The sequence below is a fragment of the Rhizobium zaerense genome, from assembly GCF_051810725.1.
GTDB classification, from domain to species: domain Bacteria; phylum Pseudomonadota; class Alphaproteobacteria; order Rhizobiales; family Rhizobiaceae; genus Rhizobium; species Rhizobium leguminosarum_I.
Genome location: NZ_JBPWQY020000005.1, coordinates 57,672 through 111,897, shown reverse-complemented (window position 1 = coordinate 111,897; position 54,226 = coordinate 57,672). Strand labels below are relative to the sequence as shown.

59 protein-coding genes and 2 pseudogenes (2 of these 61 only partly in view) are annotated in these 54,226 nt (G+C 60.6%); 25 read left to right on the top strand and 36 right to left on the bottom strand.

Annotated features, from left to right (window positions below; translation table 11 throughout):
* The 4 genes from hutG to ACS4RR_RS31400 all read left to right on the top strand — a co-directional run.
* Positions 1–226: the 3' portion of an N-formylglutamate deformylase gene (gene hutG, locus ACS4RR_RS31415; RefSeq protein ID WP_456190685.1), read on the top strand. It extends 578 nt beyond the left edge of the window; 226 of the gene's 804 nt are visible here — the last part of the coding sequence; its start codon lies beyond the left edge, outside the window; the stop codon is at positions 224–226.
* Positions 227–256: 30 nt separating this feature from the next.
* Positions 257–1,930, top strand: coding sequence for a urocanate hydratase (gene hutU / locus ACS4RR_RS31410; protein WP_260111952.1), 1,674 nt, complete (start codon positions 257–259; stop codon positions 1,928–1,930).
* 5 nt (positions 1,931–1,935) lie between these two features.
* A complete protein-coding gene (locus tag ACS4RR_RS31405) occupies positions 1,936–2,511 on the top strand; it encodes a HutD/Ves family protein (protein WP_222386885.1) in 576 nt (191 codons plus the stop codon).
* A gap of 175 nt (positions 2,512–2,686) precedes the next feature.
* Complete coding sequence (locus ACS4RR_RS31400; protein ID WP_456190684.1) at positions 2,687–3,316, top strand: J domain-containing protein; 630 nt, start codon at positions 2,687–2,689, stop codon at positions 3,314–3,316.
* Positions 3,317–3,337: 21 nt separating this feature from the next.
* On the opposite strand, the gene ACS4RR_RS31395 is transcribed toward ACS4RR_RS31400, so the two are convergent.
* Positions 3,338–4,039, bottom strand: a complete 702-nt coding sequence (locus ACS4RR_RS31395) for a DUF899 family protein (protein WP_260111951.1) — start codon at positions 4,037–4,039, stop codon at positions 3,338–3,340.
* Positions 4,040–4,332: 293 nt separating this feature from the next.
* Positions 4,333–4,593: a DUF982 domain-containing protein gene (locus ACS4RR_RS31390; protein ID WP_017968256.1), complete on the bottom strand. Its 261-nt coding sequence runs from the start codon at positions 4,591–4,593 to the stop codon at positions 4,333–4,335.
* 254 nt (positions 4,594–4,847) lie between these two features.
* Here ACS4RR_RS31390 and ACS4RR_RS31385 point away from each other — a divergent pair, with 254 nt between their 5' ends.
* Genes ACS4RR_RS31385 through ACS4RR_RS31375 form a run of 3 tightly spaced genes read left to right on the top strand, consistent with a single transcriptional unit; the run spans position 4,848 to position 6,271 of the window.
* Positions 4,848–5,192 carry an ArsR/SmtB family transcription factor gene (locus tag ACS4RR_RS31385; RefSeq protein ID WP_260111950.1) on the top strand — a complete coding sequence of 115 codons (345 nt, stop codon included), beginning with the start codon at positions 4,848–4,850 and terminating at the stop codon, positions 5,190–5,192.
* On the top strand, positions 5,173–5,658 hold the full coding sequence (locus ACS4RR_RS31380; protein WP_017968254.1) for an SRPBCC family protein: 486 nt from the start codon (positions 5,173–5,175) through the stop codon (positions 5,656–5,658). The genes ACS4RR_RS31385 and ACS4RR_RS31380 overlap by 20 nt, the downstream gene beginning before the upstream one ends.
* Complete coding sequence (locus tag ACS4RR_RS31375; protein ID WP_260111949.1) at positions 5,651–6,271, top strand: glutathione S-transferase family protein; 621 nt, start codon at positions 5,651–5,653, stop codon at positions 6,269–6,271. Before ACS4RR_RS31380 ends, ACS4RR_RS31375 begins: the two co-directional genes overlap by 8 nt.
* 327 nt (positions 6,272–6,598) lie before the next feature.
* On the opposite strand, the gene ACS4RR_RS31370 is transcribed toward ACS4RR_RS31375, so the two are convergent.
* On the bottom strand, positions 6,599–6,781 hold the full coding sequence (locus ACS4RR_RS31370; RefSeq protein WP_222386882.1) for a hypothetical protein: 183 nt from the start codon (positions 6,779–6,781) through the stop codon (positions 6,599–6,601).
* Between the two features lie 71 nt (positions 6,782–6,852).
* Here ACS4RR_RS31370 and ACS4RR_RS31365 point away from each other — a divergent pair, with 71 nt between their 5' ends.
* Entirely contained in the window at positions 6,853–7,494 is a 642-nt protein-coding gene (locus ACS4RR_RS31365) for an alpha/beta hydrolase family protein (protein ID WP_170260548.1), read from the top strand.
* 40 nt (positions 7,495–7,534) lie between these two features.
* On the opposite strand, the gene ACS4RR_RS31360 is transcribed toward ACS4RR_RS31365, so the two are convergent.
* The 4 genes from ACS4RR_RS31360 to pcaQ form a co-directional block, all read right to left on the bottom strand.
* A complete protein-coding gene (locus ACS4RR_RS31360; protein ID WP_017968250.1) occupies positions 7,535–8,206 on the bottom strand; it encodes an RES family NAD+ phosphorylase in 672 nt (223 codons plus the stop codon).
* A complete protein-coding gene (locus ACS4RR_RS31355) occupies positions 8,203–8,724 on the bottom strand; it encodes an MbcA/ParS/Xre antitoxin family protein (RefSeq protein WP_222386881.1) in 522 nt (173 codons plus the stop codon). Before ACS4RR_RS31355 ends, ACS4RR_RS31360 begins: the two co-directional genes overlap by 4 nt.
* A gap of 92 nt (positions 8,725–8,816) precedes the next feature.
* Positions 8,817–9,506, bottom strand: a complete 690-nt coding sequence (locus tag ACS4RR_RS31350) for a methyltransferase family protein (RefSeq protein WP_456190683.1) — start codon at positions 9,504–9,506, stop codon at positions 8,817–8,819.
* Between the two features lie 19 nt (positions 9,507–9,525).
* Positions 9,526–10,443 carry a pca operon transcription factor PcaQ gene (gene pcaQ / locus ACS4RR_RS31345; RefSeq protein ID WP_456190682.1) on the bottom strand — a complete coding sequence of 306 codons (918 nt, stop codon included), beginning with the start codon at positions 10,441–10,443 and terminating at the stop codon, positions 9,526–9,528.
* Between the two features lie 433 nt (positions 10,444–10,876).
* Here pcaQ and pcaD point away from each other — a divergent pair, with 433 nt between their 5' ends.
* The 6 genes from pcaD (at position 10,877) to ACS4RR_RS31315 (ending at position 15,483) form a co-directional block, all read left to right on the top strand.
* Positions 10,877–11,686: a 3-oxoadipate enol-lactonase gene (gene pcaD / locus ACS4RR_RS31340; protein ID WP_222313927.1), complete on the top strand. Its 810-nt coding sequence runs from the start codon at positions 10,877–10,879 to the stop codon at positions 11,684–11,686.
* Entirely contained in the window at positions 11,683–12,087 is a 405-nt protein-coding gene (gene pcaC / locus ACS4RR_RS31335; RefSeq protein WP_017968245.1) for a 4-carboxymuconolactone decarboxylase, read from the top strand. Before pcaD ends, pcaC begins: the two co-directional genes overlap by 4 nt.
* A gap of 9 nt (positions 12,088–12,096) precedes the next feature.
* Positions 12,097–12,846, top strand: a complete 750-nt coding sequence (gene pcaH / locus ACS4RR_RS31330) for a protocatechuate 3,4-dioxygenase subunit beta (protein WP_018071487.1) — start codon at positions 12,097–12,099, stop codon at positions 12,844–12,846.
* A gap of 2 nt (positions 12,847–12,848) precedes the next feature.
* Positions 12,849–13,460, top strand: coding sequence for a protocatechuate 3,4-dioxygenase subunit alpha (pcaG, locus tag ACS4RR_RS31325; protein ID WP_222280207.1), 612 nt, complete (start codon positions 12,849–12,851; stop codon positions 13,458–13,460).
* 141 nt (positions 13,461–13,601) lie between these two features.
* Positions 13,602–14,648: a 3-carboxy-cis,cis-muconate cycloisomerase gene (locus ACS4RR_RS31320; RefSeq protein WP_222386877.1), complete on the top strand. Its 1,047-nt coding sequence runs from the start codon at positions 13,602–13,604 to the stop codon at positions 14,646–14,648.
* Between the two features lie 67 nt (positions 14,649–14,715).
* Positions 14,716–15,483, top strand: coding sequence for an SDR family oxidoreductase (locus tag ACS4RR_RS31315; RefSeq protein WP_222386876.1), 768 nt, complete (start codon positions 14,716–14,718; stop codon positions 15,481–15,483).
* 79 nt (positions 15,484–15,562) lie between these two features.
* On the opposite strand, the gene ACS4RR_RS31310 is transcribed toward ACS4RR_RS31315, so the two are convergent.
* From ACS4RR_RS31310 to ACS4RR_RS31295, 4 genes are all read right to left on the bottom strand, one after another.
* A complete protein-coding gene (locus ACS4RR_RS31310) occupies positions 15,563–16,459 on the bottom strand; it encodes an alpha/beta hydrolase family protein (RefSeq protein ID WP_222386874.1) in 897 nt (298 codons plus the stop codon).
* 111 nt (positions 16,460–16,570) lie between these two features.
* Positions 16,571–16,963, bottom strand: a complete 393-nt coding sequence (locus ACS4RR_RS31305) for a tautomerase family protein (RefSeq protein ID WP_456190681.1) — start codon at positions 16,961–16,963, stop codon at positions 16,571–16,573.
* A gap of 59 nt (positions 16,964–17,022) precedes the next feature.
* Positions 17,023–18,378 carry an MFS transporter gene (locus ACS4RR_RS31300; protein WP_456190680.1) on the bottom strand — a complete coding sequence of 452 codons (1,356 nt, stop codon included), beginning with the start codon at positions 18,376–18,378 and terminating at the stop codon, positions 17,023–17,025.
* Between the two features lie 55 nt (positions 18,379–18,433).
* Complete coding sequence (locus tag ACS4RR_RS31295; RefSeq protein WP_222386871.1) at positions 18,434–19,420, bottom strand: NAD(P)H-dependent flavin oxidoreductase; 987 nt, start codon at positions 19,418–19,420, stop codon at positions 18,434–18,436.
* 116 nt (positions 19,421–19,536) lie between these two features.
* Here ACS4RR_RS31295 and ACS4RR_RS31290 point away from each other — a divergent pair, with 116 nt between their 5' ends.
* Positions 19,537–20,463, top strand: a complete 927-nt coding sequence (locus ACS4RR_RS31290) for a LysR family transcriptional regulator (RefSeq protein WP_456190679.1) — start codon at positions 19,537–19,539, stop codon at positions 20,461–20,463.
* 202 nt (positions 20,464–20,665) lie between these two features.
* Here ACS4RR_RS31290 and ACS4RR_RS31285 read toward each other — a convergent pair whose 3' ends face one another.
* The 7 genes from ACS4RR_RS31285 to ACS4RR_RS31255 form a co-directional block, all read right to left on the bottom strand.
* Positions 20,666–21,496: a shikimate dehydrogenase family protein gene (locus ACS4RR_RS31285; protein ID WP_222386869.1), complete on the bottom strand. Its 831-nt coding sequence runs from the start codon at positions 21,494–21,496 to the stop codon at positions 20,666–20,668.
* A gap of 4 nt (positions 21,497–21,500) precedes the next feature.
* The gene (locus tag ACS4RR_RS31280) at positions 21,501–22,568 is read right to left on the bottom strand and encodes a Gfo/Idh/MocA family protein (RefSeq protein ID WP_456190678.1); all 1,068 of its coding nucleotides are present in this window, start codon (positions 22,566–22,568) and stop codon (positions 21,501–21,503) included.
* A 44-nt stretch (positions 22,569–22,612) separates the two neighbouring features.
* Positions 22,613–23,377: an amino acid ABC transporter ATP-binding protein gene (locus ACS4RR_RS31275; RefSeq protein ID WP_130671043.1), complete on the bottom strand. Its 765-nt coding sequence runs from the start codon at positions 23,375–23,377 to the stop codon at positions 22,613–22,615.
* Positions 23,378–23,430: 53 nt separating this feature from the next.
* A complete protein-coding gene (locus ACS4RR_RS31270) occupies positions 23,431–24,072 on the bottom strand; it encodes an amino acid ABC transporter permease (RefSeq protein WP_017968238.1) in 642 nt (213 codons plus the stop codon).
* A gap of 10 nt (positions 24,073–24,082) precedes the next feature.
* Entirely contained in the window at positions 24,083–24,751 is a 669-nt protein-coding gene (locus ACS4RR_RS31265; protein ID WP_017968237.1) for an amino acid ABC transporter permease, read from the bottom strand.
* A gap of 31 nt (positions 24,752–24,782) precedes the next feature.
* The gene (locus tag ACS4RR_RS31260) at positions 24,783–25,226 is read right to left on the bottom strand and encodes a type II 3-dehydroquinate dehydratase (RefSeq protein ID WP_456190677.1); all 444 of its coding nucleotides are present in this window, start codon (positions 25,224–25,226) and stop codon (positions 24,783–24,785) included.
* A gap of 303 nt (positions 25,227–25,529) precedes the next feature.
* Positions 25,530–26,360: a transporter substrate-binding domain-containing protein gene (locus tag ACS4RR_RS31255; protein WP_017968235.1), complete on the bottom strand. Its 831-nt coding sequence runs from the start codon at positions 26,358–26,360 to the stop codon at positions 25,530–25,532.
* 248 nt (positions 26,361–26,608) lie between these two features.
* Here ACS4RR_RS31255 and ACS4RR_RS31250 point away from each other — a divergent pair, with 248 nt between their 5' ends.
* Positions 26,609–28,504, top strand: a complete 1,896-nt coding sequence (locus ACS4RR_RS31250) for a bifunctional sugar phosphate isomerase/epimerase/4-hydroxyphenylpyruvate dioxygenase family protein (protein ID WP_456190676.1) — start codon at positions 26,609–26,611, stop codon at positions 28,502–28,504.
* Between the two features lie 94 nt (positions 28,505–28,598).
* Here ACS4RR_RS31250 and ACS4RR_RS31245 read toward each other — a convergent pair whose 3' ends face one another.
* The gene (locus tag ACS4RR_RS31245; RefSeq protein ID WP_170256480.1) at positions 28,599–29,273 is read right to left on the bottom strand and encodes a GntR family transcriptional regulator; all 675 of its coding nucleotides are present in this window, start codon (positions 29,271–29,273) and stop codon (positions 28,599–28,601) included.
* A gap of 75 nt (positions 29,274–29,348) precedes the next feature.
* Entirely contained in the window at positions 29,349–30,017 is a 669-nt protein-coding gene (locus ACS4RR_RS31240) for a GntR family transcriptional regulator (protein WP_017968232.1), read from the bottom strand.
* Positions 30,018–30,514: 497 nt separating this feature from the next.
* Here ACS4RR_RS31240 and ACS4RR_RS31235 point away from each other — a divergent pair, with 497 nt between their 5' ends.
* The 3 genes from ACS4RR_RS31235 to ACS4RR_RS31225 all read left to right on the top strand — a co-directional run bounded on the left by ACS4RR_RS31235 (position 30,515) and on the right by ACS4RR_RS31225 (position 32,734).
* Positions 30,515–31,345, top strand: a complete 831-nt coding sequence (locus tag ACS4RR_RS31235; RefSeq protein ID WP_017968230.1) for an MBL fold metallo-hydrolase — start codon at positions 30,515–30,517, stop codon at positions 31,343–31,345.
* 127 nt (positions 31,346–31,472) lie between these two features.
* Entirely contained in the window at positions 31,473–31,847 is a 375-nt protein-coding gene (locus ACS4RR_RS31230) for a GFA family protein (protein ID WP_456190675.1), read from the top strand.
* Between the two features lie 2 nt (positions 31,848–31,849).
* Positions 31,850–32,734, top strand: a complete 885-nt coding sequence (locus ACS4RR_RS31225) for an alpha/beta fold hydrolase (protein WP_222386925.1) — start codon at positions 31,850–31,852, stop codon at positions 32,732–32,734.
* Here the strand turns inward: ACS4RR_RS31225 and ACS4RR_RS31220 are convergent.
* Both ACS4RR_RS31220 and ACS4RR_RS31215 read right to left on the bottom strand, forming a co-directional pair.
* A complete protein-coding gene (locus ACS4RR_RS31220; RefSeq protein ID WP_222386865.1) occupies positions 32,731–33,471 on the bottom strand; it encodes a polysaccharide deacetylase family protein in 741 nt (246 codons plus the stop codon). The two genes, ACS4RR_RS31225 and ACS4RR_RS31220, sit on opposite strands and share 4 nt — an antisense overlap.
* Complete coding sequence (locus tag ACS4RR_RS31215; protein ID WP_162115203.1) at positions 33,471–34,559, bottom strand: glycosyltransferase family 4 protein; 1,089 nt, start codon at positions 34,557–34,559, stop codon at positions 33,471–33,473. The genes ACS4RR_RS31220 and ACS4RR_RS31215 overlap by 1 nt, the downstream gene beginning before the upstream one ends.
* A 179-nt stretch (positions 34,560–34,738) precedes the next feature.
* Between ACS4RR_RS31215 and ACS4RR_RS31210 the strand changes: the two genes are divergently transcribed.
* Together ACS4RR_RS31210 and ACS4RR_RS31205 are read left to right on the top strand one after the other, a co-directional pair.
* Positions 34,739–36,457: an adenylate/guanylate cyclase domain-containing protein gene (locus ACS4RR_RS31210; protein WP_222386864.1), complete on the top strand. Its 1,719-nt coding sequence runs from the start codon at positions 34,739–34,741 to the stop codon at positions 36,455–36,457.
* Positions 36,457–37,335, top strand: coding sequence for an FkbM family methyltransferase (locus ACS4RR_RS31205; RefSeq protein WP_170256474.1), 879 nt, complete (start codon positions 36,457–36,459; stop codon positions 37,333–37,335). The genes ACS4RR_RS31210 and ACS4RR_RS31205 overlap by 1 nt, the downstream gene beginning before the upstream one ends.
* Before the next feature lie 148 nt (positions 37,336–37,483).
* On the opposite strand, the gene ACS4RR_RS31200 is transcribed toward ACS4RR_RS31205, so the two are convergent.
* From ACS4RR_RS31200 to ACS4RR_RS31160, 9 genes are all read right to left on the bottom strand, one after another.
* A complete protein-coding gene (locus tag ACS4RR_RS31200) occupies positions 37,484–37,816 on the bottom strand; it encodes a hypothetical protein (RefSeq protein WP_222295325.1) in 333 nt (110 codons plus the stop codon).
* A 239-nt stretch (positions 37,817–38,055) separates the two neighbouring features.
* Positions 38,056–38,955: an RDD family protein gene (locus ACS4RR_RS31195; RefSeq protein ID WP_260111944.1), complete on the bottom strand. Its 900-nt coding sequence runs from the start codon at positions 38,953–38,955 to the stop codon at positions 38,056–38,058.
* Positions 38,952–40,028: a stage II sporulation protein M gene (locus tag ACS4RR_RS31190; protein ID WP_222386862.1), complete on the bottom strand. Its 1,077-nt coding sequence runs from the start codon at positions 40,026–40,028 to the stop codon at positions 38,952–38,954. Before ACS4RR_RS31190 ends, ACS4RR_RS31195 begins: the two co-directional genes overlap by 4 nt.
* Positions 40,028–41,347, bottom strand: a complete 1,320-nt coding sequence (locus ACS4RR_RS31185; protein WP_456190674.1) for a DUF58 domain-containing protein — start codon at positions 41,345–41,347, stop codon at positions 40,028–40,030. Before ACS4RR_RS31185 ends, ACS4RR_RS31190 begins: the two co-directional genes overlap by 1 nt.
* Positions 41,348–42,304 carry an AAA family ATPase gene (locus ACS4RR_RS31180; RefSeq protein ID WP_222280194.1) on the bottom strand — a complete coding sequence of 319 codons (957 nt, stop codon included), beginning with the start codon at positions 42,302–42,304 and terminating at the stop codon, positions 41,348–41,350.
* Between the two features lie 87 nt (positions 42,305–42,391).
* Positions 42,392–43,678: a hypothetical protein gene (locus ACS4RR_RS31175; protein ID WP_260111942.1), complete on the bottom strand. Its 1,287-nt coding sequence runs from the start codon at positions 43,676–43,678 to the stop codon at positions 42,392–42,394.
* Complete coding sequence (locus ACS4RR_RS31170; protein WP_222386859.1) at positions 43,671–44,426, bottom strand: hypothetical protein; 756 nt, start codon at positions 44,424–44,426, stop codon at positions 43,671–43,673. Before ACS4RR_RS31170 ends, ACS4RR_RS31175 begins: the two co-directional genes overlap by 8 nt.
* Before the next feature lie 4 nt (positions 44,427–44,430).
* Entirely contained in the window at positions 44,431–44,877 is a 447-nt protein-coding gene (locus ACS4RR_RS31165) for a DUF805 domain-containing protein (RefSeq protein WP_017968216.1), read from the bottom strand.
* A gap of 251 nt (positions 44,878–45,128) precedes the next feature.
* Complete coding sequence (locus ACS4RR_RS31160; RefSeq protein WP_456190673.1) at positions 45,129–46,034, bottom strand: NAD(P)/FAD-dependent oxidoreductase; 906 nt, start codon at positions 46,032–46,034, stop codon at positions 45,129–45,131.
* Between the two features lie 131 nt (positions 46,035–46,165).
* Between ACS4RR_RS31160 and ACS4RR_RS31155 the strand changes: the two genes are divergently transcribed.
* Positions 46,166–46,621 carry an Rrf2 family transcriptional regulator gene (locus ACS4RR_RS31155; RefSeq protein ID WP_456190672.1) on the top strand — a complete coding sequence of 152 codons (456 nt, stop codon included), beginning with the start codon at positions 46,166–46,168 and terminating at the stop codon, positions 46,619–46,621.
* A gap of 10 nt (positions 46,622–46,631) precedes the next feature.
* Here ACS4RR_RS31155 and ACS4RR_RS31150 read toward each other — a convergent pair.
* A pseudogene (locus tag ACS4RR_RS31150) lies at positions 46,632–46,748 on the bottom strand (class I SAM-dependent methyltransferase); the annotation flags it as partial.
* Positions 46,749–47,097: 349 nt separating this feature from the next.
* Between ACS4RR_RS31150 and ACS4RR_RS31145 the strand changes: the two are divergent.
* On the top strand, positions 47,098–48,888 hold the full coding sequence (locus ACS4RR_RS31145) for an ABC transporter ATP-binding protein (RefSeq protein WP_222386856.1): 1,791 nt from the start codon (positions 47,098–47,100) through the stop codon (positions 48,886–48,888).
* 124 nt (positions 48,889–49,012) lie between these two features.
* Here the strand turns inward: ACS4RR_RS31145 and ACS4RR_RS31140 are convergent.
* Positions 49,013–49,491 (bottom strand): annotated as a pseudogene (locus ACS4RR_RS31140) (class I SAM-dependent methyltransferase).
* Between the two features lie 173 nt (positions 49,492–49,664).
* Between ACS4RR_RS31140 and ACS4RR_RS31135 the strand changes: the two are divergent.
* Entirely contained in the window at positions 49,665–50,891 is a 1,227-nt protein-coding gene (locus ACS4RR_RS31135) for a DUF3095 domain-containing protein (RefSeq protein WP_456190671.1), read from the top strand.
* Between the two features lie 54 nt (positions 50,892–50,945).
* On the opposite strand, the gene ACS4RR_RS31130 is transcribed toward ACS4RR_RS31135, so the two are convergent.
* The 3 genes from ACS4RR_RS31130 to ACS4RR_RS31120 all read right to left on the bottom strand — a co-directional run bounded on the left by ACS4RR_RS31130 (position 50,946) and on the right by ACS4RR_RS31120 (position 52,942).
* Positions 50,946–51,218, bottom strand: coding sequence for a Txe/YoeB family addiction module toxin (locus ACS4RR_RS31130; RefSeq protein WP_017968210.1), 273 nt, complete (start codon positions 51,216–51,218; stop codon positions 50,946–50,948).
* 1 nt (position 51,219) lies between these two features.
* Positions 51,220–51,471, bottom strand: coding sequence for a type II toxin-antitoxin system Phd/YefM family antitoxin (locus tag ACS4RR_RS31125; RefSeq protein ID WP_260111936.1), 252 nt, complete (start codon positions 51,469–51,471; stop codon positions 51,220–51,222).
* A 133-nt stretch (positions 51,472–51,604) separates the two neighbouring features.
* Positions 51,605–52,942 (bottom strand): nucleotide sugar dehydrogenase, encoded by a 1,338-nt coding sequence (locus tag ACS4RR_RS31120; RefSeq protein ID WP_260111935.1) that lies wholly within the window; start codon positions 52,940–52,942, stop codon positions 51,605–51,607.
* 509 nt (positions 52,943–53,451) lie between these two features.
* On the opposite strand from ACS4RR_RS31120, the gene ACS4RR_RS31115 reads away from it, so the two are divergent.
* Positions 53,452–54,226, top strand: partial view of an adenylate/guanylate cyclase domain-containing protein gene (locus ACS4RR_RS31115; protein WP_260111934.1) — the 5' portion only. 569 nt of this gene lie beyond the right edge of the window; 775 of the gene's 1,344 nt are visible here — the first part of the coding sequence; the start codon lies at positions 53,452–53,454; its stop codon lies beyond the right edge, outside the window.

Below are 54,226 nucleotides of genomic sequence, written 5' to 3'. Positions count from 1 at the left end.
CGACAGTGTGCTCAACGGTCGTTTCAAGGGCGGCTGGACGACACGCCACTATGGTCAGCCCGATACCGGTGTGCACGCGATCCAGATGGAGCTTGCGCAATCGACCCATCTCCAGACCGAGGCGGCGCCCTTCGCCTACAATGCCGCCAAAGCAGACAGACTCCGCGTCCATCTCAAAAACATTCTGGTGCGCATCGAACAGATCGCGCCCGACCTGAAACGCTGACGCCCGAAACCTGAGAACAGGGGAACCGCCATGAACAATCCACGCCACAATATCCGCGAAATCCGCGCGCCCCGCGGCAACGATCTCAATGCCAAGAGCTGGATGACCGAAGCGCCGCTGCGCATGCTGATGAACAATCTCGACCCTGACGTTGCCGAAAATCCGAACGAACTCGTCGTTTATGGCGGCATCGGCCGCGCCGCCCGCACCTGGGAGGATTTCGACCGCATTGTCGCGACGCTGAAGACGCTGACGGAAGAAGAAACGCTACTCGTGCAGTCCGGCAAGCCGGTCGGCGTCTTCCGCACCCACAAGGATGCGCCGCGGGTGCTGATCGCCAACTCCAACCTCGTGCCGCACTGGGCGACCTGGGATCATTTCAACGAACTGGATAAGAAGGGCCTTGCCATGTACGGCCAGATGACGGCCGGCTCGTGGATCTATATCGGCACGCAGGGCATCGTGCAGGGCACCTACGAGACCTTCGTCGAGGCCGGCCGCCAGCATTACGGCGGCAATCTCAAGGGCAAATGGATCCTGACCGGCGGCCTCGGCGGCATGGGCGGCGCCCAGCCGCTCGCCGCCGTCATGGCCGGCGCCTGCTGCCTGGCCGTTGAATGCAATCCCGATTCGATCGATTTCCGCCTGCGCACCCGCTATGTCGACGCCAAGGCAGAGACGCTGGATGAAGCGCTTGAGATGATCGACCGCTGGACCAAGGCCGGCGAGGCAAAGTCCGTCGGCCTCCTCGGCAATGCTGCCGAAATCCTGCCGGAGATGGTCCGTCGCGGCATCCGCCCCGATATCGTCACCGACCAGACCTCGGCCCACGACCCGATCAACGGCTACCTGCCGAAAGGCTGGACGATGGGTGAGTGGAAGGCAAAGCGCGAAAGTGATCCGAAGGCGGTGGAAAAAGCGGCGCGCGCCTCGATGCGCGAGCATGTCGAAGCGATGATCGCCTTCTGGAACGCCGGCGTGCCGACACTCGACTACGGCAACAACATCCGCCAGGTCGCCAAGGACGAAGGCCTCGAAAACGCCTTTGCCTTCCCGGGCTTCGTGCCGGCCTATATCCGCCCGCTGTTTTGCCGCGGCATCGGCCCCTTCCGTTGGGCGGCTCTTTCCGGCGATCCGGAGGATATCTACAAGACGGATGCCAAGGTGAAGGAGCTGCTGCCTGACAACAAGCACCTGCACAACTGGCTCGACATGGCCAGGGAGCGCATCGCCTTCCAAGGCCTGCCGGCACGCATCTGCTGGGTAGGTCTTGGCGACCGCCACAAACTCGGCCTCGCCTTCAACGAGATGGTGAGAACAGGCGAACTCTCCGCCCCGATCGTCATCGGCCGCGACCATCTGGACTCCGGCTCCGTCGCCTCGCCGAACCGCGAGACCGAAGCTATGAAGGACGGTTCTGACGCCGTTTCCGACTGGCCGCTGCTCAATGCCCTGCTCAACACGGCATCGGGCGCCACCTGGGTGTCGCTGCATCACGGCGGCGGCGTCGGCATGGGCTTCTCGCAGCATTCCGGCATGGTCATCTGCGCCGATGGCACGGACGATGCCGCAAGACGCCTCGAGCGCGTGCTGTGGAACGATCCGGCGACCGGCGTCATGCGCCACGCCGATGCCGGCTACGAGATCGCCATCGACTGCGCCAAGGAAAAGGGCCTGCGCTTGCCCGGCATTCTCGGGAACTGAGCCCGGTGAAGATCCTGCGCGCCGGCGATCACAAACGCATGCCCTGGAAAAACGGCAAGGGAGAGACGGTGGAGATCGCCGTCTTTCCACCTGACGCCTCGATCGACGACTTCGACTGGCGCATCAGCATGGCGACGGTCGCAGAAGACGGCCCGTTTTCGATCTTTCCCGGCATCGACCGGACGCTGGCGATCCTTAATGGCAACGGCATGGTGCTCGATGTGGAAGGCAGATCTTCGGTGCTGCTGACAACGGCAAGCGATCCGCTGGCCTTCCCGGCGGATATCCCGGTCGCCGCCAGGCTCGAGGACGGAACAATCACCGATCTCAACGTGATGACGCGCCGTGACGGGTTTAGCCATACGCTGATCCGCATCGACGTCGATGGCAGCAAAACCGTGCCGCTGCCGCCCTCGACATGCCTGTTGCTTTGCCATCGCGGCGCATTGTCATTCCGCCGCGACGGCGAGACCGGCGCGCTTGCGGCCGGCGATGCGCTGCTGATCGACGACGCGGCTGCAACCGTGCTGGAAATCGATGGCGAAGCCAGATGTTATCTCGCTTTGATCACCACAGGCTGATCTTCGAACAACATACTGAAAACATTAAGCAATCGAGGATTTGGCGAAGCGTGTGCATAAACCATCGCCATCTCGGGCCATGGACGTCATTCGTCGTTTCGGTCTAAACTTCGCCCTTCTGATGCAGAAGAAGACCTAGACTGCCCGCAACGTGCCGGGGAGCAAGGGAGCAGGCGTGACGGATCCATACGATATTCTCGGCGTTGAACGCGATGCGGACGAGGCGCAGCTGAAGGCCGCCTATCGGCGCCTGGCGAAGGTCGCCCACCCCGATTCGGGTGGCGATTCGGAAGCCTTTGCCCATCTGCAGAAAGCCTATGGGCTGCTTCTCGATCCGGTCCGGCGCAAGGTCTACGACGATACCGGCTACGACGTCGAATTCGCCGATGCGGCCGAATTGCAGGCGCTCATGATGATCGAGAAGCTCGTCACCGATGCAGTGCTCGACGAGCGCGCACCCGGAAGTTTCGATCCCGTGGCCGTCATGCAGGACAGTCTTTCCGAAGAACTGCGAAAGGCGCGTTTCAGCAAGAGCGAACTGGAGCGCCACGCCTCGCGCATCGGACTGCATCTGGAACGGCTGGAAAAGCAGTCCGGCCGCGATGTGCTCGCCCACATGTTCCGCGCCCGCATCGAAGCGATCTCCAAGGCGGTCGCGGAAACCGAGGCGAAGATCAAGGCGGCGGAACGCGCCGCCGACATGCTCTCCGGCTATGTCTACGACATCGATCCGCCGCCGCTGTCTGATGACGCGGTTACCAGCATCGAATGGGTCGAAGCCTCAAGAAACCGCTCCACCGGCTGACGGCGTACGACGCGGCTGATCTTAATAAGCCAGCTTCGGATACCAGTCCGGTGCCCGACCTTCGGGCGTCGCATCGAGCACGGTCCAGAGCGGCATCAGGTCGGGCGCGCCGCGCGGATCCTCACCGGGATCGGCCGTCACACCGCCCATCTCCTGGCTCCAGAAATGGCGGATGGTGCCGTCGCGCCGCGTGAATACGTTGAAGGCGGCGTCATCGCTGCCATCCCTGCCGATTGCGTGATAGTCGCGGCTGTAGTCGTCCGTCATGTCGGAATAAAGCGGCAGATGATGCCAGCCGCGCTCCTTCTTGAAGGCGAGCAGCCTTTCGATCGGCGAGCGGGCGACGACGGCAAGGGCGGCGCGCTGCTGGATGTCAGGCACTTCGCCGTCCCAGGCCGACAGCAGCGAGGTGCACATCGGGCACGGGCGCTCGCGTTGCGGGCCGAACATGTAGCTGTAGACGATCAGCGTATCCTTGTCGGCGAAGAACTCGGCAAAGGAGATCGGCCCATCGCTGCCTTGGAAGCGGTAGTCTTTCGTCACCTCGCCGCCCGGCGGCAGCGCTCGGCGTTGTCTTGCCACGCGCTCGATGTGCCGGCGCAATTCGATCTCTTCGGCCAGCAGCGCGTCGCGGGCGCTGCGATACACCTCGCTCTCATTGGGAAACCGGACGCCGTTCTTGGCCGCAAGCACGGCGGCGGGCACCAGATGTTGATTATCCATGATGATATCCTCCTTCTATTGCCGCGCGTCTCAGACGCGCCAAGGACGTGCTGAAGCCACGACCGCGGTCGCAGCACATCATTACAAGGACGATCGGCCGATGCGAAAATCGACAGAGCCGACGGAAAATATTTGCCCCGCGCTTTGGCCGGCTCAGCGCCCGGATCGCCAAAGTCCAGCCGATCAAGATCGCGCGTTCCGAAATGCGGACCATCGAACCAGCTCATGATCCGCATTGCGCCCTTCCGAGAGGACGCCGCCCCGTGAACTCATTTCACCGTCGGCTGCGAAACTCAGTGAACGGTGATCACCGGAATGCCAGCTTCGTCGGCGGCACGGATAAGCGCTGCTCGCGCGTCCTGAGCCGGAATTTCCCCATGAATTGCATTTCGGCACGCTCTAATCGCTATAAGATATTCTTCTCCGTCGTCGATCGGCCAGCCAACGGTCAGCATCTCGGCAGCCTGGAAAAGGGTTGCGACAAGCTTGTATTTTTCCGACCCACTCACAACGAGCATCAGAGGGGCAAACTCTTCGGATGTGCGCCACTTCATGACATTAGGTCTCCCCACAGTAAACATATTAGTAACCGTGCAAGAACCGTTCCGTGATCTTCGCTGGCATGCCGAAGCTCGTTTCTGAGGCCGCATAATGGAAAGGAGAACGTTTCTTAATGGCCGCTCTAGCCGCCCCAGCATCGCCAGCGTTAGCATGGGCACCTGTTTGCAGGGAAACGGTCGCGCAAGATTGCCTTGACACGTCGCGATAAGCAATATATCTATCCGGTTATATAGCTACATGGTGATATATGGATAGCAGCCTCGATGCGATTTTCTCCGCACTCTCAGACCCAACAAGGAGAGCAATCCTTGAGCGGCTTGCTCACGGCAAGGCGACCGTGGCCGAACTCGCAGATCCCTTCGAGTTGTCTCAGCCTGCCATCTCAAAGCATCTCAAGGTCCTGGAACAGGCCGGATTGATCCGCTCCGGCCGTGAAGCGACTTCGCGTCCCCGCGAACTTCAGCCGGACGCGTTGAAGAAAATTTCTGATTGGATTGGCGATTACAGACGCTTCTGGGATCAGAGCTTCGATCGTCTCGATGGCTATTTGTCCAAGGTACAAGGATACGAAGATGACAAATCCGAAGACTGATACTGACAATGCTCGCGATCTGGTTTTTGTACGAAGGTTCAATGCCCCATGCGATCTCGTTTTCAGGGCATGGACCGACCCGAAAGCGCTAGCGCAATGGAGCGGTCCTCACGGTTTCAAGGCGGTGGGCGACCAGCTTGAAGTTTGGCCCGGTGGTAGACACCGCGCCTGTCTGATAGCGCCAGATGGAGAGGAGCACTGGGTTAGCGGAAAATACCTTGAGGTCGAGCCTCCGCACAGGCTTGTCTTCACACATGCCTGGGAAATCGGAACCGGCGAAACGAGCCCGGAAACGGTGGTCACGATTGCGCTAAAGGAAAGCGACGGAGGCACGGAAATGACGTTTCGGCAAAGTGGATTTGAAAGCGCATCGTCACTTGAGGGTCATGAAGGTGGTTGGTCGCAAAGCTTCGAGCGACTTGGCGTTTTTCTGGGGGCTGAATCCGAAAGGCCGGACCATGAATAAGGCGGCGATGAAGCTTTACTATTGCGAGACGCTCAATCCTCGGAAGGCCTGCGCCGCTGCCCGTTTTCTTAAAGCCGACGTCGAGTTCATAAGGATTGACCTGGCAAGCGGAGAACAGCGCACCACTGAATTCCTGGCTCTTAACCCGAACGGGAAAGTCCCTGTGCTGCAGGATGATGGCGGAACCTTGTGGGAAGCGAATGCCATCATGTGCCGGTTGTCTGACAGCGTTGCCTCGGATTTCTGGCCGCATGACCACCGGCAGATCGACGTCCTCCGGTGGCTGAGCTGGGACGCCAGTCATTTCACCCGGCATGGGGCAACGCTGTGGTTTGAAACCTTGATCAAGCCGTTGTTCGGCGGAGAGCCTGACGTCGCCGTGATCGAAGATGCGAAGACGAGCTTCCGACTCCATGCTCGCGTGCTCGACGACCACTTGGCCACGAAGATCGTCGCTGTCGGAAAGACACTGACTATCGCAGATTTTGCATTGGCCGCTGCACTTCCTTATGCGACTTCTGCTGAGATTCCACTTTCCGAGTTCAGGCATATACAGGCGTGGTACGAACGGCTTGAACAACTAGATGCGTGGCGAAACCCCTTCCCGGCCTAAAAAGGTGCGGCCGTCTCCGCTTGGCTGGCGTGTCTGCTTCGCCGGTATTTTCTAACTAATCCGCTTCACGGGGCCTCGCTTCTCCGCCGCTGGAATCCCTTCGCCCGTCAAACGACAAGACGAAAGCGGCGGTATGCGCAAGGGCTGCAAAGCAAAAAGGGCGCTCGACCCTTGCGGGGAGCGCCCTTATCCTGTCGGACAACGAACAATTCGACGACGTCGATACCGCGCGCGTCCATTTTTCAGGCAGGACGGGTATATGGACCCTTCCCGCCGGGGTTTCAAGAGGCTGTTCAGCGGTTCTACACTATAATCGACCGTAGTCGATCAGGAGGCGACCCCGGTGATTGGATTGACCACAGGTCGTTCGCTTTTGTCCCTGACCCCAGCCGGCTGCAACGCCGGCGGCGCCATCGATTCTGCGTCGGCGGGCTCCGGCTTTTCAGGAACGACGCCGACATCCTTGGGTCGCCGCTGCTCGGGCTTTACGTTTTGATCATTCGTCGACATTGTCAGTCTCCTTTTCAGGAAGAAGTCATGGCCGTCGACATGGTTCCGGCGATGGGATGGAGGATTTACCGATGCTTGACAGGTTTCTGCTGCAGGGCCCTCAGGATGCGCACTTCACCATCCTTCTTGCGCATGGCGCCGGCGCGCCGATGGATTCGGCATCGATGACAGCAGCCGCAAATGCGCTCGCCGGCGTCGGCTTCCGTGTGGCCCGTTTCGAATTCGCCTATATGGCTGCCCGCCGCACCTCGGAAGGCCGCAAGCCGCCGCCACGGGCCGAAACGCTCAATCCCGAATACGAGGCGGCCATTGCCGAGCTCGGCGCCAGCGGTCCTCTAATCATCGGCGGCAAGTCGATGGGCGGCCGGGTCGCCAGCATGATCGCCGACGGTCTTCATCGTCGGGGTAAGATCGCCGGCCTGCTCTGCCTCGGCTATCCCTTCCATCCGCCCGGCCAGCCGGAGAAGCTGCGCACCGGCCATCTCACAGGGCTGGCGACGCCCGCCCTGATCTGCCAGGGAACGCGTGACGAATTCGGCACGCGGGACGAGGTGCCAGGCTACGATCTGTCCGACAGGATCGAGATCCTCTGGCTCGAGGATGGCGACCACGACCTCAAGCCGCGCAAGACGATCTCCGGTTTCTCCAGTGCCGATCACCTCGCTACGATGGCGACGGCGGTGAAGACATGGGCCGAACGACTGCCGGTTTGAGCATCACCCTTGTCCCGGTGCCGGCCCGCGGCTGCCGCCATCAGGCTGCAAGCTTCCTGACATCGATGCGTCGGTCGGTGGCCGAAACGGTGATTTCGAAGTGGTCGGCCTGCACCACGCCCTGAATATTGCGCGGCCGGTGGGCGACGATGGCCACTCCGCCTTTAAGCCGGACACTGTCATAGAGGATACCGGCGCCGCCGCTCGAGCGGACCTCTTCCCCCAGCACCTGCGACGCCGCATAGCTGGTGGCGTCATAAACATCGGGCCGCAGACTCTCTTCACCGCGAATGTCGAGGTAATCACCAATCAGATTGGCCGCATAGCTTCGATAGGTGCGCGCCATCGTCGCCACGCTGCGCGCGTAAGCTTCGCGCCTGAGATGATGGCCAACCTCCGCGGCGGCGGTTCTGAGATCGTCGGCGGCATACCAGGCGCCGAGATCCGGGCCGTTGAAGCGCATTCCTCCCGGCGCGACATGCAGGAATGCCGCCATCACAATACTGGCATTGGCAATGCCATAAACCCATTGGTCCTCGGGAAGCCGTTGGATGCGGTCGGCGACCAGACGGTCGTTGGTCCAGCCGACGAGCTCCATCACGGCTTCGAGATCGGCCGCCCGCGTCACCGTCTCAAAAAGCCCGATGGGCGGAAACTGCGAAGGGATCAAGCGGTACGATGGACGTGGCGCCTGGGCAAACCGATCCCTCACCGGAAGACGATGTCCGCGTCTTCGTAGGGCGTGAACGCTTCGTCGAGCGCATTCGGCTGCATATAGAGACCGCCTCGCGCGCCATCGAGAAAGCGGCGGACAGTCATCAACCCGTCCTGGGTTCCGTTCGTCGCGACATCAAGCGGCGGACGCCCGCTGAAAACGAGCGCCTGATGCGGTGTGCGCAGCCAGGCGACGCCGGCGCGTTCATCGGAAAACAGCACGCCGAGCGCCTGATGGATGCCGAGCACGGCCGAGATGCGGGTTAGCGTATCGACATCGAGCGTGAAGGCACCGTGCTCGCGCGCCTGTTTGGCCCAATTGTGGTAGGTCGACCTAGAGGGATAACCGAGCACGAGCAGACGCTGCTCTTCCGTCAGTCCCCAGAGATCGGCGATCGCCAGAAAGGTTCGCAATGCCGGGGCGCTGAGCCTCCTGCGGTTTGCCGGAGCAAACCGCTCCATTTCCAGCCGCTGTGGCCCCTGGCCCTTCCGCTGCTCCCGTCGTGCATGCTGCATAAGAGCCTCCTGTCTTGAATTAGACATAGTCCAAATCTGGGCATACATCAAGCAAATTTAAAGACCGGTCCTGCCGACCGCCGGCTTAGCCGTCACCATAGTCCCGGCAGCAGCCGGTAGCGGACCTTGCGGCGGTATTCGGCGTAACCCGGCAGGTCTCTGGTCAGATGTTTCTCCTCATCCAGCAGCCGCGCAGCAAGTCCGCCAAAGGCAGGAGGGATGGCAAGCAGGCCCCAATAGGAGCCGAGCGATAGCGGCATGCCTGAGAAGAGCACCAGCGCCGCCGCATACATAGGATGGCGCACGATGCTGTAGAGCCCGCTGGAAATGACCCGTTGGCCCCTCTGGATCTCGACTGTCGCCGAGGCGAAGCTGTTCTGACGCAGGACGAGGAAGCAGCCGTAAAAACCGGCCGCGACCAGGAGATTACCGAATATCACCATCGGCACCGGAACGGCCGACCAGCCGAACCGATGATCGAGGGCCGAGCCGATGAAGAGCGCAATCAGCGCGACACTGTTGAAAAGCTGAATACGCTTTTGCGCCGGCAGCCGCTCCGCGCCCGGCCCGACATGCAACCGCTGTTCCAGCAAAGCGCGGTCATACTTCAGGAAATAGGCCGTCGTCGCGATGATCCAGCCGCAAAAATTGAGAATGAACAGCCAGCCCTGCCAATAAGTCAGCGAGCCCGCGGCAACGAAGATCATCACCGCCAGCACCACGACGAATTTCACCGTCGCTTCCGTCGCCCGCCTGCCCAGATCCTTGTTCTGACTCTCCATCGGTCCGACCTCCGTTACCTCAGGAAACCTCGCCAGCCGCCTCGCGGATCGTCTGCATGAGGATCGATTGCGGCAGAGACTGCACGGCATCGGCGCGCATCGTCAACCCGACCGGCCCCCTGGTCTCGCCGGTATCGACCGGCAGAAGCGCCAGCCGCCCGTCGGCGACATCGGCGGCCACCACGCCGTTGGAAATGATCCAGATCGCATCACTTGCCCTGAGGAAAGCGCGGCCGAACGGATCCGACACCGTCTCGATCTGGTTCGGCAGGCTGGAGACGCCGTTGACGATGAGGAAATTTTCAACTACCGGCCGGATGATCGAACCCCGCGTCGGCATCAGCACCGTATAGTTGCCGAAGCTGGCAAAGAGCGATTGCCTGCCGTCGAGCAGCGGATGGCCGGCGCGCACGGCAAACACCACCTGTTCGGAATAAAGATGCTCAAAGGAAAAACCCGCCATCTTCTCGGCGCCTGCTAAGCGCCCGACGACGATATCGAGATCGCCGACACGAAGCTGTTCCAAGAGCACCGCGTTCTCGCCGGTGACGATCTTCACCCGGCTCCAGGTCTTCTCCTTGAGGAAGAGTTCCATCGCCCGCGGCATGATGCGCGATGAAACCGTCGGCAGCGCACCGATCCGGATCGGCGGCGCATCGGAAAACTGCTCCTGCGAGACGGAATCGAGACCCTGTCGCAGCGCCGTCAGCGCAGCGCCAGCGTGCCGCAGGAAGACCTCGCCGTAGCGGGTGATCTTGATGCCGCGGCCGTCGCGCTCGAAAACATCGACGCCCAGCGCCTGTTCCAGTTCGCGGATCGTCTTGGTGACCGCCGGCTGGCTGACATGCAGCAATTCGGCGGCCTTCATGACGCTCTTCTGCCGCGCTACCTCGACAAAGGTTTGCAGATGGCGGAACTTGACCCGGCTGTCGATCATCGCTCGCATAACTCCATGGTTATCGAAACGCCAATAAATATCATTTTACTTAACCGGATCAACCATTCAATTTCCCAGCCGGAACGCTGCCTGTCCCGTTGGATGGGCGGTGAGAACTCTAAAATTTTGAAGCGCGCATCATTCTTTGTGAAATCCTCTATAATCCAGGGAGGCTTAGTGAAGCACCGGATGTGGTTTGCCTCGATAGGCCGGGGCAAGTTTGGCAAGAGGGCTAACCCCACTCTCCGTCATCCTCGGGCTTGACCCGAGGATCCATGCCCGCTGCTGCTCGGGTCAAGCCCGAGCATGACGGAGGGTGAGGCAGGCGGGAGGAGCCATTCATGGCGCAGACGCCTGAGTCAGGAATGCCGTCCGTCAGTTGAACCAAATGCCGGTCCTCCGGCTGAACTGATTTGATGAGGAGGAGAGTGACGTGCAGTTCGCCCGCATAAACGACGTGACGATCCATTATCAGGTCATCGGTGCCCCTGCCGACAGGCCGGTGATCGTCTTCACCAATTCGCTGGGCACGGATTTCCGCATCTGGCGCGACGTCGTGGTGCGGCTCGCCGGCGAATTCGCCATCGTGCTTTACGACAAACGCGGCCACGGCCTTTCCGATGTCGGCCAACTTCCCTCATCGATCGAGGACCATGCGACGGATCTCGCTGGCCTTCTCGATCTGCTGTCGGTCAAGGATGCCGTCATCTGCGGCCTGTCGGTCGGCGGTCTCATTGCCCAGTCGCTCTATCACCGCCGGCCGGACTTGATCCGCGCGCTCATCCTCTGCGACACCGCCCACAAGATCGGCACGGCGCAGAGCTGGAATGCCCGCATCGCCGCCGTCGAAAAAAACGGCATCGCAAGCATCGTCGACGCCATCATGGAACGTTGGTTCACGCCCGCCTTCCGGCGGCCAGAGAGCACCGCCTATGCCGGCTATTGCAACATGCTGACGCGCCAGTCCGTCGAGGGCTATCTCGCCGCCTGCGCCGCGATCCGCGATGCCGATTTCACCGAAATCGCAAGGACGATCACTGTCCCGACGATCTGCATCGTCGGCGACCAGGATGGCTCGACGCCGCCCGATCTCGTGCTTTCGACCGCGAAGCTGATATCAGGCGCGCGTTACGAGGTCATCCCTGATTGCGCGCACATTCCCTGCGTCGAGCAGCCGGAGGCGCTGACGGCGATCATCCGCGCCTTCCTCACATCCATTCCGTCTGGAGAAGTCAGCCCATGAATGAGACCGCGTCCTCCTCCGAGCGCTATCGGCAGGGCATGGCGACCCGCCGCGCCGTGCTCGGCGACGCCCATGTCGACCGCGCCGCCACCGCGTCGACGGAGTTCGACCGCCCTTTCCAGGAGTTGATCACCGAAGCCGCCTGGGGCCATGTCTGGTCGCGCCCGGCGCTGACCAAGCGCGAGCGCTCGATCGTCACGATCGCTCTGCTTGCCGCGCTTGGCCAGGACGACGAGGTTGCCATGCATGTGCGCGCCACCGCCAATACGGGGGCGACCCGCGAGGATATCTGCGAGGCGCTGCTGCATGTGGCGATCTATGCCGGCGTTCCCGCTGCCAATCACGCGATCAAGATCGCAAAACAGGCTTTTGAACAGATGGACGCCGAAAAGGCGGCCTGAGGGAGGAACATGTCCGAACGACCGAACCGCAAGCCCGAGACCGGCGGCTTCTTCGCCCGCGACCGCGCCTGGCATGCGCCGGCGCTGACCCCCGGCTACAAGACCTCCGTGCTGCGCGCGCCACAGCGCGCACTGCTGTCGCTCGACGGCACGATTTCCGAAACCACGGGTCCGGTCTTCGGCCATTCGATGATCGGCGAACTCGACAACGACCTGATCCTGAACTACGCGCAGCCCGGCGAAAGCGCCATCGGCGAACGCATCATCGTCCATGGCCGCGTGCTCGACGAGCGCGCCAGGCCGGTCGCCGGCGCCTTGGTCGAATTCTGGCAGGCCAATGCCGGCGGCCGCTATCGCCACAAGAAGGAAACCTATCTGGCGGCGATCGACCCGAATTTCGGCGGCTGCGGCCGCGCCATCACCGACGAGGACGGCCACTACCATTTCCGCACCATCCGTCCCGGCGCCTATCCCTGGCCGAACGGCATCAACGATTGGCGTCCCGCCCATATCCATTTTTCGATCTTCGGGCATGGTTTTGCCCAACGCCTGATCACCCAGATGTATTTCGAGGGCGATCCGATGATCTGGAAATGTCCGATCGTCGGAACGATCCCCGACAAGGCGGCGATCGAGCAACTGATCGCGCCGCTCGACTGGGGCAACACCATCCCGATGGATTCACGCGCCTATAAATTCGACATTGTGCTGCGCGGCCGCCGCTCGACGATGTTCGAAAACAAATTGGAGGGCAACTGACCATGCAGCAGCTCGGCTATCTCAAGGAAACTCCGTCGCAGACGGCAGGCCCCTATGTCCATATCGGCCTGACGCCGAATTTCTGCGACATCTCGGGCGTCTACGACACCGATCTCGGCATCGGGATGGTCAACGACAAGACGCTCGGCGAGCGTATCACCGTCACCGGCCGGATCTTCGACGGCGCCGGCGCATTGGTGCGCGATGCGGTCATCGAGATCTGGCAAGCCGACAGCGCCGGCCTCTACAACAGCCCGTCGGAAATGCGCGGCGCCGCCGATCCCAATTTCACCGGCTGGGGCCGCTGCCCGACCCGTGCCGAAGACGGCGTCTACAGCTTCGAGACCGTCAAGCCCGGCCGCGTTCCCTTCAAGGACGGCCGCAGACAAGCCCCGCACATCACTTTCTGGATCGTCGCCCGCGGCATCAATATCGGCCTGCATACGCGCATGTATTTTCCGGAGGAGACGGAGGCCAATGCCGCCGACCCGCTGCTTTCCCGCATCGAACATCGCGAGCGCGTCGCAACGATGATCGCCACCCGCGACGGCGCGACCTGTCATTTCGACATCTACCTGCAGGGCCCGAAGGAAACGGTGTTTCTCGATATCTGAGGGCATGGTGGCGGCTTGTTTGCCGGCCACTCTGCAAGTAGCCTCCATAAATCGCGGACGCCGCCTCGAGTCCCTTCTCCCCAGTGGGGAGAAGGTGGCGGCAGCCGGATGAGGGGGCCGCCACCACAAACCGAGACGATCATGACCGCATCGCCGTTCGACCACCCCTTCCTTTCCAGCCTGCTCGGCGACGATGAAATCGCGCCCTATGTCTCCGCCGAGGCGGATATACGGGCCATGCTCTCCTTCGAGGCCGCGCTCGCCAAGGCTGAAGCCGCTCACGGCCTCATTCCTGCCGAAGCCGCAAGGCGCATCGCTGACACCTGCGCCGCCTTCTCGCCGGATATGTCCAGTCTTCGATCGGCAACGGCAAGGGACGGTGTCGTCGTTCCCGATCTCGTGAAGCAGCTGCGCGCCGATGTCGGCGAGGAAGCGGCAAAAAGCCTGCATCTCGGCGCCACCAGCCAGGATGTCATCGATACCAGCCTGATGATCCGCCTGAAGACCGTCGTCTTCCTGTTTGCCGGTCGGCTTTCCACCATTGCCGAACGGCTCGATGCGCTGGACCGCCAGTTCGGCCGGAACCGGCTGATGGGTCACACACGTATGCAGGCGGCGATCCCGATTACTGTTGCTGATCGCCTCAACGCGTGGCGCGCACCGTTGACGACCTATCGCGATCGCCTGACCGAGCAGAGTTTTCCCGTCCAGTTCGGTGGTGCGGCCGGCACCCTGGACAAGCTCGGATCGCAGGCCGCAGCCATCCGCGCTTCGCTCGCCCAGGAACTCGGCCTCACCGATGCATCGCAATGGCAGAGCGGGCGTCTGCCGATCGCCGATATTGCCGGCCTGTTTGCGTCGATATCGGGCAGTCTCGGCAAGATGGGGCAGGATATCGCACTGCTTGCCCAGGCCGGTGACGAGATCGAAATTTCAGGCGGCGGCACCTCGTCGGCCATGGCACACAAGCAAAACCCCGTTTCCGCCGAAGTCCTCGTTTCGCTCGCCCGCTTCAACGCCACGGCGCTCTCGGGCATCCATCATTCCTTCGTCCATGAACAGGAACGCTCCGGCGCTGCCTGGACGCTCGAATGGCTGCTGCTGCCGCAAATGACGATGGCGACCGCCGCCAGCCTGCGGCTCGCTGGGGAGCTTGCAGGAAATATCAAGAGGCTTGGAACGGCCTGATCCGGCACCTTTGCATGTAATGCCGGAAACCGGCTATGCACAGTGCAATGAAATCAGGAGCAGCCCCGTGACCTTTCCCCTCTTCGATCTCTCGGGCCGTCGTGCCCTCGTCACCGGCTCCAGTCAGGGCATCGGCCGCGCATTGGCGGTCGGGCTTGCCGAGCATGGCGCTTCGATCATCATCAACGGCCGCAACGCGCAGAAGGCGGAGGCCGCCGCCGAGGATATCCGTCGCAGCCATCGCCATGCCGTCAGCGCCGCCTTCGACGTCACCGATGCGGAGGCCAGCCGCACCGCCATCGCCTATATCGAGGCGGAGATCGGCCCGATCGACATCCTCGTCAACAATGCCGGCATGCAGTTTCGCACACCGTTGGAGAACTTCCCGGTCGACAAGTGGGACGAGATCTTCAAGACCAATGTCTCCAGCCTGTTCTATGTCAGCCAGCCGGTCGCCCAGGCGATGATATCGCGCGGCTGCGGCAAGATCATCAACATCGCCTCCGTCCAGGCCGAACTCGCCCGTCCCGGTATCGCGCCCTATACCGCGACCAAAGGCGCGGTGAAGAACCTCACGCGCGGCATGGCCACCGACTGGGCGAAATACGGCCTGCAGGTCAATGCGATCGCGCCCGGCTATTTCCGCACGCCGCTCAACCAGGCGCTTGTCGACGATCCGAAGTTTTCTGGCTGGCTGGAAACCCGCACGCCGGCGGGCCGCTGGGGCGAGGTCAAGGAGCTCGTCGGCGCCGCCGTCTTCCTCGCCTCGGGTGCCTCTTCCTTCGTCAACGGCCATATGCTGACGGTCGATGGCGGCATCACCGCCTCGCTCTAGCAGGCTGCTGCCGCCTCCGTACAGATGCCGCCAGTTCCGGCGGTTTTGGCGGCCGAGCAAGCGCTGTCCGAGGCGCAGATTATTCGCCGCTGGACTTCAGGAAGGCGACCGTCGCCGAAATCAGCTTGTCCACTGTCTCAGCGCTCTGTTCGACGCCGAAACCATGATCAACGGGTTCAGTCCACAGTTCCTCCGGACCATCGTGATAAGAAAGCAGCGACTTGGCGAGAACGGGCTGGGGAAAGACGATGCTATCACGTGTTCCGACCGCCAGGAACAGCGGACCCTTATAGCGCGAGATCTCGCCAGCAGGCTGCACTGCGTATAGGCTCTCGAAGAAGCGGCCTTTCAACGGGATATCTTTCCCATCGCCGAGGCGCTTGGTAGGATAGACGTTATCGCCAGCTTTCACAGCTTCAGCCATTTGCTTTTCGCCGAAGATCGAAATGAATGCCGCGGGAAGATTGATACCGGGGTTCCAGAGCACCACAGATTTTAAAGGTGTTTTTGTCCGGCCGGCGACGGCGGTCGTGACAGCGCCGCCCAGGCTCATTCCCATCACCGAAATCCGCTTGCCATCGACGCCGTCATTCGTCGATAGGAAGTCGAGCGCCGCTTGCGCGTCCGTTATCTCGGTTTCGACCGTCATGTCTTCGAATTTGCCGTCGCTCTCCCCGCTGCCGCGAAAATCGATCCGAAGCGAAGCGATGCCGTTCTTTGCGAGCACCGGCGCAGCACGCCCGAATAGGCCTTCCTTCACTGCGTCCGAACTCCATTCGTTGCGGCTGCCAGTGAAGCCGTGAAGCATCAGGACGACAGGGGGATTGGCAACATCATCCGGCGTAACCATCGTCGCTACGATTGTCTGGCCTTCGACTTTAAGTTTGACGATGGTCTCCTCGGCTTGCGCGGAAACTAAAAAGGTTGTCATCAGCACTCCCAGTGACGCGGCAACGGTTCGGTATAGCTGTTTCATAGCTGCTCTCTTTCTTGTTTGAATTTGCGCTCGGCCGGTCAAAGTTGGTGGCGCGGCCGTATCGGATTGGCATCGGGCGTTGATGTCCTTTCACCGCCGCGGATGCCTGATTCAGCGAAGTTCGCCGGTTATGAATTGAGCTCGACCAAGGCCGAAGGACCAATCCGCGTCGCCATTCTCCACGATGCTGACTACGACATCTGCAGGGTCGATCGCACACGCATCCAGAAGCCCCGTGGTAACAAAACGGTAGAAGGCCTGCTTATCTTCGGCGGACCGTGCTCGCGAGATCACCTCGATAATGATCAGCCTGTCACTGCGAGAAATTCCGAGGCCAGTGTCCTCTGCACGGACATGGGTTGGCTCGTGCTCATACAGAATCTGATAACGATCTGCCGTCGGCACATTGAAAGCCCTGACGACTGCCTCATGTATGCAGTTGAGTATCCTCTCATGATCGTTTGGCGATCGGCCCTTCAGAAGATTGATTTTTATCAGCGGCATGGGTCGTCCTCGGGGGAAAGGAGAGCGGAGAACGGCCCTATGCCGTTCCCCGCCTGCACTTAGTTTGCATCCGCCGGGAGGGCGGCTATGGCGGGTCGGGTATCGACAGACAGGGCACGGGGGAAGCAGAGCAGGTTCACGACCGCGCTCATAATCGCGATCGCGATGGGATAGGCCAGGCCGGCATAGATGTTGCCCGTATAGGCAACGAGCGACAGACTGATGAGGGGAACGAACCCGCCAAACACGCCTGTTCCGATGTGATAGGGAAGCGAGAGCGAGGTGTAGCGCAGTTTCGCCGGGAAGAGCTCGACGAGGAAGGCTGCCATCGGCCCGTAGACCAGGCCGACGAAGACGAGTTGGGCGACGATGAGGGCCGTGACCAGAACGAAATTTTGCGCTGCGACGGCGGCGGCGATGCCCTGATAGATCGGGACATAGAACACGGCTGCGAGAATAAAGCCGGTGACAATCAACTTGCGGCGGCCGACCCGGTCGGACAAGGCGCCGAAGAAAACGATGAGCGGCGTTCCGATCACCAGAGCAGCCGCAAGGCAAAGGTTCGCCGTCAGGAAGTCCAGCTTCAGCACGCTCTGCAAGAAATAGAGGGCGTAGAACTGCCCTGTATACCACACGCATCCGAGGCCCGCGGTTGCCCCAAACAGCGCGAAGGCTGCATAGCGCGCACCATGACCGGTGGCGAAACTCTCGCAGATCGGGCTCTTTGCGGTCTTTCCGCCCTTGCGGAGTTCCTCGAAAACCGGAGATTCGCTGAGCTTGAGGCGCAAATAAAGCGACAGGACGATCAAAACCGACGAAAGCAGGAAGGGGATTCTCCAACCCCATAGCTTGAAGATTTCTTCGCCGAGCGACAGCCGGCACGTAAGAACGACGACAATCGCCAGGAAAAAGCCGACGGTTGCCGTTGTCTGGATAAAGCTCGTAAAGAAACCACGTCTGTTTTCGGGAGCGTGTTCCGCAACGTAAACGGCGGCGCCGCCGTATTCGCCGCCGATTGCCAATCCCTGGATCAGCCGGAGGACGACAAGGGCGATCGGTGCAAAATACCCGGCAGTCTCGAAGGTTGGCAAGATGCCGACAAGCGCGGTCGCGATGCCCATCAGAATGAGCGTCATCAAGAAGGTGCTCTTGCGTCCGAAGCGATCGCCGATGCTGCCGAACAGCAGGGCTCCCAATGGCCGCACGACAAATCCCGTGGCGAAAGTCGCGACGCTGATCAGAACGGCTGCCGTCGGCTCATTGGCTGGGTAGAAGAGTGTCGAGAAAAAGATTGCCAGGCTTCCGTAGAGATAGAAGTCGTACCATTCTATGACCGTGCCGGCGCTTGACGCGAGAACGACGGTCCAGATGCCCGGTTTGCGGACGGAATCGTCCCTTTCCTGTAGCTGTTGCATGCTGCAGTCCCCTTTTTTGTTTTTGAAGCGATCGGCCCTTTTGGGCCGTGGTAAATCAGCTGGCGATGCGCTGATCGAATGCGTAGAGGCCAAGCCTTTCGCTTGCTTCGCGCACCGTTCGGCGGACGATGTCCTTCGCCGACGGCAGATCGTTGATGAGGCCAACCGCCTCACCGACGGTCACGTTGGCCGTGTCATAGTCGCCAGAGGCCCAAGCCGTCTCGACCTTTGACAATTCTTCGGAATGCAGCATACGCAGCTCTTCCTCGCGGCCATGCCATTTGTCGATGAAGCCGTTTTTGAGCAGGCGACCGGTATAGCCAGCGGGCCAGGCTTTCTGACGGACGATGTCGTAAACGGACGTCCGGATCGTCTCGTCGCCAGAGGCGGCGACAACCTTGTCCTTGGCTGCCGGATGGATGAGCGACTCGCGCGTAGCCCAGAACCTGGTTCCCATCAGGACCCCGTCCGCTCCAAGCATCAGCGAAGCGGCCAGGCCTCTTCCGTCGGCAATGCCGCCTGCCGCCACAATGATGACAGACGGGGAAATCTTCGCCACCAGATCCACGACCGCGGGAACGAAGGGCATGGTCGAGCGCGCGACCAGGCCATGGCCACCGGCCTCGGTCCCCTGAACGATAAGCACGTCGGCGCCGACGTCGATCGCATGCCGGGCATGTTCGAGCGTGTGGATCATACAAATCAGCGGAACACCCGCCTGCTTGACGCGGGCTGCGAGCCTGGCCGGATCGGAAAAGGACAGCATCATCGCGGATGGACGCTCCGCAAGCGCACGGTCAAACAGATCAAGGTCGTGCTCAACCGCCCATGTAATGAACCCGCAGCCAACGCGTTCGTTGGTGATCAGCGATGACTCGGTCTCGTACCATGAACGATCAGCATATCCGCCGCCCAAAAGACCCAAACCGCCGGCATCGGCGACGGCGGACGCAAGCGCGCCACCCGCTGCCGGCGTCATCGGTGCCAGGATGATCGGGTGCTCAATATTGAAAAACTCTGTCAGACGCGTCCGTATCGTCATCGTACTTCTCCCAGTTGGAGGAATGTTCCCGGTTAATTTTCTTTGACGCTATGGTGACGCTTGACGAATGACAAACGATTAGATCAGATGTTTTCCATCAGAAAAGGAGATGGCTGATGAACAGCGTCGATCTCAAGTTTTTCCAGGCGGTGGTGAGAGCAAACAGCATTGGAGGGGCGGCCGGTGTGCTGCACACTGTCCAATCCAACGTCACCGCACGTATAAAGTCGCTTGAGGAAGAAATCGGCGCGCCGCTTTTTCATCGCTCCAGGCGAGGGGTTACGCTGACGGCCACCGGCCTTCAGCTCGTACCCTATGCCGAGCGCGTCGGAGAGCTTCTGGACGAAGCCATGCGCGTCGTCACGGACCACGGTACGCCGAGCGGTTTACTCAGGATCGGCTCGATGGAGACCACTGCAGCGCTTCGCCTTCCGCCCATCCTGATACGTTATGCTGAAGAATATCCGGAAGTCGATGTCTTGATGGAGGCTGCACCGACGGAACAGCTCGTGAGCGACGTCGTCGCACGCAAACTGGATGGCGCGTTCGTCTCCGGCCCCATTGCTCATCCCGAACTGCAGAGCCTGTCCATCATCGAGGAGGAGCTCGTGGTCATCTCCTCGCCGCGGGTTCGCGAGCTTGCGGATCTGAAGGCATTGGCTGCATCGCCGGCCCTGAAGGTCCTCGCCTTCCGATCGGGCTGTTCCTATCGCCGGCGCATGGACATGTTCCTTGCGGCATGTGGGGTAACGAATGTCCGCTGGATGGAACTCGGAACCATGGACGGGATCATCGGCTGTGTTGCAGCCGGTGTCGGCGTGGCCATGTTGCCTCGCGGTGTCGTTCAGGCAGCGGCGGCCGACGGACGGGTCATGATACACCAGCTTCCCGACAATCTGCGAACGGCGCCGACTGTTTTCGTGACGCGGAGCGACCAATATCTTTCTGCGGCACTTCAGACGTTCATGAAGGTAGCCTCTGAGGTGCATTCACAGCCTCAGCCGACAAGGCCAGAGACGATCAGACAGCTGCAGCAGGCCTAAGAAGCGCGCCGCAAAAGAGCTAAACGAGATCCTTCGCGGATCTTGACCGCAGATCTTGCGTCTTCATTTGCCTCAAAAAATGGCTATAGCGTTCCAAGCCGCAAGCATCAGGGCCAAAGCCGCCAGCTCAAGCGGCAGATAAAATCTGCCTGTTATTGTGGGGATCTAAAATCCCGAATCGCAAACGCTCACACATTTCGCATCATCCGAGTTTGGCGATTGCCCGCAGATTGTCGGCCGTCGTCGTCGGGAAATCGAAGAATTCGAGATAGGCGGGGATCTGTTCGAACAACATGTCCGTTCCCACCTGAAATGCGCAGCCGCGCGCCCGCACGGCCTCAAGAAAAGGGGTTATCTCCTTCGTCAACACGACTTCGCCGACGAAGGTCGATGGCGAGATGCGGTCGATATCGATCGGCAGCGGGTCACCTCGCCGCATGCCGAGAGGCGTCGCATTGACGACAATGTCGAAACCTTCAGGATCGGCGGAGCCGACCGTCACTTCAAGATGCGGATAATATTTCTTCAGCCTGTCCAGCAGCGCGGTCGCGGTCGTCTGGTTGGCATCGAAGATGGCGAGGTGGTCCACACCCGCCTGTGCCAATGACGCGGCGATCGCCGAGCCGACGCCGCCGGCGCCCGCAATGAGCGCATGGGCTCCTTCAACCTTTTTACCCTTGCGCAACACGCCGCGAACGAAGCCCTCGCCATCGAACATGTCACCGATCAGCCTGCCGTCCGAACCGAGACGCACGGCATTGCACGAGCCGGCGACTTTTGCGTTGGTCGATGTTTCGTCGAGCAGTGCCATTGTCGAAACCTTGTGCGGCATCGTGATCAGAGCACCGTGGATGTTGGACAACCGGAACAGAAGCTTCAGAAATGCCGGATAATCCTCCGGCCTGCAGCCCATCGGCACGACGACGGCATCAATTCCGTTCTTCTGAAAGTAAGGATTGTAGATCAGCGGGGCCTTGAAGGACTCCGTGGGATAGCCGAGGTGAGCGATGAGTTTGGTCGTCCCGGTGATCATGTGGTCAGACTTTCTGGGGATCGGAAGAGGCGCTGCCATTGGAGAGGTGGATCATCTGCCCTAAGCGTGCCGATCTCTTGATCGCTTCGACGACCCTGAGCGTAGCAAGGCCCTCCCGGCCACTCACCAGAGGCGTGGCACCGCCACGAATGACGTCGCAAAAGTGTCTGAGCTGAACGCAAAGGGGATCGGCGGCTTGGTAAGGCACGCGCTCCTGGGCAAGCGGCTCCAGCCAATCGGGCTTCGAAGGGCTCGTCCAAAGCGTCAGATCGGGAATTCCGAGCGAACCCTTGGTGCCGCCGATCTGGTAGCAGAATTGATCGTAACGGGGAAAAGCGGGGTTTTCGCCGGTGGTCGTCTCCCAGCTCCAGGGCGCGGCCACGGCATCGCTGCCGTTGAGGGTTGCAAGCACCCCGCTTGCGAAACGCAGCGTGACGACAGCCGTATCCTCGACGGCATGGTTCCGCACGGCGTGGGATTCCATCGCATGGACGGCTTCGACCTCGCCGAAGAAATATCGGAAGAGATCGACATCGTGGATCAGGTTGACGAAGACCGGGCCGGCGCCCGCCTCGCGCCGCCAGGGGATGTCGAAATAGTCGTCGGGCTTGGCGACCCAGAACGTGCCGTGCACCGTGAGGATCCGGCCAAGCCTTCCGCCGTCGACGATCTGTTTGACCGTCTTGATCACCGGATTGTGGCGCCTGTGATGGCCGACTAGGAGCGGTATGCCTGCCTTCTCGCCGGCGCCAACCAGTGCTGCGGCAGCATCGACATCGTCGGCGATAGGTTTCTCGATCAGGACAGGGATGCCGGCAGCGACGATCTCCATTCCGTTCTCAACGTGGAGCTGGTTCGGCGTTGCCACGATGACGCCGTCAGGCCTGTCCTCAACGCGGATGTCTAAGAAGCTCCGGTACCATCGGGCGCCGACATTCTCGGCAAAGTTGCGACCGGCGGCAGAAGGATCGATCACCGCCGAGAGAACGGTTCCGGGCTCGGACATGACACGCTCGACGTGGCGCCTGCCGATGAGGCCAGCTCCCATGACTGCAATCTCCAGCGGCTTCATTGCCTGCTCCCATAATTTGCCAGAGGCATCGACCTTGAAACGCATTACTTCCGCAGGATCTCTCCGAGGAATTTCCTGGTTCGCTCATGCTGTGGGTTTGTGAAGAACTCGGCCGGCGGGGCTTCCTCGACGATCGCGCCACTGGCCATGAAAATCACGCGATCTGCGACCTGGCGGGCAAAGCCCATTTCGTGGGTGACGCAGATCATCGTCATGCCCTCGTCGGCGAGCGCAATCATCGTATCCAGCACCTCCTTGACCATCTCCGGATCAAGCGCCGACGTCGGCTCGTCGAACAGCATCACCTTCGGCCGCATGCAAAGCGCGCGGGCAATGGCCACGCGCTGCTGCTGGCCACCCGAAAGCTGCACCGGATATTTGTCGGCCTGCTCCAGGATCTTGACCCGCTCGAGCAGCCCGCGTGCCCGTTCCTCGGCCTCCGCCTTGCCGACGCCGGCAGCCTTCATCGGCGCCAGCATGCAGTTCTGCAGCACCGTCAGATGCGGAAACAGATTGAACTGCTGGAAGACCATGCCGACCTCACGACGGATCGCATCGATGGTCTTGGCCTGATTGCCGAGAAGAATTCCGCCGACGCGGATTTCACCTTTCTCGTAGGTCTCGAGATGGTTGATGCAGCGGATGAGCGTCGACTTCCCACTGCCGGAAGGTCCGCACAACACGATCCTCTCGCCGCTGCGAACCGATATGTTGATGTCGTGCAGGGCTTGAAAAGCACCATACCACTTCTCCACCCGCTCCATGGTGATCATGGTCTCTGCGCCTTGAGCAGGACTGGGACTGGTCATCGGTAGAACTCCACTTTGGCGGGCTGGACCGCGTCGAAGAATGGGGATGCGGATCAGCGCGCAGAGGCGGCAAACTTTCGTTCGAGGCGCGCGCCAAGGATCGTCAGTGGGCAGCACATCAGGAAGTAGAGAGCGCCGACGATGCCGAAGACCGTCAGCGGTTGGAAGATCTGGTTGGAGATGATGTTGCCGGCCCGCGTCAGCTCGGTGAAGCCGACGATCGATGCAAGCGAGGTGCCTTTGATCAGCTGCACGAGGAAACCGACCGTGGCTGGCAGCGAGATGCGCAGCGCCTGCGGCAGGATGACATCCCTCATACGCGAGACGTATCTGAGGCTGAGAGCCTTGGCCGCTTCCGTCTGGCCGCGCGGCACCGCTTCGATCGATCCGCGCCAGATCTCGCCGAGATAGGCGCTGGCATGCAGGGTCAGGCCGATGGCAACGGCCACCCAGGCGTCGAGCATCAGCCCCACCAGCGCCAGCCCGTAATAGACGACGAAAAGCTGCATGAGCAGCGGTGTACCCTGGAAGACGGCGATATAAGCGGCCGTGACGCGTTCCAGCAGCGGTATGCCCGAGGCGCGCGCAAGGGCGACGCCGAGCCCTGCAATGCCGCCGCAGACGAAGCCGACGGCGGACAGGACCACGGTCCACTTCAGGCCGATCAGGAGGAAGACGAATTCGTCGTGACCCATGGAATTCCTCCTACTTGACCGGATATTTGAAGTAGCGCGCCGAAAACAGCGCGAAGATGCGCATCATCAGCCAGGAGATCACGAAATAGAAAACCGTGACCGTGAAGTAGACCTCGAAGCTGCGGAAGCTCTCCGACTCGATGCGCTGCGATACGGAGGTCAGCTCGTAGGCCGAAATCGCCGATGCAATGCTGGTGGTCAGCGTCAGGAGGACGAACTGGCTTGTCAGCGACGGATAAATCGCCCGCAATGCCGGCTTGAGAATGATCAGCCGGAAAACCTGAGCCTTGTGCAGACCAAGGGCCAGCCCCGCTTCCATCTGTCCCCTAGGGATCGACTGAACGCCGCCGCGAATGATCTCGATGGCGTAGGCACCACCGTTGATGCCGAGCGCGATAATCGCCGTCGGCGTCGGATCCAGCCTGATGCCCGTGAGCGGAAGCGCAAAATAGATGAAGAAGATCTGGACCAGGAACGGCGTGTTGCGGATCAGTTCGACGAAGGCGATGACCAGCCATCGCGCCGGCTTGAGCGCAGAGTCGCGCAGCGCAACGCCGCCAATTCCGATGATGATCGCCAGCAACATCCCACAAATGGCAAGCAAGAATGTCCCGAGACAGCCAAGCAGAAGGCTCGGCAGGCCATCTATGACCGGGGTGAAATCCAACTTATAATTCATGGCGACCCTTCCGGTCCGTCTTCCTGAAAGTTCAGTCCCGCTTGACCATTCCAACCATCGCCTGGATAGCCAGTTCGTAGCCGTCGGCTCCAAAGCCGATCATGATGGCGGTGGCAACGCGCGAGATCAGCGAATTGTGGTAGATGCTCTCGCGCGCATGAACATTCGAAATGTGCAGCTCGATCTTCGGCGGGTCGAACATTTTCAACGCATCCAGAAGAGCGATCGATGTGAAGGTATAACCGGCAGGATTGATGATGATGCCACAGGCGTCTGTCCTGGCCTGATGCACGCTCTCCACCAGTTCGCCCTCGAAATTGGTCTGCCGGAAGTCGATGGCAAAGCCGAGACTGTCAGCCTTTGCGAGGCACTTGTCCTTGATATTGGCCAGCGTCACCGAGCCGTAGATGGCGGGCTCGCGCTCACCGAGCAGATTCAGGTTCGGTCCGTTGAGCACAAAAATGGTTCTGGTCATGTCGCGCACCTCAGGGCCGTGGGTATGGCGGTTGCGTTGACGGGCATGGCTGCCCGCCTTCATTGGTAAGGGCTTCGTCTGGACCTCAATATTCCCGCGCCAGGAGATGGCCGCCTGCCCCTCATCCGGCTGCCGCCACCTTCTCCCCGTAAACGGGGCGAAGGGATCAAGCCGTGACCTCTCCGTCCCTCGCCAGCGTCCCGTGGAGCACGTCCCCTCTCCCCGTCCTTACGGGGAGAGGGTTAGGGTGAGGGGCAATCGGGCGGCCACCGACGCGAAAGCCAGCCATCCTTTGCCGTTCGCTCAGTTCGCCGCGAATGGAATGCCTTCCAGCTTTTCCGGGAATTCCGGTACCGGAACCTTCATCCACTTGTCGTAGACTGCCTTGAGGTCGCCGTTGGCCTTGATCTTGTCGATGAAGGTGTTGAGCGCCGCATTGATTTCCTTTTCGCCGAGACGCGTGCAAGCACCGTTGTAGAGCTTCTGGAATTCAAGCTTGTTTTCGAATTCGCCCGGACGGGCCTTCTCCACCCGGTCCATGTAGAAGATATTGCCCCCGAGTGTCTCGACCTGGCCGGACACCAGCGCTTGGACACTCGCGGCGTCTCCATCATAGCGCCGGATGGTCGTGCTCGGCGGCGCGTTCTTGGTCACCTGCGTGTCTTGAGCCGCACCCTTGGCGACGCCGACAGTGAACTTGGCCATGTCGGCATTCGTCTTGATCTCAGCCGATTTCGGACCAATCAGAACGATCGCGTTGGCAACATAGGGCTTGCTGAACTGCACGGCCTTTGCGCGATCCGGCAGCATCGCCATCGTTGCGAAGAGAACGTCGACACGGCCGGCCGTCAGTGCGGGAATGCGATTGTTGACTTCAAGCGGCACGAACTCGACGGATACACCCAGTTCCTTGGCAAACAGCGTTGCGATGTCGGCGTCGAGGCCGTCCTGTTTGCCGCCGCTGGTCACGAAACCCCAGGGCGGGTTGTCACCCTGAATTCCGACGATGATCTTGCCGCGAGCCTTGATTTCATCAGGCGTGATGGCGGCGGCCGGTTGCGCCAGGGTGACGGCAGCCACCAGGGCCGCGGCTCCGAGCATCGCGTTTCCACGCGTTAGCAAAGACTTGAACATGTAACTCCTCCTCCTTTGGCGGTCATTCGACCGGACAGCCACCTCACCTTTTGACTGTGTGAGGAATGATTGCCAGAGACGAGCGCTGAAATCAACAGAGTTTTTAAAAATCATATGAGAGTTTATAATAAGACACGCTATTTGAATTCCTCACGACATTTGCCATAATAGTAACGAGCGGTTTTCTGGAATGCATCTTTGTGTTCGGCGCTCGTTCAATCCCGCACGGATATCGGAAGGGCTTTGACATGAGGACCTCGATTGCGACTGTAACGATCAGCGGCGAACTGCCGGAGAAGCTCGAGGCGATCGCCCGAGCGGGCTTCGACGGCGTCGAGATCTTCGAGAATGACTTCCTCGCCTTCGACGGCAGCCCGGCCGATGTCGGAAAACTCGTCCGCGACCACGGCCTGGAGATTACCCTGTTTCAGCCATTTCGTGATTTCGAGGGCATGCCGGAGCCGCTGCGGAGCCGCACGTTTGACCGCGCGGAACGGAAGTTCGACGTCATGCAGCAGCTGGGAACGGACCTGGTGCTCGTCTGTTCAAACGTCTCGCCGGCCGCGATCGGCGGCATCGACCGGGCGGCAGAGGACTTTCATGAACTCGGCGAGCGTGCCGCCAGGCGAGGACTGAGGGTGGGCTACGAGGCGCTTGCCTGGGGTCGCCATATCAGCGACCACCGCGACGCCTGGGAGATCGTCCGTCGCGCCGATCATCCGAATGTCGGTCTTATCCTCGACAGCTTCCACACTTTGTCGCGCAAGATCGACGTCAATTCCATCCGCTCGATTCTCAAGGAGAAGATCTTCATCGTCCAGCTTGCCGATGCGCCGCTGATTGACATGGACCTGCTCTATTGGAGCCGCCACTTCCGAAACATGCCGGGGGAAGGCGACCTTCCCGTCACGGCGTTCACCGAAGCCGTCGCGGCAACAGGTTATGACGGGTATTTCTCCCTGGAGATCTTCAACGACCAGTTTCGAGGCGGTTTGTCGCGGGCGATTGCCGCCGATGGCCACCGCTCGCTGATCTATCTTGGCGATCAGGTGCGCCGCCATCTCGGCATCGGCAGCATGACCGGGGCGGCGATGCCGGAAAGGCCTTCCGTCAAGGGCGTCGGCTTCGTCGAGTTTGCCACGGACGAGGAAGACGAAGTCGAACTGGTTGCATTGCTGCGCACTCTCGGGTTCAAAAAGACGGCGGTCCACCGCACGAAAAAGGTCTCCCTCTTCGAGCAGGGCGAGATCCGGATCCTCGTCAATGTCGATCAGGCAGGATTTGCCAACGCGGCCTACGCCGTTCACGGTACTTTTGCCTATGCCATGGCCCTGATCGTCGACGATGCGACAAAGGCCTATGAGCGGGCGCTCGCCTTGGATGCCGAGCCATTCACCCAGCCTGTCGCAGACGGTGAGCTCGAGCTGCCTGCCATTCGGAGCGTGGGAGGCGGGATCATCTATCTCATCGACGAGAAGAGCGCATTGGGTCGTTTCTCCGAAATCGACTTTCAGCCGGTCACGGACGACAGCGACGCGCCGTCTGCTGGTCTTTTGCGCATTGATCACGTCGCCCAGACGGTCGGCTACGATGAAATGCTCACCTGGCTTTTGTTCTACACCTCCATTTTCGAGACGCGGAAGACCCCGATGGTCGATATCATCGATCCGGCCGGGGTGGTCCGCAGCCAAGTCGTCGAGAACGACACCGGGGCGCTGCGCATCACCATGAACGGCGCCGAGAACCGCCGCACCTTGGCGGGACATTTCATGGCCGAGAAATTCGGGGCCGGCATCCAGCACCTGGCGTTCCTGACCGACGACATCTTTGCAACCGCCGAAAACCTTCGTGCCTGTGGTTTCAGATCGCTGCACATTTCGCCGAACTACTACGATGACGTCGAAGCACGCTTCGGCCTCGATCCTGCCCTGACCGAGCGGCTGAAGGCGGAGAACATCCTCTATGATCGGGACGAGCATGGCGAATATTTCCAGCTCTATAGCGGAACCTATGGAGAGGGTTTCTTTTTCGAGATCGTCGAGCGCCGCGGCTACCGCGGCTACGGCGCGCCGAACGCAATTTTCCGGATCGCCGCCCTGAAGAAACAGATGCGTCCGGAAGGAATTCCGAAAGACGCCTCCTGAGGCCCTGGTTTAGAGCGGTTCAGTTTTTCATCGAGAGCAGAGCCACTCTAAGCTTTTGTTTTGAAAAACTGCTTCGCACTTTCCCGGAATTGCTCTAGCGAATCCGGCCGCTCTTCAGCACATGCTCCACGCCGCTTTGAACGTGCGTTCTGACGACGTCGGTCGCGCCAGCGACGTCGCGCTGAATGGAAAGTTCAAACAGAAGCCTGTGGTCATCGACGACTGGCTTGCCGCGAAAACTCTCAGCCAGCATATGGTAACGAAGAAAGCGGTCGAAGACAGACGACAATGTCGCCATCAGCGTCGCTGAATTGCAGGCCGAGACGATCGCCTGATGGAACTCCCAGTCGTATCGAACCCAGTCGACGGTCCGCGAGACGTCACCCGCAAGGAGCTTGCGTTCGGCGGCAGCCAGCCGGTGATGGGCAGCGACGATGCGCCCCTCCCATTCAAGATTTCCCGCAGCGAATGCAAGGCCGATCGCATGCGTTTCAAGAACAATCCGGAGGTCGGCGAGCTCCAGAAGTTCGCGGCGCGAAGCAGGGCTGACTTCAAAGCCGCGCTGCCCCTCGGCGACAACGAGGTTTTCCGTCGTCAGGCGGCTTAGAATTTCACGCAGCGATGAAATGCCGATGGAGTAGCGCTCCTTTGCCTGCTCCAGCTTGATCTTGGCCCCCGGCGGCAATGTCCCAGATATAATATCCTGGCGGATCTGCCGGAAGACGACATCGCTTACTGTTTCAGCCGGATCATGGATTTGCTTGAGCATGGCTTTTCCTGGTTTTGCCGAAATGTCACCTGTGTTGGTGGACCTAAAGCTCGAAGAGCAACATCCGGATCATTTCTATTTCAGCGTCCCTCTTGCCAGCGCATGTTCGACCCCGCCTTGGATATGCAGCACAAGCACGCGCTTGGCCGTCTCCGCATCACGTCGCAGCGCCGCATCCAAAAGCTGCTGGTGTTCATTGGCGGCGACATCGCCTCGATAGGACAAGGCAACCATCTGATATCTGAGATATCTGTCGAAGATCACCGAATGCGTTTCCATCAGCAGCTTCGACCCGCAGGCGGATATCAGGGCCTGGTGGAACTCCCAGTCGTAGCGCTTCCAGTCCTCGGCCCTGCTGGTGTCGCCGGATGCCATCACCCGTTCCATCCGCGCCAATTTGTAATGCGCCGATACCAGGGGAGCCTCCCACTCTACGTCGCCATGCACGAACGACTGTTCCAGCGCATGTGTTTCCAGCAGAAGCCTCAGCGCCGCTGTCTCCTTGAGGTCCGAAACGGATACCGGAGACACTTCGAAACCCTTTTGTCCCTCGGCAACGACGAGCCCCTCGGAGGACAGCCGGTTCAGCACCTCCCGAAGTGTACTGATGCTGGTCTCGTAGGACTCCTTCAGGCTTTCCAGCTTCAATTTTTGTCCTGGAGCCAGCCGGCCAAAAATGATGTCGGCCCGAATGCGCCTGTAGCTGGTCTCGGCAATGGTCTCGTTGATAACCGGCTGCAACATGGCGAGTCTCTTATATTTTCTGTATCGTCGGATATATCGCTTTCTGGCATTCTCAATCAAGAAAACATTCGCAGAACAGGAATTAGAATTTTCTCATATGATGCTGCCGGAGAACGTGGAAGCGGCCGGCAGGGCCTGACCATAACACCGTGCCCCATGCGTGTTGGGCGAAGCCCTTTCACGGGGCTTTCGTGCTGCTCTTAAAACCGGATTTTTCGGCTCAACAGGGCGGCAATTGTTTTTTCAATCGCGCGCAACCATCTAATAGGCATGACGTACGGGAAAATGTCCCGCCCTCAGCAGCCCGTTTACCGAAAACCAACCATACTGGGTTGCTTTCCGAAGCGAAAGCCGATTGCTTAGGAAAATCTACTTCTTCTTCCGCTAGCGGTTAGGAGAATGAAAGGGGCCGCAGGCAAACCCGTGGAATTCTACTGCTTCGCATCGGGATGAACAATGACTACGATGGCGATGCGGGAAGGCCGGTTTGAAGAACGATGACGACAGATTTATTTCAGGTAAAATTTTGGGGCGTCCGCGGCAGTATTCCCGTGTCGGGCCCCGAGTTCGATCGCTACGGCGGTAACACTTCCTGCATCGAAATTCGCTGCGGAGAACATCGGATGATCTTCGACGCGGGCTCCGGCCTGCGCGAGGCTGGGCTCTCGCTGCTCGCCGACAGCGTCAGCGACGTCGATCTGTTCTTCAGCCACTGCCACTACGACCACATCATCGGCCTGCCCTTCTTCAAGGCGATCTATTATCCCTCGATCAACGTCAACATCTGGTCCGGCCATCTCCATGGCAAGATGAGCACGCGGGAAATGGTCGAGCAGTTCATCAGCCCGCCCTGGTTTCCGGTTAAGACCGACATCTGCCAGGCGACGATGAACTTCCGCGATTTCCATGCCGGTCAGGTGCTGACGCCCCATGCGGGCATTGAGATCAAGACCTTCATGCTGAACCATCCGGGCGGCGCCATCGGCTACCGCATCGAATGGCAGGGCCGTTCGGTCGCTCTCGTCTATGACATCGAGCATATTCCAGGCAGCTACGATCCGGTTTCGCTGGAGATGATGCAGGGCGCCGATCTCGTCGTCTACGACTGCACTTACAATGAAGACGAGATGCAGCGTTTCAAGGGCTTCGGCCATTCGACCTGGCAGCACGGCACCGAGCTTGCGAAAATGGCCGGCGCGAAGCGCTTCGCCTTGTTCCACCACGCGCCCTCCCGCACGGACGAACAGCTGGCGCAGATGGAAGCACAGGCGCAGGACGCTTTCCCCGGCGCCTTCGCCGCCCGCGACAACCAGACTATGGTGGTCTAGAACCGACAAGTCTCCTGTACCCGCCCGCAAGTGGGCGCGCCCGGCAGCTTGCGCCTTGCTGACGGAACAGATGTCGGATCCGACCGTTTTCCCGGCAGCGCAAGATCGATGAAACGGGGTATCAGCCATGACCGTGCTTTCCGGACAATGCCTTTGCGGGCAGGTGCAGCTTTCTGTGCGGGGCGAACCGCTGCGCGTCGGCATCTGTCATTGTACCGACTGCAGAAAAGAAAGCGGTTCGGCCTTCACCTTCTACGGGGTCTGGCGCGCCGGCCAGTTTGAACATTCCGGCGAAACCGGCGAATTCCACGGCCGACGCTTCTGCACCGGCTGCGGCGCGCGGCTGTTTTCCGCCGATGACCAGGAGGCGGAAATCAAGCTCGGCATCCTCTCGCAGGCGCCGACGCCACTGGTGCCACGCTACGAACTCTGGATCAAGCGCCGCGAAGCGTGGCTGCGACCGGTGGAGGGCGCCGAGCAGTATGAGGAGGACCGAACGTGAATGTGGCCACGCTCGTCCGACATCACTTCGTTACGGTTGCAGGCGTCGAGACTTTTTACCGCGAGGCCGGCCGAGAAGATGCTCCGGTCTTGTTGCTGCCGCACGGATATCCCTGCTCATCCTATGAATTTCGCAATCTCATGCCACGCCTTGCCGACCATTGGCGCCTGATTGCGCCGGATTTCCCGGGTGCGGGCTACAGCGGCACGCCTGATGATTTCGACTACAGCTTCGACGGATACGCTGCCTGGCTGGAGGCCTTCGTCAGCGCGATGAATGTCGACCGGTTTGTCCTCTACCTCCACGACTTCGGGTCGCCTATCGGTGCGCGGTTGGCGATCAAGGACCCCCAGCGCATCTTGGCGCTGATCATCCAGAACGGCGACATCCCCTATGATGATGCCCTCGGGCCGAAGTATGCGGAGATCGAGGCGACATGGACGCTTCCGAGATCCGAGATGAAGAAGGTGCTGGCGGAGACAGTCAGCGAGGAGACCTTCAAGGAGGAATTCCTCAACGATCTGCCGCCGCTTCTGGCCGACACGGTCCCGCCGGATCTCTGGAAGCTGCACTGGTCGCTGATCACGCCGCGGCGCAAGGAAATCGCCATCGACCTGATCGCCGGACTGAAGGAGAACCGGGCGTGGTTCCCGGAACACCGCAAATATCTGCGCGAATATCGGCCTCCGACTTTAATCGTCTGGGGTCCGAATGATCACTACATGCCGGAAAAATCGGCGCGAGCCTACATGCGCGATCTGCCGGATGCCGAACTGCATCTGCTCGGCGGCGGCCACTGGCTGCTCGAGACGCATCTCGATGACGTCGTAGCACTCATGCGAGAGTTTCTCGGGCGAGTTTCACGCCGCCTGATCGGCAATGTCTAAGGCTCTAGCAATTCCGACGCCGATGACCAGCGGACGGCGGGATGCCGGCCCGTCGCTGCAAACAAGGCGGACAGAAAATCCCAGGCGGCCGCATCATGAACCAGATGGTGAGTGAGCACGCCGATCGGCTCGTCGCTGCCGGCAAGCCGGTCGCGGAGTTCAGCGACCAGTTCGGCCACCAGTTCCCCCTCGCTGCGGCCGCCGCGCGTGCCGTGCCAGTCAATAATGTCGACGTGGGTGTTGAGCAGCGGGATTGGTCCGCCCTCTCTTGCCCGCCCGTAAGTCGAAAGCGCGGCAAAGCCGAGTTCGGGCAATGCAGGAATCAGGGCGGCATCGATCCGGTTCCACGGCGGCACCAGCACCGGCAGGAAGCGAGCCGGATGGAGCCGCTTCAGGCGCTGTAATCCCTCACGCAACTCGCCGAGCACCACCTCGGACGCCCGTTCGCCGCCGAGTTCCTGCTTCTTGCGCTCAGGTCCGGCGTGATTGGTGTGGGACCAGCCGTGCACGGCGACAGCGACGCCTGCTCCCCCCGCCAGCCGCGCGGCCAATGCCTCACCCGTCAGGGCGGGAATGACGGCAAGCGTCAGCGGAATTCCGTTGTCGCCGGTCAGCGACAGCAGCTTTTCCAGATCAGGCGTCGGCTCGACGGCGTCGTCGTCCCTGAGCCAGAACCGCACCACGCGGCCGGCGGCACGCCAGCGTTCAAGCTCGCGGCCCAACGGTTCCCAGTTCATCACCTCACTCCTGTTCCTGCGCTTCTGCGCAAAATCCCGTCCAAGACACGGGCAGCCCTCGCAAGCGAACGCTCCTCGAGCACGAAGCATCGTGCCGCCTGCCCCATCGCGTCACGCTTTTGACCGTCGCCGAGCAGGGTTGCGATCGCCCTTGCATAGGCAGCGACATCACCCTCCGGCGTCAGCAGGCCGGTCACGCCAGCCTCGACCACCGCTGGCACGCCTGCCGTTGCCTGCGCCACGACAGGAAGACCGGCTGCCTGGGCCTCGAGATAGGCGAGACCGTAGGCTTCGCCGCAGCCGGGCCAGACATAGATGCCGCCATGTCCGAGCAATTCGGCGATCTCGACGACATTCCGCTCGCCCAGCCATTCGATGCGGCCGGGAAAGCCGGCAAACAGCGCCTCCACCTCTTGCCGCAACGGACCATCGCCGATGACGGCCAGCGTCCAGAGCCGGTCTTCGATCAGCCGCAACGCTTTTGCAAGCATGACATAACTGTCCATCTTGTCGCCGGCCCGCATCATCGCGACCGTCATCAGCCGGCGCTGATCGGGCGCTGGCGACACCGTCTCGAACAACGCCGTGTCGATGAAGGGGTTAAGCCTGGCAAGGCGCGCCTGCGCAAAGGCGGCGGCAAGTCCGGCCTGGTCGCGCCCGGTGAAGCTGATATTGACCGCCGCCCGCATGATCGCCTCGCCCACCAGCTTCTGTGAAGCTGCCCAGCCGGTTCGATCGCGTTTTGCCGCATAGGAGGATTCGGCGGTGACGTAGGGAATTGCGAATTCGGCTGATATCGCCGGCCCGAAGGGATCGGGCGATTTGTAATAGGGGTGGTAGCAGAACCAGAGTTCCGGCCGCGGCGCGGATTTCCATCTTAGCCGCAGCCGCTCCAGTTCGGCGCCGATGGCGGGTTCAAGCGCCGCTGCGGCTTGCGGTGTCGAGGCATAGGTACGGAATTCGGAGGCGACGTCGACCTGATGCCCGCCAAGCTCCAGTGCCCGGATCAGCAGTCGCGCCATCAGCCGGTCGCCCGACGGCACCGGATGGTTCGGCGATTTCATCGGCGCGTAGAAAGCCACCCGCATTGGGACACCTCACGTGAGACAGACTGTTTACAACTTTCGCGCCCGTCGGAAAAATTCCGCTCTTGTCCCTTTGCCGGAAACTTGCGCATAAGCATATGGAATGTGATCGCGATCGAAGCAATTCCGCCTCTTTCTCAATCTCTATGGGCCTGCGGTTACATCGACAAGAACGGGAATGAATGACGACGGTCTCGGCCACAGGGATTTTTTCGGAGCGTACGATCAGAAGGGCGAGGCTCGGTTCCGGCCTCGTCATTTTCATCTTCGTCCTCTTCCATTTGTCGAACCATGCGATTGGCCTGATTTCCGTCGCTGCCGCCGATAAAGCCGCCCACCTCTTCCTGGCGATCTGGCGCAATCCTCTGGGGACCGCCATCTTCTATTCGTCGGTCCTCATCCATATCGCGCTGGTGCTGCGCGCCATCTACATGCGCCGCAGCCTCGTCATGCCGAAGGGGGAAATGGCGCAGATCGTGCTCGGCTTGATGATCCCGCTGCTGCTCCTCGATCATGTCATCGGTACGCGCATCGCCCACGAATTCTACGGCTACATCGATGACTACGAGACGGTCGTCGGAATGCTCTGGATCAGGAACCCGACAAACGGCGTTCGGCAGGTGTTCGCCGTTGTCGCCGTCTGGATCCACGGCTGCATCGGCATCCATTTCTGGCTGCGCTACCGCTCCTGGTATCCGGACTTCGCTCCGCTAATGCTGGCGCTTGCTATCCTCGTGCCGGTGCTCGCGCTGCTGGGCTTCGTCGAAATGGGCCGGGCGCTCGCCGACCCTTCCTACCAGCAGTCAATGACGGTCAGCGCCTACAAGGAGGGGGTCAACACCCGCTACGCCTCGAACCCGGACGTTCACCGTCAGGTCGCCGTGATCCGCGCCGGGCTCTACGGCGCCTTCTCGGCCTCGCTGCTCATCGTCGTCGTCGCCCGCGCCCGGCGCAAGCTGAAGGAGCGGCTCGATCAGGTCGCCGTGAATTATCCGGGCGGCGAGGTGATCCGGGTGCCGCGCGGCTTCTCGGTGCTGGAAGCGAGCCGGCTCGGTGGCCTGCCGCATTATGCCGTCTGCGGCGGCAAGGGCCAGTGCTCCACCTGCCGCGTGCAGATCTTTGGCGATTACGAAAGCCTGCCGGCCCCCGACAAGATGGAGCAGACGACGCTGAAGCGCATCAATGCCGGCCCGGATGTCCGGCTCGCCTGCCAGCTTCGTCCGAACCGCGACGTTGCGGTCGCGCCGCTTCTCGTCCCGGCGGTCGAGGCAGCCCTTCCTGCCAACAGCCAGGAAACGAGCCCCGGCCGCGAGCGTGAAATCGCCGTGCTCTTCGTCGATATCCGCCATTTCACCACGCTGACGGAAACCCGCCTGCCCTTCGACGTCGTCTTCCTGCTGAACCGCTATTTCGCCATCATCGGCAAGGCGGTGGAGCAGGCGGGCGGGCGGCTCGACAAGTTCATCGGCGACGGCGCCATGGCGCTCTTCGGCCTCAATACCGCGCCGGAGGAAGCCTGCCGCCAGGCGCTCAACGCAGCAGCCGCGATCGTCGCCGAGGTCGAGAAACTCGCTGCCGAGTTGGCCGATGAACTGGCGCTGCCGCTGCGCATCGCCATCGGAATTCACACCGGTCCCGCCGTCGTCGGCACGATGGGATACGGCCGGGTGCGCAGCATGACGGCGATCGGCGATACCGTCAATGTCGCGAGCCGGTTGGAAAGCGCTGCAAAAGAGTTCGAAGCGGCGATCGTCATCTCCGAACCGGTGGCGACCCTTTCGGGTGCTGATCTTTCCGGCATCGAAAGCCGTGAAATCAGTGTGCGCGGCCGGGCCCTGCCCTTGAAAGTCTACGTCATTCCGAGAGAGAAAGCAGCAGAACCGCTCGAAGGAAAAGACTGATGCCCGGCAAGCCCTGGCTGACCACCAAATACTGGAGCCGCCGGCTGCGCAAGGCGCGCAATAGAGCCGCTTCGCGCTTCTTCGACACCCGCTTCGGCCGCCGCTTGCTGATCGAAAATATCGGCCCGCGCGTCGTCTCGATGACGATCGACGCCGGCGACCACCTGATGACCTTCTCGCCCGCCGACTATATCGGCCGCAAGGTCTTCCGAAAGGGCCATTTCGAGCGCGAGGCCGTCGACCGGCTGATCGCCATCCTGCGCGAGCGCGGCCTCTTGCGAAAGGACGCGACGCTGCTGGAGATCGGCGGCAATATCGGCACCCAGACCGTCTATTTCGCCCTCAGCGACACCTACGCCCATGTTGTCAGCATCGAGCCCGATCCGCGCAATTTCCCGCTGCTTGCCCTCAATATTCGCCAGAACCGGCTGGAGGAGAAAGTCCGCCTCGTCAACTGCGCCGCCGGCGAGAGCGAAGGCGAGATCGACTTTTTCCTCAACCTCAACAATCACGGCAAGAGCAGCGCCATCCGTCAAAGCCCGACAGACAGGAAGATCAGCGTGCCGGTGAAGCCGGTTTCCGAGATCCTTGCCGGTCTTTCGGTCGATCCGGCCGCAATCGGCCTCGTCTGGATGGATATCGAAGGCTACGAGCCGGTCGCCTGCCGCTCGATGCGGCCGCTGCTTGCCCGCCGCGTGCCGCTCTATATGGAATTCACGCCGCTCTTCTACGGCCCGGAGGGAACGAAAGCCTTCATATCGATGCTGTCGGGGTTCTACGAGGATTGCCTCGTCGTCTTCGAGGACCGCGAAGAGGAAATGAAGGTCCGCGACCTGCCGGGCAATTTCGGACAGTACAACGTGCTGTTTCTGCCTTAAATGTTCGGCCATGCATGCCGGAGAGACTCTTTCCCCTGCGTCAATTGAAATTCACCAGACACGCGGTGAAGATGCAGCACTTGTCACTTGCTTCGGTATCCGGCGGTTACAGCGGGTTTGTCATCTCCGCCAAGCGCTGCCGCCCTTATCATGCTTGCCACCACTTGGCTCTTTCAATCATGACTTTCCGCAGCACTTTGCGGTTGTCGGGAACCTGGATTACAATGGTTTTGCTTTTGTTTCCCTTTTTTACTTCTCCACAAATTGCAAACACCGCCGAAAGCAATGGCTCGCTAATAAGACCCGACATTCCAAGAGTGGTTGCAGCTTTTAACGCCGACTCTGGCGTCATCTTGAAACCGCATGTCGATTTCGTCACATCATGAAAGAAGATTGCTGATGCGGCGGCGCGTTCGTCGGCCTGAGCGTGACCCGTAGCAGCAAGAACAAGCGCGAAAGCGCCTAAAATACGTAGCTTCATTACATTATCCCTAAAGTACAATCTATGGGCATAGTACAACCCGGCGGATTTCCGAAGTAACTTCTCTCCAACTCAAAACCACAATTCCTTCAGAGTTCGATCGGTAGGAGGGCTCTAACAACAGCCAAACTGGCATCCAATCACCTGTCGTCGAGCTCAAGCCTTCTCAATGCTTCAAAAAAGACGTTCATCAATTGGTGGCGGTGACTTGCCACTTTCGTCCCAAAGCATTCACCCCATCAAACGAGCTTCTTCGCCTCTGATCGCGAATGCTCATGATATTTGTTTTCGCGAAGCGTGCCGAAAAGCTTCAAGCTCTCGAGATGCTCGCGTTGGGCGCGATAGAACTCATTCAGGAAAACCAGTCCCCGGCCGGGCTTCACCGTGTCTTCATACCGGATCCTCCGGGTAATGGTTCGCACGATCTGTTCGATCTCTTTATGGTTGGCTGTCTTCGTCGAGTCGCGAAGCACGTCCTCCAGCGTCTGCAGCTCATATTTGCCGTAGATATCGAGATGTTCCGGCAGGAATTCGAATTCCGCCTGCGACGAGACGGCGGCAGGAGCAGACAGCGCAAGGTCGGACAAGAGCACGGAACGCGGAGTGTCGACCACCAGGGTGCCGGCAATGATGTCGCCAAGCCTTTGCCGGCGTCGGTTGGTGAAGGGGACGACGACCACCGCTAGAAGCCAGAGGCTCGTCAGACCGTTTTCCCAGACCGACTGCGTGCCGACCGAAGCCAAAAGGCCCATGGGGGCGAAAATCTCCACCTGTTTCATCAGGTTGCGTGCGGTCACCTGGTGCGGCGTGAGCCGCCGTCCGTCCATGTTGATGACGCGGATGCCCGTGATTCTCTTTCCGAGCGTGCGTCCGTTCCAGATGAGCTCCGAGAGAATGTAATAGGGGGTCTGCACCAAAAAACCGAGCATCACCATGAGCATCGCCTCCGCCGTCATAGGCAGCACGCCTGTGAAGAGGATGGCCACAGCGCAGATGAATATGATGATCGAGGTGAAGACGATGTCGAGGAATTGCGCGCCGAAACGGGTTCCGATCGAGGCAATGGCGAAGCTGATCGGGACGCCCTCAGGCGGTATGAACTGCTCGACGTGGCTGCCGTCCGTGACTGTCTGGCTCATCGCATGGCCTCACGCGAAACCTTGCTTTGGCGACCTCCAAGCAGCAGCCAGCCTACCCAGAAGAGGCCCATCCCCCAACCGATGACGATGCGCCAGAGCGGATCCTGGATCAGCTGACGCAGGAAGCCTTCGATGAAGGCTGCCGCGACAAGCATCAGCGCCGCCAGGATGGCGAGCTTGACGGCATCATGCGCCTGGTGGCGCAAGGCTTCCTTTCGCGTTCTGGCACCGGGAAGGAGAACGGCAAGTCCGAGCCTTGCCCCACCGGCGCAGGCAATGGCGATGGCCGCAAGCTCGGTGACGCCGTGGATCGAGAGCCAGGCGAAGACGTCGTAGCCTAGCCCTCTGCGATAAAACATCGCGAAGAACGCGCCGAGGATCAGACCATTGTAAAAGGTCAGGATGAAGCTCGGCACCGACAGGAAAACACCAAGGGTGAAGATCAGGATGACGATGGTGGTGTTGTGGGAAAAGAGAAAGCTGGAAAATGCGGCCAACTGGTCGCTGTCATGCCCTTCATTGCCATAGATGGTCGAGCGGAGGTAATCGGTCGAGGCATCGGGCGTGCGCTGGTCGGCCATCTCCGGCGGCACCAAGGTATAGAACCAGCTCGGGTCGTTGGCGCAAAGTCTGTATCCGGCCAGCGCGCCCAGAATGAGCGCCAGGAAGCCGATGAACAAAGGCAGGACCGAGCGCCGCACCGCCTGGGGAATGCCGTGCAACAGCAAGCGCCTCATTAGGCCGCCAAGGCTTTCCTGAGGAGCGTAGACGACGAGATAGGCCCGGGCGCAGAGGCTTTCCAGATAGGCGATCAAGGCGCGATCGAGGGAAATATCGCGCGCCACGCTCAACGAGTTCATCGCCTGCCTGTATCCGGTGGCGAGATTGCGGACTTCATCATAGCCGAGTGCGGCTGCGCCCCCTTTCTCGGCACGCGTCACCAGTTCGTCCAGTTGGCGCCAGTGTGCCTCGCGCTCCAGCCGGAAGCGGGCCGAACGAAGCGTATCGTTCTGAACGGCGCCGACATTGACTGTCGCGCCCCTATCCATCCTGCCGTCGATACCGATATCCATCATATCATCTCACGGGATTTGATTTCGATGTAGCGCGCAATGAGATCCGAAGTTAGTGCCTCCGGCGTGCTGTCGAGGCAAAGCACCCCGAGACGCGCCAGCTTTTCCATGACGGCGCGCCTCTCCTGAAGGATCTGGCGCGCCGCAACCGAGCGAGCGACGGCATCGAGCGTCGTTTCCTCAGGTTCGATGAGCTTGGCCAGCATCGGATCGCGCAAGGCGACATAGACGACAAAGTGATGCCGGGCGAGCACCTGCATGTTCTCGATCATCAGCTCCGCCGTGATGGTGTCGACGAAATCGGAGAATATCACAATCAGCGACCGTCGCTTCAGGCGTCCTGACAGGTGGCTCAGTCCCAAGGTATGGTTGGTCTCCTGGGTTTCGTAGCGCAGCCCGGCGCACACCGTCTGCAGCCGCGGAAAGGCCGCTCGTCCGGGCAAGGCCGGCACGAACAGACGCGGACGGCTGTCGAAGCTGTAGAAGCCAACAAGATCGCCGGCAAGGCCTGCGCCCCAGCACATGGCGAGCGCCGCATTGATGGCGCGATCGAGCTTCGTGAAGCCGGCAAGCTGCTCGGCCATCAGCCGTCCGGAATCGACGCAGAGGATGATCTGGTGGTTTCGTTCGGCCCTCATCTCGCGCACGACGAGGCTGCGCATGCGCGCCGAGCGCTTCCAATCGATGCTGCGCGGATCCATGCCGCTTACAAATTCACGCAGCTGGTGGAATTCCGATCCCTCGCCGCGCAACCGCAAATCCTTCTGGCCGGCCTCCAGCGGCAGGATCTGGGTCTTGATCGCTCCAGACAGCACCGGCGATATGTCGGGCTGGACAGCGATCTCTTGCCCAACGGGCATCTTTGCGATGATCTCGAGCAGCTTCAATCGCGATGACCACTTCAGCCATAGCTCGTGGACAGCGTATCGTCCCCGCCGGGTCAGATGAAGGTCCAGAGAGGCCTTGACCTCTCCTTCACCGGCACCCGATGCAGGGTCGAGCCATCTGATTTCGTCGACGACCAGCTCGGGAGCGAGATCGAGCCGGATTTCGATTTTCCGGGGCAGCGCGCCCTTCTGCGGCCGGATGCCGACCGTAAACGCGGCGGTGTGGCCGACAAAGCCTTGCGGCGGCAGATCGAAATCGATCGTCATCCTCCCCGCCAGGTTGGAGATGACCAAATCGGCGACGGTCAGGGCTGCAAGCGCAAGCCACATGAGGAGCAAGAAGGAGCTCATGTCGCGCCACCACACGCTGGTGAAGACCGTCACCGCGGCTGATATCAGAACGAGCGCGATCAGAGTGGAGGATGGCCGCATTTAACGGGGCGCGTCCACGCGGTTCATGATATTGCGCAGCACCTCGTCCGGCGTGCGCCCGTCAATTTCCGCCGAGGGCGAAAGTACGATGCGATGGCGCAAGGCAGGCACCAGCAACGCCTGGACATCGTCCGGCAAGCCGTAATCCCTTCCCTCGAAAGCCGCTCGCACGCGCACTGCCGATGCTACCGCGTCGGCCGCGCGGGTGGACGCACCATAGAGAATGTCGGGATCGGAGCGCGTGGCGCGCACCAAGTCGACGATGTAGGTCAGGATCGTGGTGTCCAGATGGATCGCATCGATCAGCGCCCGCCCCGTAGCGAGTGCGGCACTCGTGACCAGCGGACGGATGCCGGCATTGCGCAGGTCTGATTTCAGCGCCTGCGTCGCATGTTTGGAGAGGATGGCAATTTCCGTATCGCGGCTGGGAAATTCGACGACGAGCTTGAACAGAAAGCGATCGAGCTGTGCTTCGGGCAAGGGATAGGTGCCCTGCTGCTCGATCGGGTTTTGCGTGGCAAGCACGAAGAAATCCGGTCCCAGGGAATAATCGGTTCCGTCAAGCGTGACCATCCGCTCGTTCATCGCCTGCAGCAGGGCCGATTGCGTCTTCGGTGGGGCGCGATTGATCTCGTCGGCGAGAAGAATGTCGGTAAAGACCGGGCCCTTGGTCAGGTGGAACTGATTGGTCTGGAAATTGAAGAGATTGACGCCCAGAACATCGCCGGGCATCAGGTCTGGCGTGAACTGGATGCGGCGATATTGCAGCGCCATGGCGGCGGAGACCGACCGGGCAAGCAAGGTTTTGGCTGTGCCGGGCGGACCTTCGACGAGGCAGTGGCCGCCGGCAAAGATCGAGATCAGGACGAGGTCGATGATCGCATCCTGCCCCTGCACCGCTTTGCCGATTTCGCCACGAACCGCGGCGATAAGATTGCGAAATTCACCTAGATCCAAGATCAATGCTCCCTCGAGCATGATGCCGAAATGTGTAAGCGGTTTTCGGACGACATCATGCTCTAACTCTTTAATTTAGAACAGGATTCAGATTTTAGGCCGACCCGGCCTGAAATCATCCTGTTCTAGCGACTTTCTAAATATTTCGAGATTGCGGTGCAGATCCGCCCGCGTCATCCGATGCCCACGATCGATCAGCGCTTGCGCTGACGAGTGCAATGCCTTCGCCGCCGCCTGATCGCGGCGCGCCAGGCGTTGAAACAGCCGCTCTACGCCTGCCTCGTTTCCGGCTCCGGGGCCGAAGACCAGTTGCGCCTTGTCCGCAAGCAGATGGAGCACGAACTGTCCGGTCATCCGGCCATCATTGCCTGACAGGCGCAGCAGACGCGCCGTCGCGTCGATCGCGGCCGTCTTCGACATCTCGGTGTTTGCGGATGCCTCGGGCAAAGCAGGCCCGAAGCGATAGGCGCCGCGCCAGAAACAAATAGCGGCGACGACGAACAGCACTCCCCAGATGACGGACAGCGGATAAGCGAAAAACCGCTTGAAATCGGAGGCAGAGCGCTCGTAGGTCCGGCCTTCATCCGCCGGTTTCTTACTATCCAGAGGCAGGCCGGCCGTATCCAGATAGACCGGCCGCTTCTCGCCCGCGCCGCGCAACAGCGTGACGAGCGACACGGCAAAGGAGGCGTTATCGGCCAGAGCCAGTCCGTGATTGTTCAACAGGTCCGGATCCGACAGCAGATAGACGTTCGGGTCGTCCTCGCCACGCAGTAGCAGCGCGCCCGACGGTGTGCCCGCCAGCTCCTCCCAACCGCTCGGCAGGCCCGACCGTTCGAAGGTTTGCGCCTGATAGAGGGCGATGTTGATGGGCTGGCCCGGTTTCGGCTGCGGCTGCGCCTCTTCAAAATCGGTGCTGCTACGGGCAAAGCCAAAATCTGAATAACCGAGCTTGTCGAGTTCGCCGCCGATATCGGCGAGATCGATCAGTCCCGATGTGCTGGCAACACCATCCGTTGAGACGCTGCCGCGCCATTTCGGCAATATGATCAGCGTCGGCAACGCATAGCGGTTTGACTCCCGGATCGGGCTTTCCGGGCCTGCGTCATCCGCTTCCTCGCTTGCCTGAGGTGCGACAACCATGGCTTGGCGTATCGACAGGGGAATGATGCGCAGCGAGATTTCCGAACGCGCCCGAGCGACATGAGGGTCGGATCGTACGACAGGGATACCCTTGGCTTGCAGCCACGTTTCCAACCCCTTGTTGCCAAGCGGCGAGCGGTCGAAATCGCTGCCGCGCGAAAGCGCAAAGACTGCCAGCGCCGCCAGCGCAAGCAACAGCCCCAGCAACAGAAGAGGCCCCGCGTTACGCATTGGCTACTCTGCCCGATGACAGCAAGCCGCGCGCGGTCGTCAGAAGGATGCCGAAATGGCTTTCCGCAAGCGTGCGGCCACCGTAATGAACGAGCTCCACTGCGGTCAGAAAATTTTCAAGCCGATCGCGGTCGGGCATATTGTCCGGCAGACGGGCGAAAACGGCCCGTTCCGTATCCGAGCGGAAAAGCCGTGTTCCCGTCACATCTGCCGCGTGCAGCAGGCAATGTCTGAGCAGCAGGACAAGCGCCTGCCTGCGATCCGCCATGGCGGCAATGCGCTGCAGAAAGTCGCTCGGCTTTTCCTCGGCCTCGGCTGCTGACGTGCGCCAGCTTTCCGGCGCCTCCCCCTGCCGTTTAATGTCGCGTGGCGCAGATGAAAGCAAGACGCCGCCATTACCGAAGCGTATCCATAAACCGATGACCACGATGAGACCGACAAGCACGACGGCAACCGCCAGAGGACCGTTGACGACCGGCTCCCGCGGGCTCATCAACGGCTTGCGTTGAGGCGACGATTTTGTCGTATTCGATGCCGGTTCGACCTTTGCAGAGGCATCGGCATAGACGAGCGTGCAGCGCAATCCGTTCTGCTGACACTGCGCGGCATATTCGGCTCCGACGGCGCTCTTTCGATGATCACCGCCCACAACCTGCCGAGTGTCGCTGTCCTGCGCCCACGCAGACGAAATCTGAGCCGAAGCGGCGAGCAACAGAGCCACCAGCAGGCTGACAGTGCGGATGGTCATGCTGCTAGGCAAAGACCTCTGCTCTTGCTTCGGGACGCAGCGGATCCGGCCCGAACCTGTTCGGACCATCCGTGCCCCTCATTACGGAAATAACCGTGATCGCGAGACCCGTAATGGTACCGATATACGGAACCATGCCCAGGACGATCAGCGCCAAATACCACCAACCGGAAATGTCGCGATCGTGAAAACGGCGAACCTGAAGGGATAATATTGGTATAAAGATTGCAAGCCCAAACAATCCGCCGATCACCATGATGGCGACCACCGCTGACGAAACTCCACCCTGTTGGTCGGAAAAAGCGCCTACCGCCAAAGCCAAAATTACAAGCGCGAGCCCAACCAAGGTATAGAACAGCACGAACCACCAATATTCCGAGCGGGAGGCCCTGCCGGAAAAGGTTGCGTATTTCTGCGTCAGAACGGTCCGAACAGCATCAGTAAACCCCATATGAAATGCCCCCATTTCAGCTTGCTGCAAGCGCGGTGATCCACGGTTTCACCATCGTCTTGCTTGTTAGTCATTCAGATGAAAACAGCTACAATTCAAACGTAGAAATTGCAATAAGTCGGTTGCATTGGGACCATTATTTTAAAAGCAATGATTAACGCGTTGAGATTTTCACCTTGGTCACGAGGTGGACGTAAAGGTCCCTGACCTGCTGGGGGAAGAATTCAGCCCGTTTAACCTGCTGTTTTGCCTCATGCCGCCGACTGCATCACCAGCGATTGATGGCAGTGCACGCCGGCGAGCATGCCTGAGGCGGAGGCGAGCGTGGCATTATGCATGGCGCTTGCCGCATCACCGGCGGCAAAGACACCCTTGATGGTGGTTTCCTTATTCTCACCGGTCCGAATGATTGGCCCGAACGGGCCGTCGTCGAAGGCGCAGCCGAGCTGTTCGGCAACCGGGCTAGCCATCGTCGTTTTCGGCGCGACGAAGACGGCATCGAGTGGCACGACGCGGCCATCGGCGAGGCGAACCGCCTCAAGCTTCGGATCGTCGCCCAACAATTCCACGATAGGGCTGCGTTCGATCCGGACGCCACGGGCGGTCAGCTTCACCAATTGCTCTTCGTCGAGCTCGAACAGCGCCTGGGTGAAAAAGGTCGTCGCGCCCCAGTCCGGGATCATCATGGCGGAATGGGCCGAATGCGGATGGTTTGCGAGAACGCCGAGCTTGCCGCCGCTGACCTCAAAGCCGTGACAATAGGGGCAGTGCAGCGCGGAACGGCCCCATCGCTCCTTGAGGCCGGGGATCTCGGGCAGTGTGTCGCTGACGCCGGTTGCAAGCACGATGCGCGCGGCTCGTTCTTCGCTGCCGTCTTCGGTGCCGACAATGAACCCGTCACCATCGCTCTGCGCCCGGACGACTTTCCCTTGGCGGATGGTGATGCTCGGATAGAGCGAAAGCTGCCGTTTTCCCTCCCGCATGATCGCCGCCGGCGTCTGGCCGTCCTGGCCGAGGAACCCATGCGACGCTTCAGAAAACCGATTGCGCGGCGCGCCGGCGTCAACGAGCAGCACGCGCCGCCGCGCCCGGGCCAGCTGCATGGCGGCCGACAGGCCGGAAAAATTTCCGCCGATGATCATGGCTTCAAACCACATGGAACTCTCCCTTGATATCGAACTCATGGCTCAACATAAGTTACATGAATTGGCGCCGTCAAGCATCATGTTACTTGTCTTGTTACGATCCGCTTGCGATAATGATCCGTCCGATCGACAGGAAGAGAGCCATGCGCAATGACAGCCGCCTTTCACGCATGCTGCACGTGCTGATCCACATGGATAAGCACCAGCACTCGGCGACCTCCGAAATGATTGCCAAGATGCTGAACACCAATCCGGTCGTCGTCCGCCGCACCATGGCCGGCCTTCGCCAACAGGGCTATGTCCGCTCCGAGAAAGGCCATGGCGGCGGCTGGACACTGGTGCGTCCGCTGTCCGAGATCACCCTGCTCGACGTCTACCGCGCCATCGGCGAACCGCATCTCTTCGCCATCGGCCCAGCCGACGATCAGCCGCAGTGTCTTGTGGAACAGGCGGTGAATGTCGCCCTTGGCGACGCGATGAAGGAAGCCCAGGCGCTGCTGCTGCGACGGTTGGACAGCGTGACGCTGGACAAAATCGCCGCCGACTTCGAGGCGAAACTGACCGCCCGCCCGGCCACATCCTATTCCTGCGCTTCCTGAGCGGGGATTGCGTCCTGCGGTAGAGGAAATAACGGCCCTCCTTGACGTCGGCAGGCAGAGGCAGAACCTCGGGCTGCTCCAGCGGCAGACCACAGACGGCGATGCCGTTACGGGCGAGCACGCCGGCCGAACCGTCACTCGCAAGCGCACAAGGTGTGTCGTTTCCGCATCACTTTCTGTAAGGTTGCAAATATCCGCTTGGCAATGGCGAATTGCTTCGGTACAAAACGCTCACCGCTTTAGTTCAAACATAAGGGAGGCGTTGCATGCCAGCAATCATCGAAACCTTCCCGTGCGGAATGTCCCGACGCTAGGTCATTTCCATTCGCGGCCCGCCTCAAGCGCGCCCGACATGCGGTTTTCCCTTAATTCATAGCCCGATTGATCTGACGGGATTATTTCGTCTCCCGCTTGGGCTGTGCCATCCAACTCTCGATTTTGAGGACCGGCAGCCGACACGGCGCCGAGCGATTAAAATGACTCGCAAGAAGCTCGATTTCCGCGCCGATGCCTATCGCCATGTGCTCGGCTTTGTTTTCCATCATTGGCGCCATCGGCCTGTATTAGTGGGCATTATCATCGTGTTGGTGATAGCAAGCACGCTGGCCGAAGTCATGGTGCCGGTGTTTTCCGGCCAGATCGTCGATGCCATTGCCGGTAGCAACGCGGCTGACCGGGCGCTGCGCGCCTTCGTCATCGTCGTGGCACTGGGCCTGACCAGCGTGGCATTGCGCTGGTTCATCTTCAACGGCATTATCCGGCTGACGCTCCGCACCATGGCGGATGTGACGAACAACGGTTTCCACAAGGTGCAGCGGTTCTCGACCGACTGGCACGCCAACAGCTTTGCCGGTTCGACGGTGCGCAAGATCACCCGCGGCATGTGGGCGCTCGACTCGCTCAACGACCTGCTGCTGGTCGCCTTGCTGCCGTCCATCGTCATGCTGGTCGGCGCCAGTATCGTGCTCGGCAGCTACTGGCCGATCATGGGCCTGATCGTGGCTGCGGGGTCGCTGATCTATATCGGTGTGACCGTGGCGCTTTCCATGGGCTTCGTATCGCCGGCGGCAAGGCTTGCCAACGCCTGGGACACCAAGCTGGGTGGTGCGCTGGCAGATGCCATCAGCTGCAATTCGGTGGTCAAGGCCTTCGGCGCTGAAAGCCGCGAAGAGACGCGACTTGGCCAGGTGCTCGCCAGATGGGACAGCCGCACGCGACGGACCTGGAAGCGCGGCACATTGAGCGGCACGATCCAAGGCTTCATGATGGTTTCGATGCAGGCAGGTATTTTGGGAACGGGCCTGGTGATGTGGCGGCAGGGGCTGGCGACGCCTGGCGACATCACCTTCGTGCTGGCCATGTTCTTCGTTCTGCAAGGTTATCTGCGCAATGTCGGCCAGGACATCCGCAACCTGCAGCGTGCCGTCAACGACATGGAAGAACTGGTGCTGCTCGACAAGATGCCGCTTGATATCGAGGACAAGCTTAGCGCCAAGCCGATCAAGATCCGCGAGGGCGAGATCGTCTTCGATCGCATCACCTTTCAGTACGGCGCTCATCCCACTCCGCTTTATCAGGACTTTTCGGTCACCATCAAGCCGGGCGAACGCGTGGGCCTGGTGGGGCATTCGGGCTCGGGCAAGACGACCTTCGTCAAGCTCATCCAGCGCCTCTATGACGTCAACTCGGGCGCGATCCGCATCGACGGGCAGGATATCGCAGGGGTCAAGCAATCAAGCCTGCGCGGCCAGATCGCCATCGTGCAGCAGGAGCCTATCCTGTTCCACCGCACGCTGGCGGAAAACATCGCCTATTCCAGGCCGAACGCCTCGCGGCGCGAGATCGAGCAGGCGGCGAAACAGGCGAGTGCCCACGACTTCATCATGGACCTTCCCAAGGGCTATGAGACGATGGTGGGGGAACGCGGCGTCAAGCTGTCGGGCGGCGAGCGGCAGCGTGTCGCCATTGCCCGTGCCTTCCTGGCGGATGCGCCGGTGCTGATCCTGGACGAAGCGACGTCGAGCCTCGACAGCGAGAGCGAAGTGCAGATCCAGCAGGCCATGGAACGTCTGATGAACGGCCGCACGACGCTGGTGATCGCCCACCGGCTGTCCACGGTGCGGGCGCTGGACCGGCTGCTGGTCTTCGACAAGGGAAAGATTGTTGAAGAAGGCGACCACCAGGCGCTGATCCGGCTTAATAACGGTATCTATCGCCGGCTGTTCGAACGACAGGCGCTGGAGCTGACCAAGGGTCTGGTGGCGTGAACCGAAACGCTACAGCACCGCGTCTTTTCAGACGCGCGGTGCTGTAGCACTTTGAATTGCCGCATAATTTATCCTTAAAGCGATTCCGGTTTCAGGAATTATGCAGCAGGGCTGATGCTATCCTCTAGGTTCGCCGGTAGAGGAAATAACGGCCTTCCTTGATGCCGTAAGGCAGCGGCAGCGCCACCAGCTCGGGATGCGCAAGCGGCAGCCCGCTGACGGCGACGCCGTTATGGGCGAGCACGCCGGCCATCAGCTGCGGCAGCCAGGTCAGCGTCACCGCGTCGATCTCGTCATGGCCGGTGCCGATATCGGCATGGGCAAGGGCTGCGCCGATGCCGACGAAGGCCTGGCCGGATCGCGGATATTGCCGGTCACCATGTCTTCTGCCTCTGGTGTCGAGGCCGAATAGGAGCGCGCTTCCCAGTCGAAGGCGACGATGCGCCGACCGGGAAAAATCTCGCGCAGATGATCATAAGTGCGGCCGTTGCCGAGGCCGAACTCCAGCACCGGGCCTTCAATTTCCCCCACCAGATCGACAATCGAGTTCAAAATATCGCGTTGAGCCGTCAACCGGCGAATGAAGCTGTCGAGGCGGCTCATCTAATCTCTATCCGTCATGAAATCGTCAGCGGTCCTGGAGGAATTCCAGCAAAAGTGCGAGAGCGGTTTTGCGTCCGGAATTGCGTGAAAACAAAAAGATAAAGCATTTCCGTGCGTCCGAAAAAGCAGGAAATGCTCTAACACATGAAACCTTGGCAAGTCGATTGCCGTAAATGGGAATTGGCGTTGCAGTGGCAACATGGGTTTGTGCTAAGCTCGATGACATGAAAACCTTGACCGACGAAGATTTCTTTGCCGAAGTGCCGCTCTTCAGCGAATTCGAGGGCGTGACCGATGCTGCCAACTACCGGCCGCTGCCCGACGGATGGGTGCTGGCGCTCGCCGACATCGTCGGCTCGACGCAGGCAATCGGCGCCGGCCGTTACAAGGACGTCAACATGGCAGGCGCCAGCGTCATTTCAGCGGTGTTGAATGCCGTCGGCAAGGGCGATTATCCCTTCGTCTTCGGCGGCGACGGCGCGCTGATCGCGCTCCCGGGTTCGCTGGAGGCGGCGGCACGCGACGCCCTTGCGGCCGTGCAGATCTGGGTCGAAGAGGATTTGGGCCTGATGCTGCGCATCGCCATCGTGCCGGTCGCCGACACCCGCGCCGAGGGCCTCGACGTCCGTGTCGCGCGTTACTCCGCAAGCCCCTATGTGACCTATGCGATGTTCTGGGGCGGCGGCACCAGCTGGGCCGAAAGACAGATGAAGCTCGGCCGTTACGGCATCGCCCGCGCGCCCGCTGGAACTCGCCCGAATCTCACCGGTCTCTCCTGCCGCTGGAGCCCGATCGATGCGAGAAACGGCGAGATCGTCTCGATTATCGCCGTGCCCGGCGAAGGCCGGCCAGGCCGGGAATTTCAAGAGCTCGTCGGCGGCATTGTCGCCATCACCACCGAGCAGAACAGGGACAGCCATCCGGTACCGGCCGATGGTCCGGACCTTGCCTTCTCGCTCCATGGCATCAATCGCGAGGCCAAAGCCACCGCGCCACCGCGCCGGCGGTTGTGGCAGAAGCTCTTCATCTTCCTGCAGCTCGCCATCACAGTCGCGTGCTACAGGCTCGGCATTCCGCTCGGCCGCTTCGATGCACGCCGCTACAAGCGCGACGTCGCGGACAATTCCGATTTCCGCAAGTTCGACGACGGGCTGAAAATGACGATCGATGTCGACGCCGAACACCTGAAGCGCATCGAGACCCTGCTGCAACAGGCGAAGGCCAAGGGTGTGGCCCGCTACGGCCTGCATCGACAATCCTCAGCGTTGATGACCTGCTTCGTGCCGACGCCGATCGCGCGCGATCACATCCATTTCATCGATGGCGCCGCCGGCGGTTATGCAGTGGCCGCGAGCCAGATCACCGGCAGGTCGCTTTCTACAGCGCCGAGCGTGATTTAACGCTGTAACCCCGCAATCCTTCGGACGTCGCAATCACCTGCACCACGCATGAACCTACTTTTCGTAATGAAATCGGCACTGAATGATTTCCAACTGCTGGTCGGAACCCTTGCCAGTCACGCAGTAGACGAGCCGATGCTCTCCGAGGATGCGCCTTGACCAAAATCCGGATAGATCGCCCTTCAATGGCTCTGGCTTGTCAAGAACTTTAAAGGGTGACCTTTTCGTATCTTTCAGGAGCTCGTTGATTTTCTCGACCATCTTCTGGTCGCTTTTCTGCCAGTATTCGTACTCTTCCCAGGAATTCGGCGTCCATAGCAATTTCATGTCAGAGGGTGGGATCGCTCTCTACCACCTGCCCCTTGCGAAGCTGTCCGATACTTTCGCGTAGCCGGGCAGAATTAGCAGGCGTCGAGAGCAGGTGCAACATCTCTTGCATACTCTCGTATTCGCCTTCGGCAACCAAGACCATTGCTTCCGAACCTTGACGGGTCACGAGCAGAGGAGCCCGAGAAGAGAGGACTTGATCAAAATAGGTTGCAATATTTTGCCGGAACTCCGTCAAACGAACGTGGGCCATCGACATCCTTTCCCAACTTCCAAGCGTACGGATATATGTACAGATTGCCGGAAAGTCAGTACGGAACATTAGCTCGCCCGCCATCTCGATGGGAGTCGCTGCCAAATAGCAGACTTATGCGGTGACGTTTGCGTCACGCCTTGACGACGTGATCGCCCGAGAGGCCGAGCCGGTTGAAGACGTTGCGCGTGTCGATAATCAGCGCCGCACTTTTCGACAGCCCCGCGTAATCCACCTTGTCGTGGTCGGTCGCCACCAGCACCGCATCGTAGCCGGCAATGGTATCAGGAGTCAGCGTCACCGATTTGCGGCCCTTCAGCGCCTGGTATTCGCGCGTCGGCGGGATCTCGGCGACGAAGGGATCGTGATAATCTGCATGTCCGCCACGCTCCTCGATGATCTCGATCAGCCGCAGCGACGGGCTTTCTCTTATATCGGCGACGTTCTTCTTGTAGGCGAGCCCAAGCACGAGCACCCGGCTGCGGCTCAGCGCCTTGCCGGCGCGGATGTCGAGCGCTTCGGCGAGCTTGCCGACGATATAACGCGGCATTGCCGAATTGATCTCGCCGGCGAGTTCGATGAAGCGGGTCGGCAGCTCATATTCGCGCGATTTCCAGGTGAGATAGAAGGGATCGATCGGGATGCAATGGCCGCCAAGACCGGGGCCGGGATAGAAGGGCATGTAGCCGAAGGGCTTGGTCTTGGCAGCGTCGATGACTTCCCAGACGTCGATACCCATCGCCGCATAGACGGTCTTCAGCTCGTTGACGAGGGCAATATTGACCGAGCGGAAGATGTTTTCGGTGAGCTTCACGGCCTCGGCCGTCGCATTCGAAGAGACCGGAACGACGGATGATACCGTCGCACCATAGAAGGCCTTCATCAGCGCCAGCGCCTCAGGCCCGTCGCCGGCGACGACCTTGGGGATGGTGGCGGTATGATAGTGCTGGTTGCCGGGATCCTCACGCTCCGGGGAGAAGCCGACGAAGAAGTCCGAGCCGGATTTCAGTCCGGTGCCTTCGAGAATGACCTTTACCACGTCATCGGTCGTGCCGGGATAGGTGGTCGATTCCAGCACGACGAGCTGACCGGGGCGCAAATGCGCGGCAATCGAGCGCGACGTCGCCTCGACGAAGGAAAGGTTGGGATCGCGATGTTTGGTGAGCGGCGTCGGCACGCAGATGATGACGACGTCGCACTCGGCAAGGCCGGCGAAATCGGTCGTCGCCTTGAAGCGGCCCGCATCGATCTCGGCAGACAGCGCCTCATCGCTCACCGCGTCGATATAGGAGCGGCGGGCATCGAGCGCCACCATCTTGCCTGGATCGATGTCGAAGCCGGTCACCGCAAAGCCGCTACGCGCCACCGCCATCGCCAGCGGCAGGCCGACATAACCAAGCCCGATGATGCCGGCACGGGCCGCGCGGGTTTCGATCTTCTGCAAAAGCGTATCGAAGGTGGAGGTGGTCAAGGCGGGATCTTTCAAACGGGGAAGGGAAGGCTGATCTAATGCATGATCCAGGCAAATTAAACCCGGGCGCGGATCTTCCTCGTCTTTCCGGCGGCACGGCCGGCCGGTTCTCGCCGATGGCTGCCCCTCAACCTAACCCTCTTGCCGATCTCCTGGGCCGGGATGTCGCGTGGCATTGATGCCCAAATCCCTTAACCTGTGTGGCGGAAATGACTCAGGCCGCGCCGTTTGCTGCAACTTCAGCGCACAAAAAATTGCAGCTCCCATTGTTTCGCATTTGCAGCATCCCTATTTTGACTTTTGATAATGAACCAGCTGGAAAGGACAACCCGTCCGATCCCCGGATATGGGGAGCTGAGGGGCGCCACTGCCGGGCTTTCGGCAGATCCGTTGACACTATATTACCGCTCGTACATCCTGATTTCCCTGTGACCTGCGCATGAAAATGCGGCGGCCGAGGGAATTTTTGGCTCTTAGGGATGGCGTGCCTTATGAGGATCATACCGAGAATGAGCACGATCGAAACCAGCGTCTCCTCCATCCTGTTGGACCGGGTCGCTGAATGGCTGACGAACTCTTCGCTGGCCGGAGACGAGCTTGAAAACATCGTCCGCGGCTTCTGCGAAAGACTTGCGGCCGCCGGCCTGCCGATCGCGCGCGTGCACCTGACCTTTTCGATGCTGCATCCGCTCTACGATGCGCTGAGCTTCACCTGGCGGCGCGCCAGCGGCGTCACCATCGAAGGTTTTCGCATGCCGGCCGGGCAGAAGCCGGACCGCTTCCTGCAGAGCCCCTATTATTACCTGCTCGACAACAACCTGCAGCACATCCGCCGCCGGCTGACCCAAGAAGGCCCGGCCGAATTCCCGATCTTCGAGGACCTGCGCAAGGACGGCATCACCGACTACCTCGCCTTCGTGCAGCCCTTTGGCGACGGCTCGGTGCAGGGCATGATGGGTTCCTGGTCGACGGACCATAATACCGGCTTTTCCGACGACATGATCGATGCGCTGCTCAGGATGCAGAACCATCTGGCGGTCGCTGCCAAGATGGCGGTGCTCGGCAAACTCGCCAACAACATGCTGACCACCTATCTCGGCGGCGACGCCGGCAAGCGGGTGCTGAACGGCCAGATCCGCCGCGGCGACGGAGAGACGATCCGCGCAGCCCTCGTCATGGGCGATATGCGCGAATCCACCATATATGCCGAAAAGGAAGGCCGGCAGGCTTATATCGACACGCTGAACCAGTTCTTCGACGCGATTGCCGCCCCCTTCAACCGCA

What these genes read in the sequence shown, in the direction of transcription:
- ACS4RR_RS31185 (WP_456190674.1), bottom strand. Translation starts at nt 41,347, where the DNA reads ATGCGGCCATCCTCCACTCTGATCGCGCTCGTTCTGATATCAGCCGCG.
- ACS4RR_RS31155 (WP_456190672.1), top strand. Translation starts at nt 46,166, where the DNA reads ATGCGCAATGACAGCCGCCTTTCACGCATGCTGCACGTGCTGATCCAC.
- ACS4RR_RS31190 (WP_222386862.1), bottom strand. Translation starts at nt 40,028, where the DNA reads ATGGATATCGGTATCGACGGCAGGATGGATAGGGGCGCGACAGTCAAT.
- pcaC (WP_017968245.1), top strand. Translation starts at nt 11,683, where the DNA reads ATGAATGAGACCGCGTCCTCCTCCGAGCGCTATCGGCAGGGCATGGCG.
- ACS4RR_RS31175 (WP_260111942.1), bottom strand. Translation starts at nt 43,678, where the DNA reads ATGCGTAACGCGGGGCCTCTTCTGTTGCTGGGGCTGTTGCTTGCGCTG.
- ACS4RR_RS31130 (WP_017968210.1), bottom strand. Translation starts at nt 51,218, where the DNA reads ATGAAATTGCTATGGACGCCGAATTCCTGGGAAGAGTACGAATACTGG.
- ACS4RR_RS31390 (WP_017968256.1), bottom strand. Translation starts at nt 4,593, where the DNA reads ATGAAGTGGCGCACATCCGAAGAGTTTGCCCCTCTGATGCTCGTTGTG.
- ACS4RR_RS31370 (WP_222386882.1), bottom strand. Translation starts at nt 6,781, where the DNA reads ATGTCGACGAATGATCAAAACGTAAAGCCCGAGCAGCGGCGACCCAAG.
- ACS4RR_RS31145 (WP_222386856.1), top strand. Translation starts at nt 47,098, where the DNA reads ATGACTCGCAAGAAGCTCGATTTCCGCGCCGATGCCTATCGCCATGTG.
- ACS4RR_RS31195 (WP_260111944.1), bottom strand. Translation starts at nt 38,955, where the DNA reads ATGAGCCAGACAGTCACGGACGGCAGCCACGTCGAGCAGTTCATACCG.
- ACS4RR_RS31290 (WP_456190679.1), top strand. Translation starts at nt 19,537, where the DNA reads ATGAACAGCGTCGATCTCAAGTTTTTCCAGGCGGTGGTGAGAGCAAAC.
- ACS4RR_RS31220 (WP_222386865.1), bottom strand. Translation starts at nt 33,471, where the DNA reads ATGAACTGGGAACCGTTGGGCCGCGAGCTTGAACGCTGGCGTGCCGCC.
- ACS4RR_RS31310 (WP_222386874.1), bottom strand. Translation starts at nt 16,459, where the DNA reads ATGAAACAGCTATACCGAACCGTTGCCGCGTCACTGGGAGTGCTGATG.
- ACS4RR_RS31280 (WP_456190678.1), bottom strand. Translation starts at nt 22,568, where the DNA reads ATGAAGCCGCTGGAGATTGCAGTCATGGGAGCTGGCCTCATCGGCAGG.
- hutU (WP_260111952.1), top strand. Translation starts at nt 257, where the DNA reads ATGAACAATCCACGCCACAATATCCGCGAAATCCGCGCGCCCCGCGGC.
- ACS4RR_RS31255 (WP_017968235.1), bottom strand. Translation starts at nt 26,360, where the DNA reads ATGTTCAAGTCTTTGCTAACGCGTGGAAACGCGATGCTCGGAGCCGCG.
- ACS4RR_RS31265 (WP_017968237.1), bottom strand. Translation starts at nt 24,751, where the DNA reads ATGAATTATAAGTTGGATTTCACCCCGGTCATAGATGGCCTGCCGAGC.
- pcaH (WP_018071487.1), top strand. Translation starts at nt 12,097, where the DNA reads ATGTCCGAACGACCGAACCGCAAGCCCGAGACCGGCGGCTTCTTCGCC.
- ACS4RR_RS31260 (WP_456190677.1), bottom strand. Translation starts at nt 25,226, where the DNA reads ATGACCAGAACCATTTTTGTGCTCAACGGACCGAACCTGAATCTGCTC.
- ACS4RR_RS31355 (WP_222386881.1), bottom strand. Translation starts at nt 8,724, where the DNA reads ATGCAGCATGCACGACGGGAGCAGCGGAAGGGCCAGGGGCCACAGCGG.
- ACS4RR_RS31250 (WP_456190676.1), top strand. Translation starts at nt 26,609, where the DNA reads ATGAGGACCTCGATTGCGACTGTAACGATCAGCGGCGAACTGCCGGAG.
- ACS4RR_RS31160 (WP_456190673.1), bottom strand. Translation starts at nt 46,034, where the DNA reads ATGTGGTTTGAAGCCATGATCATCGGCGGAAATTTTTCCGGCCTGTCG.
- ACS4RR_RS31375 (WP_260111949.1), top strand. Translation starts at nt 5,651, where the DNA reads ATGAATAAGGCGGCGATGAAGCTTTACTATTGCGAGACGCTCAATCCT.
- ACS4RR_RS31245 (WP_170256480.1), bottom strand. Translation starts at nt 29,273, where the DNA reads ATGCTCAAGCAAATCCATGATCCGGCTGAAACAGTAAGCGATGTCGTC.
- ACS4RR_RS31125 (WP_260111936.1), bottom strand. Translation starts at nt 51,471, where the DNA reads ATGGCCCACGTTCGTTTGACGGAGTTCCGGCAAAATATTGCAACCTAT.
- ACS4RR_RS31135 (WP_456190671.1), top strand. Translation starts at nt 49,665, where the DNA reads ATGGGAATTGGCGTTGCAGTGGCAACATGGGTTTGTGCTAAGCTCGAT.
- ACS4RR_RS31385 (WP_260111950.1), top strand. Translation starts at nt 4,848, where the DNA reads ATGGATAGCAGCCTCGATGCGATTTTCTCCGCACTCTCAGACCCAACA.
- ACS4RR_RS31165 (WP_017968216.1), bottom strand. Translation starts at nt 44,877, where the DNA reads ATGGGGTTTACTGATGCTGTTCGGACCGTTCTGACGCAGAAATACGCA.
- pcaG (WP_222280207.1), top strand. Translation starts at nt 12,849, where the DNA reads ATGCAGCAGCTCGGCTATCTCAAGGAAACTCCGTCGCAGACGGCAGGC.
- ACS4RR_RS31270 (WP_017968238.1), bottom strand. Translation starts at nt 24,072, where the DNA reads ATGGGTCACGACGAATTCGTCTTCCTCCTGATCGGCCTGAAGTGGACC.
- ACS4RR_RS31300 (WP_456190680.1), bottom strand. Translation starts at nt 18,378, where the DNA reads ATGCAACAGCTACAGGAAAGGGACGATTCCGTCCGCAAACCGGGCATC.
- ACS4RR_RS31305 (WP_456190681.1), bottom strand. Translation starts at nt 16,963, where the DNA reads ATGCCGCTGATAAAAATCAATCTTCTGAAGGGCCGATCGCCAAACGAT.
- ACS4RR_RS31170 (WP_222386859.1), bottom strand. Translation starts at nt 44,426, where the DNA reads ATGACCATCCGCACTGTCAGCCTGCTGGTGGCTCTGTTGCTCGCCGCT.
- ACS4RR_RS31210 (WP_222386864.1), top strand. Translation starts at nt 34,739, where the DNA reads ATGACGACGGTCTCGGCCACAGGGATTTTTTCGGAGCGTACGATCAGA.
- ACS4RR_RS31395 (WP_260111951.1), bottom strand. Translation starts at nt 4,039, where the DNA reads ATGGATAATCAACATCTGGTGCCCGCCGCCGTGCTTGCGGCCAAGAAC.
- ACS4RR_RS31295 (WP_222386871.1), bottom strand. Translation starts at nt 19,420, where the DNA reads ATGACGATACGGACGCGTCTGACAGAGTTTTTCAATATTGAGCACCCG.
- ACS4RR_RS31205 (WP_170256474.1), top strand. Translation starts at nt 36,457, where the DNA reads ATGCCCGGCAAGCCCTGGCTGACCACCAAATACTGGAGCCGCCGGCTG.
- ACS4RR_RS31215 (WP_162115203.1), bottom strand. Translation starts at nt 34,559, where the DNA reads ATGCGGGTGGCTTTCTACGCGCCGATGAAATCGCCGAACCATCCGGTG.
- ACS4RR_RS31235 (WP_017968230.1), top strand. Translation starts at nt 30,515, where the DNA reads ATGACGACAGATTTATTTCAGGTAAAATTTTGGGGCGTCCGCGGCAGT.
- ACS4RR_RS31240 (WP_017968232.1), bottom strand. Translation starts at nt 30,017, where the DNA reads ATGTTGCAGCCGGTTATCAACGAGACCATTGCCGAGACCAGCTACAGG.
- ACS4RR_RS31285 (WP_222386869.1), bottom strand. Translation starts at nt 21,496, where the DNA reads ATGATCACCGGGACGACCAAACTCATCGCTCACCTCGGCTATCCCACG.
- ACS4RR_RS31380 (WP_017968254.1), top strand. Translation starts at nt 5,173, where the DNA reads ATGACAAATCCGAAGACTGATACTGACAATGCTCGCGATCTGGTTTTT.
- ACS4RR_RS31350 (WP_456190683.1), bottom strand. Translation starts at nt 9,506, where the DNA reads ATGGAGAGTCAGAACAAGGATCTGGGCAGGCGGGCGACGGAAGCGACG.
- ACS4RR_RS31200 (WP_222295325.1), bottom strand. Translation starts at nt 37,816, where the DNA reads ATGAAGCTACGTATTTTAGGCGCTTTCGCGCTTGTTCTTGCTGCTACG.
- ACS4RR_RS31275 (WP_130671043.1), bottom strand. Translation starts at nt 23,377, where the DNA reads ATGACCAGTCCCAGTCCTGCTCAAGGCGCAGAGACCATGATCACCATG.
- pcaQ (WP_456190682.1), bottom strand. Translation starts at nt 10,443, where the DNA reads ATGATCGACAGCCGGGTCAAGTTCCGCCATCTGCAAACCTTTGTCGAG.
- ACS4RR_RS31320 (WP_222386877.1), top strand. Translation starts at nt 13,602, where the DNA reads ATGACCGCATCGCCGTTCGACCACCCCTTCCTTTCCAGCCTGCTCGGC.
- ACS4RR_RS31230 (WP_456190675.1), top strand. Translation starts at nt 31,473, where the DNA reads ATGACCGTGCTTTCCGGACAATGCCTTTGCGGGCAGGTGCAGCTTTCT.
- ACS4RR_RS31365 (WP_170260548.1), top strand. Translation starts at nt 6,853, where the DNA reads ATGCTTGACAGGTTTCTGCTGCAGGGCCCTCAGGATGCGCACTTCACC.